The sequence below is a fragment of the candidate division TA06 bacterium B3_TA06 genome, assembly GCA_005223075.1.
GTDB lineage: Bacteria > Hydrothermota > Tepidihabitantia > B3-TA06 > B3-TA06 > B3-TA06.
Genome location: NJBO01000004.1, coordinates 57,672 through 115,342 on the forward strand (window position 1 = coordinate 57,672; position 57,671 = coordinate 115,342).

The window sequence follows — 57,671 nt, forward strand, 5'->3', positions numbered from 1 at the left end:
CCTACGGACACATCGCAGCGGAACGTTTTGATCGGGTTCTCATAGACGCGCCATGCTCTTCCGAAGGCACGCTCTCACGTTCTCTTAAGGCGCTTGAAATCTGGAGCAAGTCTGCCATCAAGCGCTTATCGGCCACCCAGCGAAACCTTATCCTCTCCGCATACTACTGTCTTAAGCCAGGGGGTGTGATGGTCTACTCCACCTGTACATTTGCACCCGAGGAGAACGAGGGGACGGTAAGTCATCTATTGGATAAGTTCCCTGACGCCATTGTAGAACCTACCGATCTTGAAGGCTTGAAGACCCAACCCGGCTTCAGCGAGTGGCGCGGGGAGGAATTCAACCCTGCGGTCAAGAATATATTAAGGCTCTTCCCGCATGAACACGACGGAGAGGGATTTTGCGTAGCAAGGATCACGAAGCCGAAGCGATAGCCAGAGCGCTTGCCTCGCTTGAAGAGCGGTTCGGGATAGATCCGGGCTATTTCCGTTCCTATCACCTCTTTACCAGGCGCAACGACGTGTGGTGCTGCAGCAAAGAGGCAGGGGAGGCGGAATTTCCTCAAATCGTTCGCCGCGGACTGCGCATAGCGCGGGTGTTCGAGCACTCGGTAAAGCCCACAACCAATGCGGTTCAGCTCTTCGGGCATCTGGTAAAACGCAACCGCGTTGATCTGGACGAACGCGAAACCAAACGTTTTCTTGCCGGCCAAACCCAGGATATTCACCTGCCAGAGGGGGAAGGGTGTGAATGTGTTACGGGTGGTGTTACGGGTACGGGTGTTATTTCCTTTGAAAAGGGGCGTAAGCCCCAGGTAGTAATGAGAATGCCCCGAAGGGGTACGGGTGGTGTTACGGGTACGGGTGTTACAGACGGGTTTGTGGTAGCATTTAACAAGGGTTTTGCCCTGGGGATCGGGCTCTTGAAGGGCAACAAACTCAAGAGCCAGGTGCCGCGCTCCCGTAGGATTATAGGTTAACACTCAATTGCACATTACTGGGGTAATAGGGCTTGACAAGTTTTTGAATCGCTGTATAATTTTTATTCAAAATCCAAACGAAGGAGGCGTATGATGCCTAAAAAGTCTTCTATTGACACAACAAAGAGATGGGGTAGGGCAGCAACCATACTCGGTTTGCTCCTCGCAGCCACCACATCCGCCCAGGTCTGGGGGCCTGATACAAAACTCTCCGATGTCCCGCCCTTTTCTTGGATGCAGAAGGTGGCGGCCTCAGATGATAATATCCATGTGGTATGGGAGGACAATCGTGATGAGGATGTGAACAACACTGAGGTATATTACAAGCGATCCACTGACAATGGAGAGACATGGGGAGACGATACAAGGCTCACCAATGCACCCCGTCACTCCCACTGGCCTTCAATTGCTGTCTGGGAGGAAAACATCCATGTGGTATGGGAGGACTATCGTAATGGGAGCTCGGAGATATACTACAAGCGCTCCACTGATAACGGAGAAACTTGGGGAGATGATATTCGGTTCACCAATGCGAGCGGTGGGTTTGCATCTCCGTCAATTGCGGTCTTAGGAGATACTATCCATGTGGTATGGGATGACTATTGTGATGGGGACCAGGAGATATACTACAAGCGCTCCACTGATAACGGAGAAACTTGGGGAGATGATACAAGGATCACCAATGCGAGCGGTTGGTCTGGTGCTTCGTCAATTGCGGTCTTAGGAGATAATATCCATGTGGTATGGAAAGACTTACGTGATGGAGACCCTGCGATATACTACAAGCGCTCGACTGATAATGGCCAGACATGGGGAGCAGATACAGCACTCACCGAGGCTGAGAACAATGTCTTACTCCCCTGCAATGCGGTTTTCGGGAATAACATCCACGTGGTATGGTTTAACTATTGGAATAAATACGAGATATACTACAAGCGCTCTACTGATAATGGAGCAACCTGGGGAGATAATATACGACTCTCCGAGGACGACGGGTATAACTCTGCCAACCCGTCAATTGCGGTCTTAGGAGATACTATCCATCTGGTATGGGATGACTGGCGTGATGGGATCGGCGAGATATACTACAAGCGTTCCACCGATAATGGCCAGACTTGGGGAGATAATACAAGGATCACCGATAATGACGATAAACGTTCAGTCAACCCGTCCATTGCTGTCTGGGAAGGAAATATTCATGTGGTATGGGAGGACAACCGCGATGGATGGACTAAAACGATATACTACAAGCACGGCAGAGAAGGAAACCTTCAGCCTGACAATCAGGTAAAGAACGACATTGATGACTACTATATCGGCGACGACATCTACAACCTGGACGGCACCAACCAGGTGGAAGAACAGGCGGTGTTACCTGGTGATACCGCGGTCTTCTACATAAAGGTTGAGAGTGACGGCGACATCCCGGATACGATTATGGTTACAGGCGCAGGCAGCACCACAGGGTGGACTGTGAGCTACTACGACGCCTTAACAGGCGGAACCGACATAACCGCATCGGTAACCGGTTCGGGTTGGGCTACAGGTAAGCTGGAGCCTGAAGATTATATCGAGATGAGAGTAGAGATTACGCCGGATGTTTCGGTTCCGATGGACTCTTCCTATGAGTTTCTGGTAACCTCAACTTCCAGTGGCGACCCTTTAATGCAAGATGCAGTAAAGATAAGAACGGCGACCGGCGTGGGTATTGAGGAGTCGGCTCCCCAAATCCCCGTAGACTATTACCTTGAGGTTTCTGCTAATCCTCCTGTTATCCAATACGGCATCCCAAAGGCGGGCAAGATGAGTGTGGTAATTGCCGAGGTCACCGGCAGGGTGGTGAGAACACTGGTCTCTGGGGAGCAATCCGCAGGTTACCACCAAGTAATCTGGGATAGGTGCGACGATCGGGGTACAAAGTTGCCAGCCGGCGTTTACTTCTGTCAGCTGAGAACACAGAAGCATTCGGTTGTGAGAAAGCTCATACTTCTCCAATAAGCAGTAGGAGGGCAGCCTCTCCAGGCTGCCCGGACACCCTGAGAGGGTGTCCTCCCATTTCAAAAATCAAATATCAAAGTGCAAAATGCAAAATGGAAGGGGAAGCTTACAGCTCACGGCGAACGGCTCACGGCTGACGGCAAACAGCGGACGGCGAACGGCAATAGGGGCGACTTCGTCGCGATTTACTTCGCAAGCGTCGCCCTCCGGTACTCCGTTGCCGTCGTCCTTCGGTCAAAATGTAATTCGTGGATTCAATAATGAAGTGCAACAAGCGCCTTGTTGCATCCTGATATCCCTTGCAGGGAAGGTAAGCTAGTTCCCCTTATTAAGGGAGAACAAAATGGGGATTCCTTTGATCACCTCCCCCTCGACGGGGGACAGTGTGCCCCTTGAGCGCTTTATGCGCTCATAGGGTAGGGTAGGGTGGGGGTGTTTCCCCTCCCCTCCATCCCCTCACCGCAAAAGGAGGGGGATAACCGACGATTGCAACGAATAATACTTCCCCCTCCTTGGCAAACGGAGGGCAGCCTCTCCAGGCTGCCCGGACACCCTGAGAGGGTGTCCTCCCACCCGCACAAGGCGCTTGATTATTATCAGAAGTCACTGGAGATAGCAACGAAGATAGGAAACCTTGAAGTGCAGGCCAATCAACTTAACAACATCGGGGCCCTGTACGGCAACCTCGGAGATCACAAACAAGCCCTTAACTACTTCCAGCGTGCGCGTGAGATTTATGTAAAGATTGGGGCAAAGCATAAAGTCGAGCAAACCGACCAAAACATTGCCCGAGCCAGGCAAAAGCTGGCCGAGCAGTAGGAGGGCAGCCTCTCCAGGCTGCCCGGACATCCTGAGAGGGTGTCCTCCCATTTCAAAAATCAAATTTGCTCCGTTACCGTCGCCCTTCGGTCAAAATGCAAAATGTAGAATGCGGAGTGCCCGCTCTGCGGGTGCAAAGTGAATACTGTTGACGGAAAGCACTCAAGCCTGACGCGAAATGTCTCTGCTGGGGTGTCTAAAATCGCTCAAAAAGACTCAAAAAGCCCAGGAATCACCCCCAAATGACCAGCTTTTGACCACCTTTTGTCCAACTTCTGACCAGCTTTTGTCCAGCTTAATTGTGACGAGTGCGATGTAAACCTGAACTGCTCAAGCAGGGGAATATGAGGGGTGCTAGTGTTGACAATTGGCCTATTTTCACTAACATAGGGGTTCAGATTAAGGAGGAACAAATAAATGCCCGTACCTAAGAGAAGACATTCAAAGAGCCGTAGTCGTAAGCGGCGGACACATTGGAAGTTACAGGCTCCGGCGATGAGCGTATGCCCGCAGTGCCATGAGCCTAAACAACCACACCGGGTTTGTCCTAACTGCGGATTCTACGGGGATCACGAAGTTATCATGGTGGAGCAAAAGAAAAAGTGAGGATCGCGCTCGACGCGATGGGGAGCGATGCTGCCCCATCCTCTGAGGTGGAAGGTGCGTTAACCGCTCTGGCAGAGGATACCGATCTTGGGGTTGTTCTTTTGGGGCTGCGGGAAGCGCTCGAGCCTTTTAAAAAAAAGATAGGCGAAGCGCAGGGTCTGGCTCTCGTCGAGGTCGAGGAGGCAATCGGGATGCATGAGGCTCCCAGCGAGGCCCTTAAAACCAAAGCCTACTCAAGCATCGCCAGGGGTATTGATCTGCTCAAAAGGGGCGAGGTGGACGCCTTCGTAAGTGCTGGCAACACCGGCGCGGTGATGGCCTTCTCCCTCTTTACCCTGGGAAGGATCAAGGGAATACAGCGACCTGCGCTTGGAGCATCATTCCCTACCCCCAGCGGGCACACGTTCGTTTTGGACGTGGGAGCCAACGTGGAGGCCAAGCCGGTGCAGTTGAGGAACTACGCTGTCATGGGGCGTATAGTTATGGAGAAGATATTTCGCGTTCCCCAGCCTCGCGTGGGAGTAATAAACGTAGGGCATGAACGCGGCAAGGGCAATCAGTTGACCCAGGAAGCCTACGGGCTTCTTGAGCAGGCTCCCATTCGTTTCATCGGCAATCTTGAGGGTTCTGAGGTGTTTCGCGATAAGGCCGACGTGATAGTTACCGATGGATTCACCGGCAATGTGCTGCTTAAGGTATGTGAAGGTATGGGTGAAGCGGTGCTTTCTACCCTGCATACCACAGGGAAGAAATACCGCTGGCGCAGTTGGTTTTCCAAGAAGGTATTCCGTGATTTTATAAGTGGTTTGAACTACGAGGAGTCGGGCGGTGCGATCCTTTTGGGGGTAGAAGGTTCTGTGATCATCTCACATGGTCGTTCTTCTGCACATGCAATCACTAACGCCCTACGGCTTGCATCCTTTACGGTCCGCGAAGGAGTTGTTGATGCTATCAAGGAAGAGTTTAGTAATTAAATCTTTTTATTTAACGTTTTTTTTGCTTTTGCTGGCAGGATGCGAAGAGGGGCCGCTTGGCTTCGAGGAGCTTGGACGTGGAGAGCTCGAAGTTCACCATTTTGTCCTTGAGCCGGATACGGTTGCAACCTTCAGTAAGCAGATTGCTCTGGGTGAGGCGACAACACTCATAGGTGGGCGCGACGACTTGACCGAGGCGCGTATCCTTATCTCGATAGACGGCCTTGATTCCATCGTTGCATTCGACTCGGTAAAGCTCCTGCTTCGACGCTACCCTGCAGATGAGATCGCTTCCTCACACGTTACCTTCAGCATCTATCCGGTTACGGCCGATTGGGATGAGATAGGTTGCACGTGGGTTCTTGCAGATGCCTACAACAAGTGGCTTGAACTTGGAGCAGAGTTCGATGAGTCAGATTTAGTGGCAGAACTCACGGTAGCGGATGACACGGTTGAGTGGATTCTCGATCCTGACCGGCTTGAGACATATCAGCAGGGGATGATCCTCTTACCCGAAAACGAGGGTTTCTGCTACCTGGGTTCTGACGAGAAGGAGGTCTATGCCCCCTTTATCCTCGGTTTTGATGCAGATGATACCACCAGGTTCTCGTCCGTAGCTGGATCTGATTACTACGCCGCTGTTCACGACGCCACTATACTTAAGCCGTATGAGGCTCCCTCGCCGGATACCCTTCTTGGTGCGGGATTGGCATGGAGGGTCTTCATGCATTTTTCTCTCGATACCCTGCCGCAGGATATTGATGTTACTTCCGCTGATCTGGTGGTGGAATACGAGAACTTCTTCTCGCCCGAGAATACGCTGGACTTCGTCTGTTACCGCTTGATCGATGATTATGCGGGGCGGTTTAGCGCACTGTCATCAGCGATCGCAGGAAGGGACTCGATAGACGTTACCTCTGATTCTTTGTCGGTGTCCTTTGTTGGGGTGGCTCAGTTCTGGGTGGATGAACCAGACTCCAACTTCGGGCTCGTGCTTTCTCATTCGTTCCTGGAGGCCATCCCCTCGTTCGGCCAGGAGAAGCGTGTTCATGCTCTTGCTCGCATTACGGGTACGCCGAGGCTTGTTGTTACCTATACCGCCGTGCCTGAGACTCGTTTCCCAGGGGAGGAAAGATGAGACGACTCCTTATCTTCCTTCTCCCGTTGGGTTCGGTGCTTTTGGCATACTCCATCTTCAACACGCACGGGTTGGGTGGCTACACCACGCCAGCTGAGTTCCTCAAGATTCCATCAAGGACCCAGACAAGCCTTGAGGTTCGCTTCACTTCGGAGTACGTCTATGCAACCGATGGTCAGGCAGGTCAGAACGCTTTCCTCGTACGCCCTGAGCGATTCCGGTTCTACGTTCCTCTGCCGTGGCGGTTCGGCCTTGGAGCTCAGATGGCCCAGCGTTTCAATCTTGATTTTTATGTAGAGAGCGACTCTGCTCGTTCGGCAGATTATACCCTTATCCGCAGGGTTAAGGGACGGGGCGGGATCGAGGGACTAAGGCTCTCGCTTGACAAGGGCTTCTACGATATCGCCTATCTTGGAGTCGGATACGAACGGTTGTTCGGCGGAGCCTGGGAGCGCTGGGATTCTGAGATCGTGGAGCTTGGTGAAATGACGGTTGACTCTCTTCTTTATTATTTTGGCGGCAACGGTGTGTGGGGAATGGCAGGATTCAAGCTGGGACCTCTACAGCTTCGCGGCTTCTACGGATACCCTCTTGATCTTGGGGTAACCACCGAGGTGCAGACCTCCCGCGATACCACGGTCGTTGATTCGGCTTCATACACCCCGCCTGCGGAGTTTGGAGGAATACTTGCTTACTCCGCAAACAAGCTGGAGCTGGGACTGGCGTATATCCAGCAGAAAGCAAGCGATCCTGGCTCTCTCTCCTTTATTACAGGGCATCTTGTTGAGGTCAACGGTGGTTGGGAGCTTAAACCGTTCATTTTAACTGGCAAGGCCGGATGGAAGAGCTGGTACGTGGAGTCCGCAGGTGGTTCACCTATACGCGACATCTACCTCGGTATAGGAACGCGCATACCTATCGAGTCTTACGGTTATGGAATCCTCGAGCTGTCTGGTGGATTACGAGAGGCAGGAGCAATCTCGGAGTATCATGTTGAACTACGCGCAGGCCTTGAGTTCAGGGAGCTATGGAAGAAGCGTGAGAGGATGTGGGGTGGTTAGCGCGAATCTGGCGAAAGTAAGACAACGTATCGCCGCGGCCTGTGAACGTGGGGGACGCGACCCTGAGGAAGTAAAGATAGTTGCAGTTACCAAGACCCATCCGGTTGAGGTTGTACGCGAAGCTATCGCCGCCGGTATCAACATAATAGGGGAGAACCGCGTCCAAGAGGCAGAGGCGAAATATAAAAAGATCGATGCAGACATCGAGTGGCATCTGGTTGGTCATCTGCAGCGCAACAAGGTGCGCAAGGCGCTTTCGATATTTTCTATGATCCACAGCCTTGATTCACTGCGGTTGGCTGCCGAGATAGAGAAAGAAAGCACAAAGCTGGACAAACTGACACCCTGTCTTATAGAGGTTAACACCTCTGCAGAAGAGACCAAGTTCGGCGTGGCTCCGGATGAACTGGCCGGGCTGGTTGCAGAGGTTCTGAATCTGGAGCATATCAAGCTGGTAGGCTTGATGACGATTGGTCCTCTAACAGAGGACAAGGACAGAATAAGGCGCAGCTTCGTGCTTTTGCGCGAGCTGCGTGACCGGGCCGAGAGCGTCTTCGGTTGCTATCTGCCGCATCTTTCGATGGGTATGAGCGAGGATTTCGAGATCGCGGTTCAGGAAGGCGCCACGATGCTCAGGCTCGGCCGGGTATTGTTCGGCCCGCGACAAAGCTTTGGGGCTTGACAATGCCTGGTAAAATCAGTATATTCTGAGCTTGTAGCCGGGGTAGCTCAGTTGGTAGAGCACGGGTCTGAAAAACCCGGTGTCCGCAGTTCGATTCTGCGCTCCGGCATGCTTGACAAGGCCTAGAAAGAGTGTATAGTTATACAAAGAAGTGAAAAGAAGTCAAACAAACCTAAGCCCAAGGAGGGAAATAATGAAGAAGGTAGCCCTTCTGACTGTCCTTCTTGTTGTGGCCGCAAGTGCAGCCATTACAATTACTTTTCCAGGCGGAGAGCCTACCACCGTAGGTATTCCGGTTAGGGTAGTCATCACGTCGGACGCAGTGGATAATGTCGATCTATTTGTTAATCCAGGGCAAAAAACGTGGGCTTATCCTACTGAAGTTGATCTTACTCAAACAGGCCCCACTACTTTTGAGTATGACGACGACATAGAAATTACTCACCCCGGTACTAACATTACTCTTTATGCCAGCAAAGGTGCAGAACATGGAGAATCATCACCGTTTACAGTGGTTGAAGGTGCTGCTGCTAAGTGGCAGATTATTGCCCCTGGTGAAACTGCCGATCCTGGAAACGCCACCAACCCTGAGGGTAAGACCGGCACGGCATCAGTAACAGCCGGTGAAGACGGAAACTATAATATTCAAGTCTGTGACAAGTGGAGCAATATCGTAAGTTCCACGCTTACACCTGTTGTATCCTGCACCGATAGCTTTGCCGATCTGGGCACCCCGGCAATCGGCCTCAACATGTTCAAGCTTCGTGAGGCAAAAAACCAGCAGACCATTACCGTAACCGGCGGCGGCTTGGCACAAGATTTTGCCAAGGTGAAGGTCAATCCTTGTGAAGCAACCCAGCTTCTCCTTTTATGCCCTGGTGAGAATTCCCTGCCAGGTGATAATGCAACGTCAGGTTACCCGGGCAAATACGGTGAGCCAGTGGATGCATTCCTCGGAAGTCTTTATCTTGTTGAAATCCGAGCGGTTGACGATTGCTGGAATCAGGCAGATTATGACGATCCTGACGTGAATGTATTTGCAGGTACGGAGAATCTCACGGCGGCGCAACAGTATGGTATAGACAATGGTACGACAGGCAAGATAGTTGATGTAGTCTTCAAGGAAGTCAACCGTCAAGGTGAATGGATCGATGCGATAGGTTTGTTAGGATTACGGACCGACTACTCGACAAAGGTAGTAGTGCAGCCAGGTATCGACTCACTCCTGACTTACTTCGTCCCCCCCACGGTGCCCGTGGGTGTTCATGCAGATCTGTACGCCAAGGCCTACGTGGCTGGTGATCCGTTGGAGTTCGGTTACGCCTATCCGACTCTAATTGAAGGGCCTGCAGAACATTTCCATCTGTCAGATACGGTGATTAAAATCGACGAAGGCGTAGGCAGTATTGAAGCCTGGGCAGACACAGTTGGCACTTATGTTGTTGAGGTCACTGCAGGTGCTCAAGTTAAGACCGCCGTGTTGACCGTTGAGGAACGTCCCGGCGTCACCGTGATCCCAAATCCGTTCAAATACAGTGCCCATGGCGACATTCCGATCAAATTCAGCTACAAGGTAGCCGAGCAGAATGCTGCTGAGGTTCTGCTCTTGATCGCCGATCCGTACGGCAACATAGTCTATAAGGCGACCTATGAAAAGGGCGCTCCTGAAGCCGATGCCGGTACACAGGAGATTTTCTGGGACCGCACGAACAGCAAAGGCAACAGGATCGCCAGCGGGATGTATCAGGCGGTAGTTAAGATTACGCTTACGAATCTCAGCACCGAGACTTTGAAGAAAAACTTCATAGTGATCTGGTAGGTCAGGAGGCAATGATGAAAGCAAGACACGTATTTCTAGCACTTACACTGGTTGTAGGGCTTGCGTTTGCCCAGGCATCTGTGGAAGGATCGGGCGGCCAGGGTGCTATGCTATTTGAGGCCGGCGGCAGCGCCCGTTCGCTGGCTATGGGGCAGGCCTATACGGCGATCGCCGATCAGGGCGAAGCCGTACTCTACAACCCGGCAGGTCTGGGGCAGATCCACTCGGCAAAGCTCTCGCTCTTAGGTGGGACCCTCTACGGAAACACTTACCAGAGTGTGTTGGCCTACAACATGCCCTGGGCCACCTATGGGACGTTTGGGCTGGCCTATGCGGGAGCCTTTGGTGCCCTTGAGGAGACGATAGCTCCGGACGGGACCAACATCGCCGCCGAAGACGGAATGAGTAACTCCGGCGTGATGATCAGCTACGCCAAGAAGTTCAGTGCCTTCAGTGTGGGACTTGCCCCCAAGATTCTCTTCAGCAGGCTTTCTGATGAGCAGGCGCTTGCCTTTGACGTAGACGTCGGGTTCATGCTCTACCCGCTCAGCCCCATCCTCGCCAAGAAACCCACCAGCTCCCTTCCATACGACCTGCTTACTTTGGGTGTTGCTGCCAAGAATCTTCTGGCAGCTACCATGGACTACACGGGCAGCGGCATGGAGCCTGCGAACCCGCGTATCGTCCGTGCCGGACTGGGGATCAGGCTGCTTGACAACCGCGTGAAACTGGCCTCAGACATCTCCTACACACTCGATGATAACGAAGTCTTCGGCTGGTATGAAGGCCTTGAGGTATATCCGGCAAGGCTCCTGGCTCTGCGTGCCGGTATCAACCACAACTTCTTTAGCTTCGGGCTTGGTGTCAATACCGATCTTTCACGCAGCGTGGCGCTTGAGGTTGACTATGCCTTCATGATGAATTACGCGAGTGAGTTCCTGCTCGAACCTATCCATAAGGTATCTTTAAACCTGAACTTGAAGAGCGTTGCCGGACTATGGCTTGCTTCTCGTCCTGTTGAGCTTAACTCCCCGGCCGACTACGCGGAGATTAGTGTTAATGGAGCGGCCCAGTTCAAGGGACGCATCAAGCGTTGGGTTTTCGAGATCAAGGACGCCGGCGGAAACGTCGTTTATCGAAAAGCCCAGGACGTCTACGGTGAGATCGATGAGTTGCCTTCAAAGTTTACCTGGAACGGCGTTAACAGCATCCGCGGTGGTCAGGTTGATAAAGGTACATACTACTATCAGATTACGATCACCGATAAACTCGGGGACAAGATAGTCTATGAAGGGCTTCTCCTCAAGGTAGACTGGAAAGGCGTAAGGAGATAGGAAAATGAAGAAGCTAGTAGCCTTCCTCGCGATCCTCGTCGTTGTCGGTGGGCTCTTCGCAGACAAGTTCATGGACGACTATGAGGCTGCGGAGCGTCTGCTTACTCAGAAGAATTATGAGCAGGCCTACAGATTCTACAACGGTCTTATACGAGAGTCCGCCTCCCGCGGTTTTGCCGCCGAGATAAAGTATCGTACCACTCAATGTGCCTATAACCTCGGGCGTTTCGAGGTGGCGATCTCGCTTCTGGAAAAGATTCTGAATGAGGATATCCCCGCAGATGCTCGTTACGCTTATCTTGAGCCGCAGGTGAAGTTCTCCCTGGGGTTGTGCTACTTCCAGATAGGAGAGGACCAGCGAGCTCAGCGATATCTGGATGAGGCAGCAGAGCTGGGCGGAATGGGGATCGCGGATTACCTTATCCGCATGGACTATAAGACGGCTTACGATCACCTCAAGGATAAAGAGTATCCGGTTGATAAGCTTTTCCTTGCTCGCAGCCTCATAAACTCCAGGGACCCTGAGTTTTCCAGCGACATCCGGTTCATTCTTACCCAGCTTTCCGAGGATGTTGCCCTTGAGGAACTCGTTGACTTCAGCCGGGCGGAGATGCAGTTCTTCGACCAGGATTATGCCACATCAAAGCACGTCTTCCGCGACTTCATGACCAAGTATCCGCAGACAGCGCTTAGACCTTATGCTGAGTATTACCTTGCTTGTTCCTACTTCCACGATGGTGAGCACCGCTATGCTATTGACCTTTTAGGTAAACTCACCGATCCCAACACCAATCGTGTGCTTGCAGCTCATGCCTTCTTTATACGCGGCGAGGCCTATAAGGAACTTGAGTTACCCGACAGCGCTATCTCCTCGTTCGAGAACGCCAGAATCGTTGCCCCAAACTCGATGGTCGACTTCTACACCACCTACAGGCTCTACGAGATCTACCGAGAAGAATACAAAGAGAAGGGGGATGAGGTTGCTCTGTCAATGGCCAAGCGAGAGGCTAAGCGGATGGGAGAGATAGCCCTTCGCGGGCGCGAGATGCGCCATATGGAGAATCTTTCCCGCTACGTGCGCGGCAACATCGAGTTTGATCAGAATCAATACACTGAGGCCCTCAACTACTACCGCGAAGTGACCATCAACGCACCCTCACCTGACTATGCCACTGAAGAGGAACTCTTGGTCTATGAGGCGGCAATGACCATGGAACTTTTGGCACTCAACAGGCAGGATAATCGTGAAAGCTACAACGCGGCGATGACCATGCCTTACACTTACTTCACGATATTCAAGCGGGATTCGGTTGCTCTTGACTACGGCGGTGACTTGCGAGCGTATCTCCTCTACAACCAGGCCGATGCAACATACTACTCATCTTACGTGCGTGGGGAGATCCGTAACACAAAGAGGCGCGAGCAAGCACGAGAGAAGTACCAGGAGATCCTTGATAAGTATCCTGATTCCTATATGAGTACCTTGGTCAAGGTTGCTCTGGCATGGTATAAGCTTGAGGCAGGAGAGGGCTACTACGATGCTGCGCTTGCGGAGTTTGATGCCCTTACTAATCGTGATAGCCCCACCGCTACCACCAAGACGGACGCTTTAGTTCTTGCGGCTTACGGACAGGCACTTGCTTACTTCTATAAAGGCGACTTTGGAAACGCCGGCGCGTGGTTCCTGAACGAAGAGGAGTACCGCAACGGGCTTAGGGTGACGGTGAACCGCGAGGATGCCAGTGAACACGTGCGTTACAACGAGATCGCAGATAGCCTTATAGACCGCAGTCTCTACTGGCGTGCTACCTGTTTTGAAGCGCTCAATGCGTACGGTGATGCGTTGGATATCTATCAGCATATCGCAGATGCCTACCCTGATCGCGAGAAGGCGGGAGACGCCTGGCGGAAGATTATAGAGTTCAATCTCCGTGGAGGCAGGGTTGATGACGCGGTTTCTGCAACCGAAGAAGTGAAGAGCAGGATGACTGTGAATCCCAGGGTCTACAAGGAAACCTATGGATACGGATTGGCGTCTTTGTTCGATCACTACCAGCGCGCAGGTGATGAGGCTACAGCCGAGGTCTACGCTAAGAAACTTGTGAGCGAGCTGGGTACTACTGAGCCTATTGAAGGGCTTTACTACAGACAGGCCATGGAAGATACCAGCGTCGCGAATATCGGCGATCTGCGGGTGAGGATAGAGATGATACGGGCGCGTAATCCACGTAGCACCTACCTGCCTGACCCCTTGTTCCTCCTGAGCCTGCTTCTTATTGAGGATGAAAGCTTCGATGAGGCCAAGGAGGTTCTGGTCGAACTCAAGAACTGGCCTGACATCTCGGCCACCAGAGACAGGATGCCCGATATCTCCTATCAGCTCGCAAGGGTACATTTCCAGACAGAGAAGTACGAGGATGCAATCACTGGGTTCGAGTCGTGGACGCGATACTACGAGAGGGGTGAAACCGCGCGGACTGATCTTGCCCCGTTCGTTTACTACTTCCTCGGTTTGTCCTACTTTAACCTGGGAGAGGGGGTTGAAGGAAAACCTCAGGTTCGTATCGACCACTACCGTAGGGCCTTGAAAAGCTTCGAGGTCATTAAGGAAAGCTACTCCGACAGTGATTTCTACACGGACAACGCGGAGACGGTAGATCGGTTTATCTCGCAATGCAAGAGAAATATCCACTAGGGCGGGTTTTTGTCCTAACAATTATTCTATTGTCTGCATCTCCCCTGCTTTCCGCGGGGGAGATGCAGATCACCATTACAGAGGAGTACAAAGGAGCGATTCGTGAGCAAAAGCCTCATGGGCTTTTCCACGAAAGCGGGGAGGTGAAGCTGGAGGGAGGACTCACTCCAGAGCAGGTCTCTGAGCTTAAAGGGATTATAAACACCACTGATCTTGTGGTGCTGCGAGATGCGTTACAAAACTCAATCATCCTTGATCTATATGAGAAGGGCGGCTACGCGGCTCTTTTAAATGCGGCTCAGAGTTATCTTGAACAATACCCTGAGGGGGACCCTGTGTTCCGTCCCCATATCCTCTTCCATGTGGCAGAGGCGCTTTACTATCAGTACGAATACCAGGAAGCGATGCTGCGTTACCGGGAGCTGATGAACGAGTACAGCACCTCCGAGATATACACCTTTGCTCAGCAGGGTCTTGCGTGGTGTCTTATGCACCTGGGACGTTGCGATGAGGCGCGTGACCAGTTCAAGCAGCTTCATCCCGCCACGGTTGAGGGTTTTGTAGCCGCGGTTTTCGGTCAGGCGATCAACGAGTTTAACGATGAGAGATACCAGGAGGCCATCAGGCTTTTCTTTGACGAGGCCGGTTATCAACAGATACCTCTGGAGGGTATCTGGGGACCTCTGGCAAAGTCGCTTGTTCCAAAGAATCTCTACTATAAGGCACTGGCCTACGACCGTCTTGGGGATCAGCGTACTGCGATTCGTTACTTCAGACGTGTGTCCGAGGACTATCCTGATTGTCCCAAGGCAGGCCGGGCCACCTATCTTGTCGGATGGTTGAGTTTCCTAGCAGAGGACTACGGTCAGGCCATAATCTTCTTTAACAGGGCCATTGACCTCGTTCCCGACAGTTCAGATATCTACGAGATTCGCATCAACCTTTCCCAGGCCTACTACAATGCAGGGCGTTTGTCCGAGGCAATCAGCAACTGGAAGGAGATCTGCAGGGTATGGGGGGCCTCGGTTGCCAACACAGGTCTTGAGCAGTGCTACACCAGGCTCTCTGCCGAGATGATGGCCGGAGACTACGGGCTCTTCCCGACCGACACCCTTGAGCGTCTCTTGAGGAACTTCGCCGCAGGCCTCCCCGACTCAAAGGATCTGCCCACCTTCCAGTTTCAATTGGCCCAGAGGTTCTATGACGAGAATGACTACCGCAAGGTGCTTGAGTGGACCGCATCGGCCATGGCCTCGCAGGCCAGCGAGGATGTAATCAAGGACGCAAAGAGATTGCGTCTCTTTGCTCTCTACTCACTCAATGAGTGGAAGGACCTGGTTGTGGAGGGTGAGAACTTCAAGAAACAATACCCCAAGGATACCGAGGACAATCTTCTCTTTATTATAGGGGCAGGGTATGCTTCCCGTGGGGATGACTTGAAGGAAACCAACGTTACATCAGCACATGATCATTTCCGCAAGGCAATCCCTCTGTTCGAGAAGTTTCTTGCCACCGTAGCAACGGATAACCCATATCGAAGCTATGCCGAGCAACTCCTGGCTTACTGCCGCAGCCAGTTGCAGTAGTGTTGCCGCTACTTTCCCCTTTCATCCTTGTATTTTTCACAGCTGTACCGATCGAATCTGGGGCGAACATACGTGTAGATATGGCTGGGGCTTGGGAGAGTATAAACACGGACGCCGCGAAAAGGCTCAAGAGGGGCCCAGAGGAATCATCAAAAAGACCGACGCCTCGCGAGGAAAAGATTGCACCCCTTGAGTGAGGGTAATCTGTCTTTATAATATAGAAGAGATGGAGAATCGCTTTAGGAGAACGTGATGGTCGCGTTGCTTTTGTTGCTAATCAGCCAGGACGGTCTGGGGGTGCGCACTGTTGAGGCTGCTGAGGTGCTTGAGCGCAAGCCGCATTTCCCATACCGGCTGCCTGAATGGGTTACCGACGAGTATCTCTTTGCGCTTGCCGGCTTCTCGCTTGAGGAAGAGATTGAGGAGTGCATTGATGCCACGATCCTTACCCTTGGGCTTGGCGGCAAGCCCTTGACTCCGGCAATGGTCGGTCCTTTCGAGCTGCTTGAACAACTGAAGCACGAGGAGGCGATGAAGATTCTGGCGATGCAGCTTGGGACCCCACCTGTACCTGAGGTGAGGCGTCAGATCCTACTCTACCGTATAACCGGCGACTGGATGGGCGGCGATCTTGACGCGGCAAGGCAGAGCCTTAAGACACTCCAGCTAGACACCGAAGCGTCCCAAGGCACTGATCTTGATTTTGTTTCCGATCTTCTTTCCTACTGGAAGAAGGGTGAGGTGGCCACCGACGACTCGCTTCTACACTTTCTTTTAGTCGAGCGTGATCCTGAGATGGCCTTGGAGTTTCTACCCGATCAACCAGTCCCGGTTCAGGCTTTGCGATACCATCTTGATGATGATGCCCAGGTTTTGCCTGAAGGTTCGACAGCTCGTTTTCTACGTGCCCACAGACTGCTGCGTCAGGGGCGCTACCAGGAGGCGGAGGATTCCCTGAAACGGCTTTCTGATCTGCGCTTTCCATACCAGGCACTTTCCCGTTACGATATGGCTGCGGCCCTTCTGGCGCGTGACAACTCGCGTAAGGCTCACCTTGCGGTACCTGATTCCTTCCCCTATCAGTGGCTGCTGCCCCAGCGCTCGCTTGCCCTTATGAGGGGGCGGGTTGAGTGGGCCGAGGAGCGCCCCAGTGACGCCAGGAGATGGTTCAGAGAGGCTCAGGATAACATCTCGTTCGATTTGTACGCTAAGTGGGTGATGTCTTCTAGCAAGGCCGATCCTGCCACCGAGGCTCACTTTGCTCGCCACAATGCGGATGAACTCTATCGCGCTCTGCGGGTTGCCGATCTCTTCAGGGGGGGTGATTACAGGCGTGCGGTTCCCATCCTTGAGGAGTCTCTTAGGGGGCTTGACATATCCAGCTCCACGCCACTTGGCGATCTTATGGTGGCGCTATATGGGGTTGCCCAGAACGAACAGGCTAACTACCAGCTTGTAGTGAGATTAGCCGATGTAGTCCGGGAACGCGGTATGCAATCGGAGGAAGAAAGCTACTTTGTAACCGCTGCTCATCTGGCTGTAGCTGACGCCTACTACTACGCTGGAGGTCGTTACGAGGATCTGGCGAAGCCTTTCTATGAGTACTGTATGAAGAGTGACTTTGATGATCTTCGTCATCTGGGTCTTTTTGGTCTTGGGTGGAGTTTGCTTGGGAAGCGGGAAGTAGAGGGCATAGAACCTGTTCTTTCAGTTCTAGGCAAGGAATCCCTGACGGAGTGGGAGAGTGAGGTTGCGATATTCCTGGAGGGTATGGTCTTTTATGCGAGGCGTGATTTCCGAGGTGCTGCCGAGGTCTTTTCCCGATTGAACTTCTCCTCGGTGCCCCGGATGCAAATGCAGGGGCTCTACTTTGAAGCCCGCTCCTACGAGCAGAGCGGCAGGCCCGAACTTGCGGCTTCTGCCTACGATGATCTGCTTGCCGTTTTCCCGGACCGGGAAGAGGTGCGCGACTCGTGGACTCGTTTGGTGCGTGCTCAGATCGAAATGGATGATATCGACGCGGCAAAAGAGACCCTGAACCGTCTCATTAAGCAGGCGAAACTCCACCATTTCCCGTTTGTTGATCTGTATAAAGAGATACTCCTCTTAATCTTCGATGCCTCTATGGCCAAGGGTGATGAGGAGCAGGCCAGGCAAGTGGCAAAAAGTTTCAGTCTTGCTCAGAACTCGACTTTGCCTCTGGAGGCTTTCTACTATCGAATCGGGGAGCAGGACACAGCGCTTTGGCAGACCGATCATCTTATTGGTGTAGTTGCAAAGCTTTCCGATGTTAATCCACGAAGTGCCTACCTTCCACCTCTTCTCTTGCAGCTTGCGCGCATGGAGATTGAGCTCGCAGACTACAGGCCAGCCGTAGAAAGACTTGAGCGCATCATCCGATGGAGTAGGCTTTCCGATGTGAGTAGCATACTCCCCGAGGCATCATACGAGCTGATTCGTGCCGCGGTGCTTTCCAAGGACTGGGAGCGGGTAATACTTCGAAGCGAGATATTCATGAAATCCTATCCTGATCTGGATGAGCTTGCTCCCCGTGTGCTTTTTTTCCAGGCAGCAGCCCTTCTAGAACGTGCGGGCAACGGCGATCCATTTGCTCGCAAGGAAGACGGTAAACAGGCGATTGCGGCACTGGATCGTCTTGAGACCTCCTACGCGCAGACTGATTTTGTGAAGGAGTTGGTGGATGATATCAAAGCCCTGCGCAGTTTAGCCGAGTTGTTTGTCCGATAGGTGACTTGCCTGCTCATGCAATTGGTTTTACACCCGGGTCATTTGACGAGACCCGTAGGGATGGATTTTCTCATCATGAGAGGATTCTTGGCCTTCAGTCCTATGACCGAGCTTTTTGCCTAGGGTATCTTTCCTATTGATCTTTGTTCGATTTTGGATATTATTATGATACAGTTTAAGACGAGCATCGCGTTTTTTGTCTAAGAGACGGGCGGGGTGTGGTAAGTATATGGAATTGCGTGTCTTGGAAGACAGGCAGGTGGTATGTAACTTGCTTGCTTTCTTCCGTAAACGTAAGAGTAATCTTGAACGTCTTATAGATGAGAAAAACCGGTGGTTTTGAGCGTGTATCCCATTAGGGGATAGAGACTTGACAAGAAGGTAAAAGTTGACTATACTTTGGGTAAAGCATTGCCAAAGGAGGTACGATGAAGTTACTCCAGATGGTTGATCCGAGATTCAGTTGGGTTATGACAGTGATTCTCGGGGTTTCGGTTATTGCGATCGCATTGATCGTAGAGCGGTTTATCTACTTCGGCAAACGGCGTGCCAAGGCCGCGAAGTTCTTCGAGAAGGTTAAGGAGACGTTTGCAACGGGCGGCATCCCCGAGGTGCTTGCTCTGGTAAAGAACTACGATGTCCCTTTCGCTCATATTGTTCGTGTGGCTTTCGAGAACTACACCCTCCCAGATGAGATGATCGCTGAGCTCATGGAAAGCGAGATCCTTGAGCAGCGAACCAGGATGGAACGTTTCCTTGGTGGTTTGAATACCATAGGCAACGTGGCGCCGCTTCTAGGACTTTTGGGCACAGTGCTCGGTCTTATCAACGCATTTGCTAATATAGCTAAGTCTGGTTCAGGCGGCCCTGCCGTGGTTGCGAAAGGTGTTCAGGAGGCCCTTTACACTACCGCTTTCGGATTGATGGTTGCTGTGCCAACCATCTTCGCCTACAACTACTTTGCCAAGAAGGCCACCGACTTGACGGATGAGATGGAGTCCTTCATGCGTCAGCTCCTCAAGCTTATCTCGATGTCTAAAGGTGGTTCCTATGAGAATCCGCAAGCCTAGTAGGAAAGCGCATCCATCCGGAGAGGCTCAGATCACCTCTCTGGTTGATGTCGCCCTGAGCCTTGTTATCTTCTTCATCGTTACCCTTCCTGCGCTTCTGGAGAGCGGGATCTTTGTAAAGGCCCCAGGGGTAACTCCCGTAGGTAGTACTGAGCAGGTCGATGAGTTCAAGGTTGCTATCTACCTTAAGGCCGACGGTACCTATCTTTTGAACGAGGAGCCTATCGAGAAGGAACAGATGGGCCCACTGATCGAGCTTTTGCTCCAGCGCAGCGTGGATAAGATGGTGGTTGTCCGTGCCGACGGTGCGGTGAGTCACGGCGATGTGGTAGAGATCCTTGATCTGGCGAAGGAGAAGAAGGCGCTTAGACTGGCACTCCTGCGGGGCAGGCCTTTAGAAGAAGAAGGGTCGTAATGGCCGAAAAGAGAGAAAAGCGCGATCTTGATGTCCAGAAGGTTATCATTCCTATGGCTGGTGTGGCACTTATCGTGGTTCTGATGATGATGATAACTGCAACGCAACTCCTCACGCATGAAGAGACCCAGGTAGAGGTGCCCAGAGCGAACACGATGGAACGAACGACAGAGGATAACCTGACTATAGCCCTCGTAGGTACTATGGATAACCCTGGGGATCGTAAGCTTTACCTTAACGACTCGCTTATGCCCCTACCTTCTATCGAGCGGCGGATTCAGCAGAAGATGGGCGAGGACCCCTACTATCTGGTTGTTGTTCGTGCGGATAAGAGAGCACCTTCCCAGTGGGTTATGGATCTTTTAACGATGGTTAAAGGCGCGGGGGCGCAGCGCGTAGCGCTGTCCACTAAGCGCATTGTCAAGAAAGAAGAAGCCACCAATGGCGAATAAAGGAGATGAAAAATGGCTAGTTTTATGGGATTAGAGATCAGCCTGCGTCCGAAGGATTGGTTGCATACATGGTGGCTGGCCCTCTCTAACACGGCTCGCGGTCTTGGTGAGATTTTTGCAAACAAACGGCTGTGGGTCGGGCTTGCCGTTTCAGTGGTTCTGCATGGGTTGATTTTCTTCCTCTCGTTGGATTTGATGGGGCGCAAGGTAGGCGCAGATCTAGGTCAGGATATACCTGTAGCCTACGATCCCACTTTGCCCCCTAAAGCCCAACAGCTTGTTCAGCAGGAACAACAGTTCTTGCCTGGCAGCACAGCAGAGGAGAGTGCACCCATCGATCTCTCAAAGGGCAAGGTTTCTTTCCAGTCCCAGATAGAGGTTGATGAGTTCTCCCTGGATAAGGGTCAGGCCAGCTTAACCGGTGATGTTATCCGCATCAATCCAAATACGCGGCTTTCGACGGAGGAGATCTTAGCTCAGGCCCCGATCGACATCTCACGCAGTATCGGGGGCACGGGTGCGCAGAGTGCCTTCGATCGGATTGCCGGTTCGGGCGCTGGTAGCTCAATCGAGTTGGACAGTAGAGCCACACAGATCGGCTCCCAGGTGGAGAAGCCCACGTTTGAGAGGGCCGGTGGTGATGCCGGCGCGGCTAAACAGGCCGTCAGTGAGGGAGGCGCTAAGGGCTCGACCTTTGCTCTCACTGGCGATCTGTCGCAAGCGGATATTATAAGCAGCCCCTTCCCTGTATATCCACCGTGGGCAAGGCAGAAGGGACTGACCAATGTCACGATCCGTATCCGCTTCTCGGCCGATGCCTCGGGGAATGTGCTCTCAACTATGATCGTGGGCAAGAGCACCGGTTATCCGAACTGGGATTCCGCAGTCAAGTCAACCCTGGCTCGCTGGAAGTTCAAGCCTGCCGATGGCGTTGGCAAACGAAACGCTACCATTACCTTCAGGTTCATACTGACTTAGGAGGTCCGCTTTGAGGAAGATACCGTTTGTTCTCTTTATGGCGTTGATAGTTATTCCTGCAACTCTCTTAGGGCAGGAGCCGTGGGAAAGGGTTGTTACAGGAAAAGCGATCATCGAGAGTAAGCCGAAGGCGTTCTACTACGAGATAGATCCTTACCAACCTATAGGGATCCTCCTTGGTGCCAACAGGTTCATCCTGGACGAAAACCTTACCACCCAGGTGGAGAAGGCGGTTGGTCGAAGCACCTTCATGGCAGATCCTTATCTTTTGCGTATCCCTGTGCAGATTTCCAGGTTCTACGATCTTGATCACGAGTTTTTGAGTGTAGAAACAGCACCATACCAGGAACGTGGAGTGAGCGAATGGGAAGTGCAGATACTGGACGCACGAGGTAGCACCTTCCGCACGCTTCAAGGCAGAGGCTCCCTACCGGCTTCTATTAGCTGGGATGGGCGCGGTGACGAACTCACCGAGGTGATGCGTGTAGGCGATGTCTATTCCTACATCATTATTCTAACCATGAAAGACGGTTCCCGCATGCGTAAGATCGGCCGGCCTATCGATCTGAATGGGGTTGCTTACGACAGCGTAGTTGCGGTGAAGGAGTCAGAGATTGCAACCTACGATCCGATTGTCTCTGAAAAGATCGCCCGCTATTATCAGTACGTTCTCAACCGCTTCAAAGAGAAGGGCTTCTCCCGGATCAGAATAACCGCTTCGGATAGCTATATAGCCGATATCGCGCAGCGTTATCTTAATGAACGGCTTTACCACACTGAGATCACCGTTGTGGAGAATCCTGAGTACGCTCGTGTAGAGTTTGTCTTCCAGTAGGAGCACAATAACGCGTTAGAGAAGGGAAGTAAGGAAAGTTGAAAGGCCCGTGTGGTTGACACGGGCCTCGGTCTAAATATAATTCAGCCTCATGGAGCCGTAGTTCAGCTTGGGTAGAACGCTAGCCTGTCACGCTAGAGGTCGCGAGTTCGAGTCTCGTCGGCTCCGGTTTTTCTTTTTCTGCGATTCTCCAGCCACCTTGAAAAAAGCCAGAGCACAGGCAACACGATAACCGCCGCAAGCAAACCCCACCATCCAAGAAGGGTAAATGAGGTTACTATTACGTCCGCTGTAAGCACCCCCAGACAGATCGTAAGGAAAGAGCGCCAGGGCGGCATCCTTAACACTGATGCGATAAGCGTGCCCGTCCATGCGCCGGTTATAGGGAGAGGTATCGCTACGAACAGGAAAAGCCCCAGATACTCGTAGCGTTCAATGAGCCCGCCCTTCCTTTTGGCATGAGCAATAAGCCAGTCAAAGAATCGGCGGAGTATCTTGAAGCGACCGAGCAGTCGCATTACGGCGTCTAAAAGGAAGAGGATTGGGATCACAGGCAGGATGTTTCCTACAAGCGCTATAAGCGAGACCTGTAGCCAGGGAAGACTGAAGCCGTGTATACCTAGTGGCACGGCTCCGCGCAGCTCGGAGATGGGCGTCATGGAAAGAAGAAACACCACCAGGTGTTCCCCTAACCCCTGTTGGGTCAATGTTTGCCCTATTCGTTCTCCAAATCCACCACCCAGTGCCAGAACTGCAAGGATTAAAACCCCTATCAGGGCAAGCCTATCTTTCTTCTGTGCCATATCTCCACCAGGAAAATGGTCCCCACAAGGATTACGAGCAACGGGGTTTTGAGTGGTTTGAAATTAAAGGTCTTTCTGCGGGGGAGTGATTCAACGAGTTCTTCCAATTCTGTAATCGTAACGAGTTCTCCGGAGTTTTGATGGGCAAGATGCGCGAGCAACTTGTGGTTTGATCCACGCGAGGGTTGTTCGGGAGGAGCTGGAGTTACTTCGATCCTACCCCTTGGGACGAATCTCTGATTGTTCCATGAGATACTAAGGCGATAGGCTCCGGCTGGCGGTGTTCCTGAAAGACGGAACGAGTGAGAGGTTAAAGGTATTACATTCAACGCATGCGAGTCGGGCATCAGCCAGGCTTGGATTCCGCCACCGGTCACCTCAACCTCAGAAAAGAGTGCGAGCCTTAATGAGGCATCGGTTGATTCCTCAACCCCGAACCTGAAAGGGAAACCCTCACCTTCGATAAGGTAGACTAATGTTGTTTGGATGAAGGAGCTAAAACCTTCCCTATCCCGCCGGATGGCTGAGGTAAGATCGGGCAGCTCGACCCCAACCGTTCTCACCGGCTCGTTGAGGCTGGCCATGAAGGTAGCTCCGTCCTTGCCCACCAGGGTTTGGGCTCCAGGCCTTGCCACATACATGGCCTGGGATGGATTCTCTGCACCCCCTGTTTCAGGATGCCATTCGGCCATGAGAAGCTCTGCAAGTGGTGAGTATTGCCAGGGGGGGCTGGGATCGAACCGACGCCTCGTTGCTTTGAGGGGAAAGAGGTTCATTAAGCCGGATGGAGCCCGTTCGGCTGCAGAGATGAACATGATAGGGACAGCTTTTCTAACGGCATCCCTTACCTTTTCTTGGGTTCGGTTTGATAGATCAGCTCCAATGGGTCCAACGACCAAGACGTCCGGTTGCCTGTTCATATCACCCACAATTCGCCCAGGCGCGACCTCGATGTGGGTGGATAGCCGTATCCTGGGCAGGACCCGCAGCGCCGCAAGGATCAACTCCGTTTCCTGCGAGATCACCCCTGCTATGAATAGCACCTCCAGTTGTCTTGATTTTTGGGGCGCTCGGAAAACAAAGGAGTTGTTATCGAGTCTATCTTCCAAAGGCAAGCTGTCGAGTTCTACTCGCCAGGTTGTTTTCGAGCCGTCTTGGGGGAGCGGAATGGTTAGTTCGGTTAACCTATCCGCTGCGAGCCTTACTTCGCGTCCCGTAACTCTGTTACCCCCTTTATAGAAATCTAACCGACTAACGGTTTCGGCCTCAAGGTTAGATCTCAACCTGACCCGCGCTTGAGCAGAGTCAAGCATCTCGACCTCTTCTATGCCTATATCAGGGAGGTTTTCCTTGCCTATGGGGAGTACCCAAAGTGGTGTTGGTAGAAGCTTGCCCTCCAGTTCATCCGGGCCGTTGTGCCGTCCGTCGCTTACCAACAGGATAGCATCGGCATCTTTAGGGTCCAGTGAGCCAAGAGCGGCATGGATGTCACTGCGGCGCCCGTTGAACTTCACTGCGGCAGGATTCTTAAGCGGGGCAAGGGAATCGGCGAAACGGTAGGCGTCCAGAATCACACTTCCTTGCAGTCCTTCCAGCTCCGCCAGAAGTTGCCGGTATTGGTTCTGCTTTCCTTCGCTGGACATACTGGAGGAGGCGTCTACGAGCAGAACCAATCGGGGATGAGTTCGGGGCCTTGGTAGACGGATAGAAGGGATGAAAAGGGTCGCCAAACCAGCCAGGATGAGGCCGCGAAGGATCCAGTCTAGAGGCTTCACTGGGTTTGTGGTATGAGTTGGTCGAAGCGCAGCGGGGATGGGGCAGGACGAGTTATGAGGGTGACGCTGTCAGGAAGAGTGGCCTCTGAAAAGCTTGCTTCTTCCTCGTATACACCGTTGCCGTCGCGGTCGAACCACGCCTCTATCTTTGTTTCTTCTCGTTCCTCGAGCGTTGCAATAAAAGCACCTGATGAGTCGGTGATCGTGAGGGCGAATAGATCTTGTGGCGTCTTGAATAGAACGATCGCCGAGTAGGCGGCCCTGCCTTCTGAGGTTTTCACCTCGCCCCGGATGTCGCGAAGGACGAGTCCGGTATCCGAATACACAAAAGCAGCCAGACCCTCAGTTGTGCGATTGCCTGCGAAGTCTGAGACTCCGGGCAGAAGAACAAGATAGAAGGGGAGACCCTTAAGTGTGGTGTCGGCAACCCGGACGCTGTAGCGTGTGAGCTCCCGGTTCCATGAACCGGAGAGCGCCTCCTCGGATGCGGGCGGAGCGGTAAGTATCCGCATACCCCGGCTTGTATCTAAAGGTTCGCTGAACTCAAACCGGATACTATAGGGGAAGGTTGTCTGGGGATCAAGGGGTGATACGAGTATGCTAACAGAGGTTGTGTCTTGGCGAGTTGAGGCGCGGAAGCTTGAGCGGATTGATGCACCATTGCCTCTTGAGTCGACCACAAGGCCTGATATCTGGTAGGTCTCGTCAATAAGTGGAGAGGTAAGAAGTATCAGGGAAAATCCCCTCGTGTCGTTTGGGTCTCTCGCGATGAAGCGTATATCAGCCGTATCATTCCCGGATGCGATAAGGAATGTGCTCGGGAGCAAGGCTGTCGAGTCAAGTTCCTCATCGAAGCTCACGATTAGCTGGTTTCGGTTTATGGGGGTCACCGAAACAAGGTGCGGGGGGAACTTATCCGTATTCGGGATTGCTCCCTGACGGGCGCAACCGGCGAGTAGGATGATCACGAAAACCAAGTGTCTTGGCTTTAACATGAGGTGATGATACCCTTTGGCTCGAGGGTGTCAAGGGGTATTGGTTCCTTCGGATCCCGGGTAATTGCGATGCTCCCAACTCCCTTAGATAGCTTTCCCTTGAGGCTTGACATGTGGCGCTGTGTTTCTATACTTAGGTTATTGACCTTTAAGGAGGTTGAGAAGTTATGCTAAAAAGAATAACGATCGGGGTGGTTTTGTTGAGCGGAGTTTGCTTTGGGGCGGGTAGGCGTCCCGGCGCGGTGTTCCTCATGATCTGGCCCGGTTCACGCCCAACGGCCCTTGGGGGTGCATTTACGGCTATCGCGGACGACGCTTCGGCCGCTTACTATAACCCCGGGGGATTGGGTTTCCAGCGCAACATCATCCTTTCGATGATGCACGTTAACTGGCTTCCTGATCTGTGGCCGGGGATGTATTACGAGTATCTTGCCATTGCCGCCCCGTTCAAAAAGGTAGGAACCTTTGCATTCAACGGGGTTTACCTTACTACAGGCGAGACGGTGGTTCAGAATGAGAGTGGAACGGTGATAGGCACCTATACCACGTTTGATCTCTCCATGGGTCTAGCCTACGGACGCGAAATTGCCCCCTCCTTCTCCGTCGGAGGTGGACTGAAGTTCATCTACTCCTTCCTTGTCCCCGAGTGGGTCCTTGGACGGTTGCCTGGGCTGGGGATGAGCGAGGGGGGGCAGGGTCTCACCTGGGCGGTGGATGCCGGAGTGCTCTACAAGCCATTCGAAAGATTCCATGTAGGAACTACCCTGCAGAATCTGGGCCCACCAATTTCTTTCTCAGCCACATCAGAGCCAGATCCTCTACCCTTGATGTTGCGCATGGGAGCCAGTTACAAGCCGCTATCTTTGCTTTCTAAAGACACCACCAAGGAACAGTTCGAGATAGTCGGCTTGAGGTTGACCGGCGACATCACCAAGGTGCTTATAGGGATGTTTGCCGTCGATCCGCCTGAAGTAGACTCCATGAGTTTCGGTCAGGAGTTGGGGTATGAGATAGGTGAAAGCTGGCGCAGCCTGGGTATGGAGGTTTCAGTTTACCGCGAGATCCTTACCATGCGGGTTGGCTACTTCTTCGACAAGAGCGGAGCCAGAGGTGGTTTCGTTCTTGAAGAGAACATCAGCACAGAACACGTAGGTCTGTTCCCCCTCCTCTTTGGGTCGCAAGAGGGCAAGCTGACGAAGGTGGGGATTACGTTCGGCGCTGGTGTCAAGTATGCTGGTTTCCAGCTTGACGTTGGCGTAGACGAACTGATCTACGACTTCCCCACCGCCAACCGGAAATTCTCACTGACCTATACCTTCTAGCGAATTGAGCAGCCTTGCCCTCATAGGACTTCAGTGGGGTGATGAGGGTAAGGGCAAGATGGTAGATTGGATCTCGGCCCGCTTTGATCTAGCGGTTCGCTGTCAGGGCGGGCCGAACGCCGGTCACACCGTATGGGTGAACGGCAAGAGATGGATCTTCCACCAGATACCTGCTGGAATCCTTAATCCACAAATCAAAGTTGGGATCGCTGCCGGATGCGTCCTTGATCTCAAAATCCTCTTTGAAGAGCTCGATCATCTTGACAGTGAGGGTGTAGAGTACGCCTCACGGCTTACCATCGATCCTCGCGTCCACCTTATCCTTCCTCATCACAGGCTTCTGGATCGGCTGCGTGACGAGGCGCGCGGAAAGGCAAAGATAGGCGTGACCGGTAGGGGGATCGGTCCATGCTATCAGGAGAAGTATGCACGCTACGGGATCAGGGTAGGAGACCTCTTCTCCCCCTCGCTTTCAGATCGAATAGATGTTCTCCTTGGCTACGTGAATCCGATCCTTGAGAAGGTCTTTGATCAAGAACCCTTTGAGAGGCAGGGGATATTGGATGATCTTCTGAGAGTAAAGGATCGAATCACTCCCTTTGTGGGCGATGCGGCCGAGGTGGTTGAGGAATATCTTGCTCAGGGCAAAAAAGTTCTCTTTGAAGGGGCACAAGGGTTCCTTCTCGACATTGATCACGGCTCCTACCCCTATGTTACCTCTTCTCATCCCGGAACCGGCGGTATCACTTCAGGGATAGGTATATCACCCAAGTCGATAGGTGAGGTGATAGGACTTACCAAGGCCTACGCTACCCGGGTAGGCACCGGACCATTCCCTACTGAGGCGACGGGTGAGGTGGAGGCTCAACTGCAAAAGATAGGCAACGAGTTTGGCGCTTCTACCGGCCGCAGACGTCGTTGCGGCTGGCTCGATCTGCCGCTTCTGCGATACGCTATTCGCTCCAACGGCGTGGACGGCCTTGCCGTTACCAAGCTGGATGTCCTGGATGACTTTGATGTAATCAAGCTGTGCATCGGTTATCGCAGGGCTGATGGTAGTATAGCTAAGGAGATCAAGCCGTGGGATGAGAACGCGGGTGAGCCCGTCTACGAGGAGATTGAAGGATGGCGAGTCCCGACCGATGGTGTGCGGTCGCTTGAGGAACTACCAGATCGTGCCCGCGCCTATCTTGAGCGTATCTCGCGCGAGTTGGATCTCCCGCTCTGGCTCGTTTCGGTGGGCCAGGATCGCAAAGCCACCATCGTTCTTCCCGACTTCCCATTTAAATGAGTGTCCGCAGACCGCGGCTTCTTTTACATATCTGCTGTGCACCTGACGCGACCTCGGTCTTTGAACGTTTGAAAGATCGATTCCAGGTCACCGGCTTCTTCTGCAACCCCCAGATCGAACCAATGGAGGAGTACAATAAGCGGCTGGAAGAGACCAGGAAAGTGGCCGAGGCCATGGGGTTTGAACTTTTGGCCGGCGAATACGATCTTGATCTATGGCAGGATGCTATCCGCGGACTTGAGGGTGAATCTGAAAAGGGGAGACGGTGCGAGATTTGTTATAGATTTCGATTGGAGGAGACGGCAAGAACGGCAGACAAGCGAGGGTTCGACTATTTTACCTCTACCCTTTCAGTCAGTCCTCATAAATCCTTTGGTTGGCTCAAGACGATGGGAGAGGAACTAGCCGCCCGATACGGAGTCGAGTTCCTGGCCGAGGATTTCAAGAGGCAGGAGGGGTTCAAGCGCAGCCTGGAGTGGTCAGAGAAACTCCACCTCTACCGTCAGGACTACTGCGGCTGCTTGCCCTCCTCAGAAGCACGTAAGCGAGTCCTGGCCGAACAACAAGAATCCTACGAACAGTTTGCCGCAGACCTTCGAGCTTGCCGAACGTGTGAGGATTTCCTTGATCCTGCGGTTATATTTGAGGGTGGGGCCAATCGGCCTTTGATGATCATCGGACAGGCGCCGGGGCGGCATGAGCTTGCCTCGCTCAGACCTTTCTCCGGCCCGGCGGGACGCAAGCTTTGGTCTTGGTTTGCCGATCTGGGTTACGAGGAGGATCTCATCAGATCAAACGCCTACGTCACCGCGGTGGCCAAGTGTTATCCCGGACTTGGTCCGAGCGGTAAGGACGACGCCCCGCCTTCCTCCCATCAAAAGAAAAACTGCCTTCCCTGGCTGGAAGCCGAGTTCTCACACGCCCGTCCCAAACTCCTTGTCCTGATTGGCTCAATCGCCGCCAAGACCGTCCTGGGTAAGAATGCGGGCATGAACCTCGTAGGGAAGAAGATCCAAAAACGTATCTGGGGACGCAAGGTCTTCGTCCTGGTTATGCCACACTCTTCAGGTCTCAACCGCTGGCCGAACATGCCTGCAAATAAGCCAAAGTTCGAAAAGGCGCTTGAGCTTTTGAAGAAAGAACTTGATAGGTATCTCTGAGAACTCACCCCCACCCTAACCCTCCCCCGTCGAGGGGGAGGGTATAAATCATAGCCCAACTGTTTGCAAAATAAATAGACGACCTTTGCGCTCCAAAACAAAATACCCCTCCCTTGACGGGAGGGGGTAAGGGGGAGGGTGGAATCCTATTTCTTCTTACGTTTTTCCCTCATCGCCCGCTTGCGTTCCCGTAAGGCTTTAACCCTTTCCTTTAATCTCGCCTCAAATCCTCTGTCGGTAGGCACGTAATACACATGTCCCTCCACATTGGGTGGGCGGTATGTCTGGTCTTCAACCGCGTCCTCAAAGGAGTGCGGATACTGATAGTCCTTGCCGTAGCCGAGTCTCTTCATAAGTCCAGTTGGTGCGTTTCTTAGATGCAGAGGCACAGGTTCGGCCTGGGTCTCCTCTATGTCCTTTCGCGCCGCCTGGATCGCCTTGAGGGTGGCGTTTGACTTGGGTGCAAGTGCAAGGTAGATTGCCGCCTCCACCAGATGGAATACGCATTCCGGGTATCCCACGAAGTGGATTGCGTCCTTTGCCGCGTTGGCAACGACCAGTGCTTGGGGATCGGCAAGCCCGATGTCCTCGCCAGCTAGGATCACCATCCTTCTTGCCAGATAGAGTGGGTCCTCGCCCGACTCAACCATACGCATCAGCCAGTATACCGCGGCGTCCGCATCAGAGCCGCGCAGAGACTTGATGAACGCCGATATCAGGTTGTAGTGCTCCTCGCCTGCCTTGTCGTAGAGCAAAAACTTGCGCTCAAGCACCGCCTCGATTGTCTTTTTAGTGATGATCCTTTTTCCGTTTTTGTCCGGTTCGGTCACCTGCACCGCGGCCTCAATCGCGTTGAGCGCACGGCGTGCGTCTCCGTCAGAGATTTTGATGATGAAGTCGAGTACCTCATCCGAGGCTTCAGGTTTCATCCCTGCCAGGCCGCGCTCATCGGTTATCGCCTGGAGCAGGATCTTTTTGAGATCCTCTTCCTCCAGAGGATTGAATATGAAGACCCTTGATCTTGAGAGTAGCGGGCCTATGACCTCAAAGCTGGGGTTCTCGGTGGTGGCGCCGATCAGAGTGATCGTTCCCCGCTCCACGTGCGGCAGGAACCCATCCTGCTGCGCCTTGTTGAACCGGTGTATCTCGTCTAAAAAGAGGATGGTTTTGCGTTTATGAGCCTTCCAGGCAAGCTTTGCACGCTGCACGATCTCACGCACATCCTTGATCCCTGCGGCTACCGCACTTTTGGCGATGAAATCGGCGTCCACCAGTTTGGCGATAACAAAAGCAAGGCTCGTCTTACCCGAACCCGGAGGCCCCCAGAAGATCATTGATTGTATGTTGTCCGTCTCAATCAACTTCCTTAATGGTCTGCCTTTGCTGACAAGATGCTGTTGTCCCGCGAACTCGTCCAGGTTACGCGGACGCATCCTTTCCGCGAGCGGTGCCTGCGAGCCCTCGTCTGGAGAAGATTCTTTGCTTGCAAAAAGATCCACGTTCCATTATAGATGAGGAAGCGGCATAGTCAAATTCCTCTCGGTGGATAGGTTGGGTTGTCGATTAAACGCCTCAATCCTGACGATTTCAGGCAACTTTCTGCCGTTTCTGTGAGCAAGGTGGGAGTGTTACGGGGGTGTTACGGGTACGGGTTGACATAAGGGGTATGCGCGTTAGACTTTAGGGTTGAGAGATAATACTAAAGCTTGAAGTTAGGTTAACTTTTAAATCAAAGGAGCGTCTAAACGAGAATGGAGCAAGAAAAGGGTCATCTTCCCGCAACCCAGGCCCCGCCGAGGCTAAAGCATGGCCCAAGCAAATCTAGGCTAAGGCGCGGATTATCGAGGAATCTACCTCGGATCTCGCGCAAGGGATGGCTCTTCTTTGGCTTAGGGGTTCCTGCATTTATCTACGCTTTCCTTGCAGGCATAGGGATTGTTGTCCTTTCGGTTGCCAAACAAGATCTGCCTGATCCGGTTTCGCTTCAGACCTATAGGCCTCCCCTGACCACAAAGGTGTTCGATCGCAACGACAGCTTGATCTACGAGTTTTACGTTGAGCGCCGCGATCCCATCCCCTTGGACAGTATGCCTGTGCTTATGGTGGATGCTTTCGTGACAGTCGAGGATAAGCGTTTCTACAGGCACTGGGGAGTGAGTTTTCCCGATATCTTCCGGGCTTTCCTTAAGAATATAGCCGCCGGTCGTATCGTCGAGGGCGGGAGTACCATCACCCAGCAGCTTGCGCGGAACATGTTCCTTACCTTCGAGAAGAGCCTCATGCGGAAGATAAAGGAAGCGATGCTTGCGGTGCAGCTTGAGAAGATGTATGCAAAGGATGAGATACTTGAGATGTACCTGAACCAGGTCTACTTTGGTCACGGCGCATACGGTGTCGAGGCCGCGGCTCAGAGGTTCTTCGACAAGCATCTGTCCGAGCTTTCCATCGACGAGTTTTGTCTTATTGCAGGCCTTACACGCTCTCCCAGCCACTACTCGCCTTACGAGCATCCTGAACGTGCCAGGATACGACGCGATCGCTTCATAAACGCCCTTTACGAGATGGGCAAGACAGATAAGAAGACACGGGATAAACAGATTGCTGCACAGATCAAACTAGCCCCGCGCAGGCTGCCTCCCGACGAGGCCCCTTACTTCGTAGAAGAGATCAGGCGTTATCTTGAGCGTAAATACGGCTCCGGCTTGATCTATCGGGAGGGTGTCTACATCTATACCACACTTGATCTTGGGATGCAGCGTGTAGCCAACAAGGCGCTGGAGACGCAGCTTTTGAAGATTGAGAGCGAGAAGAACCTCAAGGTCCTCAAGGCTGACTACGATACGGTGGCGTTCACCGACGAGAGCGAGGCGCCCAAATATCTTCAGGCGGCACTCGTGACCATGGATGTCCACACAGGCGAGGTTCTGGCGCTTGTGGGAGGCAGGGACTACAAGCAGAGCTCGTTTGATAGGGCCGTACAGGCGAAACGTCAGCCTGGTTCCTCATTCAAGCCTTTCGTTTACACCGCCGCGATAGACAACGGTTTTACTCCAGGGGACGTGGAGTTCGATGCGCCTGTGCTTGTACGAACAGGGCGTTCGCTGTATGCTCCTGCCAACTGGGATCGTAAGTTCTACGGACCCATGACCTTGCGAGAGGGGTTGGCACAATCCCGTAACCTTGTTGCGGTGCGTCTTACACGGTACGTCGGCCCTGAGATCGTTGTCGAGTATGCTTACAAGATGGGCATTACCTCCCCGCTCAAACCGGTGCTCTCGATTGGCCTTGGTACTGTTGAAGTTGCTCCGATTGAGATGGCAACCGCCTTCTGCACCCTGGCGAATCAGGGCTACAGGGTGGAACCTGTCTTCATCCGTCGGATCATTTCCAGGGACGGCGAGATCATCGAGGAGTGGTTCCCCCAGCAGGGCGAACAGGTTCTATCTCCACAGACCTCCTTCCTTGTAACCTCCATGATGCAGAGTGTGATCAACGCAGGTACGGCCATGGGAATCAGGCGACGCGGCTTCACCCGGGTTGCTGCAGGCAAGACAGGGACGACGGATGACTTTACGGACGGCTGGTTCGTTGGGTTCACCCCGGAGATTGCCTGTGCCGTTTGGGTTGGCTTTGACCGCAAGCAGACGATCTACCGTGGTGCTTCTGGCGGTTCGTGTGCCGCTCCTATCTGGGCTGCGTTCATGAAGGCAGTAACCGAGAGTATGCCACCTTCCACCTTCAAGATGCCCGAAGGGATAGTGACCCGTACCATATGTACGCTTACCGGACAGCTTGCCACACCTGATTGCCCTCGCTCCCGCACCGAGTACTTCCTTTCCGGAACCGATCCCACCATGTACTGCCAGTACCACCGTTTGCAAAAGCTCAGGGGCGGTTCACGCGAGCAGTTCTACCGGCTTGACCGGCGCAACGCCGGGGGCTTTGTTCAGAGTAATATCGTTGATTATTAGCTCCTTATAACTCTCTTATGTCGCCTACCACTACGCCCGCTTCGGGAAAGGATCCTTTCAAACTTCATCCTTTTGATCTTGGCAGGGCCTACGAGAAGCTTTTTGAACGTTGGGGACCTCAAGGTTGGTGGCCTGCTGATACTCAAACCGAGATCATAGCCGGTGCGCTTTTGGCACAGGCAACCAACTGGAAGAACGTCGCTCAGGCTGTAGCCAACCTCAAATCCCGAAGGCTTCTTGAAGATTCTTCAGACTCACTTCATGCCCTTCTCGAACTACCACTTCCTGAACTTGCAGAGGCGATTCGACCATCAGGCTACTTTAGGCAGAAATCCAAACGTCTGCATCGTCTCATGGGGTTCCTTGCAGATAATCTAGGTTCACCGCCCTGGAAGATACCTGGGTCTCAGGTCATGCTCTGGCGTGAAAGGCTGCTTGAGCTGAATGGTCTGGGACCTGAGACCGTGGATTCCATCCTTCTTTACGGCTTTGATCTTCCTTGCTTCGTAGTGGACGCCTACACACGCAGACTGCTTTTGCGCCACGGTATGATCACCGATCAAACTTCCTACGAAGAGATCCGCTTTATGTTCGAGGACGCGCTTCCTCGAAGGAGTGAAATCTACAATGAGTACCACGCGCTCATCGTTCGGTTGGGCAAGGAGCATTGCCGCCGCAGTGCTCGCTGTACTGATTGCCCCCTCTTTGCTTGAGGGGCAGGAATACATCCGCGGTCTTTACCTTTCGCCCTACAGCGCACATCAGGAGTGGCTGCTTCAAAGGATAGAAAAGGCGGCAGACCGCAGTGATCTGAACGCGGTAGTAGTCGATATGAAGGACGACTTCGGGCTACTTCGTTATCCTTCCAAGAACCCGATAGCCCGATCCTGCGGAGCGATAAGGCCGATCTTTGATGTGGATTCGTTGATCCGACGCATGCACAATCACAACGTCAGGGTCATAGCAAGGATCGTTTGCTTTAAGGATGATTATGCTTGCAACTATTCCAACTTCGCGGTCTACCACAGCGGGGGCGGTATCTGGGCGGATGAGGGCGGAGCTTACTGGTTAAACGCTTTCGACGAGCGGACCTGGTCCTACAATATCTCTATAGCCAGGGAGCTTGAGGAGATAGGGTTTGATGAGATTCAACTGGACTACGTGCGTTTTCCTACAGACGGCGACGTGCTATCCTGTGTCTTCTACGGGCGCAAGGGAAGAATCAAGGAGGAGGCCATAGAGGGGTTTTTAAAGATGATGCGAGAAGGCATCACGGTGCCGCTTTCGGTGGACGTCTTCGGCTACGCGGCCTGGCGTGCCCTTAAGCTGGAAGGCCAGGAGCTTTCAAGGATAGCCAGACACGTTGACTACATCTGCCCTATGCTGTATCCTTCCCACTTCTCTCCGCAGTTCCTTAAGGGTGAACCTGACAGGGATTTCTGGGTTTACTACACGAGCGTGGAGAGTGCTTACAATCTCATGGGCTCCTCAAACGCACGTATAGTGACTTACGTTCAGGGGTTCTCGTGGCGTGCCCCGCGTTTCGGTCCGCAATATATCTTCGACCAGATGTTGGGTTCTCTTGCTGCAGGATCGGACGGTTTCTTCATCTGGAATGCCGCCGGCAAATACCTGCCGGCCTTCGAGGCGCTCAGTTGGGGCGGAAGTTCACTCCGAGTGAGAGACGTTCCGAGCCTCCCAGAAATCCATACGAGAAGTAGACCGCGTCCAACGTTAAGTGAAGCACTTTGGTAAACTCATACTCGTAGCCCAGGCCGAAGCTGAAACCTCCCCACGTGCCAAGATGATAGCCTGAACGATAACCACCTCTGATGGCAAGACCTGATGAGCCCGTGCTACCCTCAGGCGAGAGGTATATCTTAAGCTCTCCTCCTAAACAAACGGTGGGCGGATCATCAATAGGCCAGACAAGGTCAGAGGCGAAGAGAAGATGGCTGCCTTTTAATGGGAAGAGCAGGGCCAGCCCTCCTCGCACAGTGGTGGGGGCAAACTCAATATCATAAATGAATCGCCTTGGGGTTCCCAGATGCTGAAGCACAAGGCCTAAGTAGAGGTATTTGGTCGGCTTCACCTTTAGCCCGAAGTCCCCCAGGAGCGAGTAGGCATGGTAGTTGTATATCTTTGAGGCTACAAACTTCGCTGAAGCACCCAGCGAAACGTAGCGATTCAGCTGCCATCCTACCCCTGCCGATCCCAGGACGTCGTAGAGGGAGAATTCCCCTTGGGTTCTACCCTCTTCGTCTCGAAGTGTGTCTGTAGCCGAGAGATATGCCGCGGCAACTCCCATGCTTGCCCGTCCCTTTCGTTCAATTGGAAAAACCGTTGCGCCGCTTGCGTAGCCTACATCCCCATATAGATTCATGAACATCAATGAGACGTCCATCCCTTTCATCATACCCATTCCTGCGGGATTCCAGAACATAGCGTTGGCGTCGTCTGCGACCGCGGTGAACGCCTCACCCATCGCCACAGGACGCGCTCCCACCCCGAGCTTCAGGAACGGCATACCAACCGTCACCGCCTGAGATGTAAGTGTCAGAGAGAGGAGTATAGCTACCATAGGAAAGAGAAGGATAAGCCTGGATTCAACCGTCCGCCGTAGCTAATCCTTGCTTCAAGGGCTGTGCTCCACGATTCTCTTGAGTAGAGAAGGGAGAACGAAGCATTAGCTGCCACTCCGAATCCCTTTAGTGGCTCTTCGTGTTGAGTGATCTCGGCGATCAAGCGTCCGAAGGCGTAGCCTGCACTTCCACCTAGCGACAGCACGGGCTTGATCCGCCAGGAGCTGAATGGATCGTAGAGGATGTCGGCTCCTCCTCCAGCGGTCAAGAAGGTAGCGTAGCTCTCGTAGGGGTCATCCGCGTAGAATGTTGCGGGTCCAAGGAGCGAGACGCGGGGGCGAACAAAGAGATGTTTGCTCGGGTTGATGCCTGCGCTCACATCCGCGCATAATGGAACGCCTGTCAGGTCTCCTGCGGATAGTGGAGAAAGCAGATAGCCGATCGAGAAGCAAAAGATCCCCTTCCGCATACCGACCTGGGGTTTTAGAATAGTTGTGAACCCTTCATAGCGATCCCTGAGCTCCAGAACATGAATCGTTGCCGCAAATCCCTCTTGGGCTCTGAGGGCACATGCCAGATCCTGACCTGCCAGTAAGGCCCCTAGATTTTTTTGAGCAAAATTTAGCTCTTGCCGGGCAAAACCTCCCAGTAGAAGCAATGTAATTACACCCATGCAGAATTATAAGGTAGCGGCAGGCGTTGTCAATCTCCCTGACCTTACCTAGGTAAACGGTGGCGGCGAAACCTATGCGAGGACCGGCTCCAAGCATCACTTAGACAACGATAGATTTGTTATTTTCTGGGTTACGCTGAATGCTCCGGAATTTTTGAAGTCTCGCTGGCTCTCCACCCTGTGCCTTATGTTATGAGCGCTGCGATCTTTTGCCCAAAGGGCAAAAGGAGCATTAAGGGTCCGGTGGGCCTGTAAGCCGAATTCTGTCTAGGGCGGTCATCTGTCTAGTGCCAGCGCGTTGCCGCGGGCATCCTGCAGCCTACCCGAGGGGTCAGGACCTACGTCCAGTCGACGGGCCGCCGCCCCCCTGCTTGGCCTTGCTCCGGGTGGAGTTTACCGTGCCCTGGATGTTACCACCCAGGCGGTGCGCTCTTACCGCACCTTTTCACCCTTACCTGCGGGAACAGGCGGTATGTTTTCTGTGGCACTGGTCAAGGGTTGCCCCTTCCGGCTGTTAGCCGGCACCCTGCCCTGTGGAGTTCGGACTTTCCTCTCCGCCCCGAAGGCAGAGCGACCACCTGGCCCACCGGACAAGATATTCTAGCCTCCGCATAAGGTTTGTCAAGCAAGAGCGGTTGTCTCCTCACCTCAGTAATTTGATACTACTTTTTTGTAAAAGATTTAAATTGACTTGAAACCACTTGACAAGATTTTTTTGCGTATATTTGGATACGGGGGAATCCCTGAGGGGTTCCCATGCACGTAAATAAACCAAACAAAGGAGGACATCATGTCCAAATCAAAAAAACTCCTCCTCATCGCCGCGGTTGCGGTGTGCGAGGACCGGATCGTGTGGGTGTATTCCCGTCTTAACACCGACACCATCTTCGAGGCCTTCGCCTTGATCACCGACTGGGACATGGGGGTTGGGATCTCGGAGTCCTCACCTGAGCCAGCATCACCAATCAAGCTTGAGGCCTCCCTCAACCGGCTCTCATACGATGTCCCAGGCGAAGCCCGGCTTACCCTCTACTCCGCCGACGGCCGGAAGGTGCTTACCGAGACCATCCAGGGCAAGGGCATCTGGACGCCCTCCCCGCCCTCCTCCCACCTCCCCTCCGGCGTGTATTTTGCCCGGGTTGAGGGGGATGCGTCATCCAAAACACAGAAGGTTGTTCTCATAAGATAGTAAGCGTGCCGACTTACGCGAAGCGGCGTTTAGAAACGCTAAAGTCGGCCCCTACGTTTTCCCTGCGATCTTTTTGCCGAAGGGTAAAAGGAGCATTTATCCCGGGGTCCCCGCTCGAATACCTTGTATTCGAGTGGGGTGAAATTGCTTGACAATGTAAGGAATTGGCGTATCTTCTTGACAATATGTTGCCGGACTCACAAACCGGTAGTAACCCCCAAGTCCAATCGGCGGGGAAATCGTTGCTTCCTGAGCAGGTAGTTGAGAACCTCAAGCAAACAGCAAGGGACGCGTCAGCGAACTCCTACTCCCCCTACTCCAACTTTCCCGTGGGAGCAGCGGTTTTAGCAGAAAGCGGTCGCATCTATTCCGGCACCAACGTGGAGAACGCATCCTACGGGCTTACCATATGTGCCGAGCGTGTTGCTGTAGCTGCGGCAGTTACCGCAGGTGAGAGGAGTATCGCTGCAATCGCTATCTATACTTCTACAGAAGAGCCTTCCGTTCCCTGCGGGGCGTGCCTTGCGGTGATATCTGAATTTGCGGATGGCATACCGATCCTTTTATTCACTGAAGACAAACAGTGCTGGTATTCACTTAACCAGCTGCTGCCAGAAAGATTTAAACTAAAGCCAAAGGAGACATGATAATGGAGCAAAAGAACGTCGACGAACTCCTTGCTAAGGCCGAGAAGCCGAGCAAGGACGCGATGAAGATGCACCCATTCTATCAGGGCAAGGTGCAGGTGATGGCCAAGTGCTGCGTGCGTAACATGGACGACTTCGCCATCTGGTATACGCCTGGCGTGGCCAAGCCGTGTCTGGATATCCGCGACCACCCGGAAAAGGTGTTTGAACACACCAACAAGGGGAACATGGTGGCGGTGGTCTCGGACGGCACGCGGGTGCTTGGTCTGGGTGACATCGGCCCCGAGGCCGGGCTGCCGGTGATGGAGGGTAAAGGACTTCTCTTCAAATACCTGGGCGGTGTTGATGCCTTCCCCATCTGTCTTGATACCAAGGACCCGGACAAGATCATCGAGACGGTGCTCCTTCTTCAGCCATCATTCGGCGGCATCAACCTGGAGGATATCTCTCAGCCCAAGTGTTTCGACGTTCTGGATGAGCTCAGAAAGCGCGCCCGCATCCCTGTGTGGCACGACGACCAGCAGGGCACGGCTGCGATAATCTACGCCGGACTCATCAACGCCGTTAAGCTGGTGGGCAAGAAGATTGCCGATATTAAGCTGGTCTTCCTGGGAGCCGGTGCCGCGAACATCCGTGCCGCTCACGTGTGCATCACCGGTGGTTTCAACCCGGAGAATATGATCCTGGTGGATTCCAAGGGCATTATCCATAAGGAACGCACCGAGCTTGCAGAGAAGTACAAACAGAAGTGGGAGCTTGCTCAGATCACCAACCGCGAGCAAGTCAAGGGGGGTATTGCAGATGCCATGCGCGGCGCCGATGCGGTGGTTGGTGCATCCAAGCCCGGTCCCGGCGTCATATTGCCAGAGTGGATCAAGGCCATGGCCGCAGACCCGATCGTATTTCCCTGTGCCAACCCGGTGCCTGAGATCTGGCCCTGGGAGGCCAAGGAGGCGGGTGCTCGAGTGGTCGCAACCGGACGTTCCGATTTCCCAAATCAGGTCAACAACTCGCTTGGCTTCCCCGGCATCTTCCGCGGAACCCTTGACGTGCGCGCCAGAACCATCACCGATGGCATGTGCATCGCCGCAGCCAAGGAGCTTGCAAAGGTCGCCGAGGACAAAGGTCTTACGGAGGACTACATCATCCCCTCCATGGACGAGTGGGAGGTCTTCCCGCGCGAGGCCGCAGCCGTCGGTATGCAGGCCGTCGAGGAAGGGGTGGCGCTTCGCGCAGACGTCACCCGTGAGCAGTTGCTCAAAGAGGCGGAGGAGACGATCCGCAACGCACGCTCCTCTGTCCAACTTCTCATGAAGGAAGGTTATATACCTGAGTATAAAGAGGAATAGTTAAGTGCTCCTTTCGTCCCCTTGGGACAAAAGATCGCAGTGAGAATAAGAAGGCCAGCCCACAGGCTGGCCTTTCACCTTTAATCAGGTAGTATATTGACAAACATGATCCCTCCATTAAACTATCCTCTAGGGATTTTAAACACAAATAAAGGAGCGAGATGAATCTGTTTTTACTTTTGGTCGCCGCCGTGCCGCTTCCTACGCTCGAGCAGCATATGCTCCTTCACAAGCAGGAGAAGGTTAGCCAGAGAATTATGATACCTGGCGATTACTGGGATGAGGGGCACGACTTCGACGTTCTTGACTACGATATAGATATGACCGTAGATATACCCGCGGACACCATCTGGGCAGATGTAGGTATTCAGTTTGAGGTGCTTTCGGATGATCTGGACACCATGGGTCTGAACTTCCACTGGGCACTCACGGTGGAGGAGGTAAAGGAAGGTTCTAACCCACTCGAATGGGAGTCCGTCATAGGCGGAGATTTAAAGATAGCCATGGGCAGAGAGGTATCGGCAGGCGATACCCTTGAGCTTACCATCAGCTATCATGGGAAACCGATTCAACGGGGGCAGGGCCTCTACATAGACGAATTGGTTACCTACACCAACTGTGAACCGCAAGGGGCGCGGAACTGGATTCCATGCTACGACGAACCCTCGGACAAGGCAACGTTTACCCAGCATATCACCGTGCCACGCGATTATAAACTCGTAGCCAACGGAACCCTTGAATCCTTGGAAAAGAATGGAAACTGGTGGACATATACCTGGCGCGAGCACTATCCCCAGCCTACCTATCTTATCGCCTTTGCCACAAGTAAGCACTACGTCACAAAGGATACCTTCGCCACTGTGGATGCGATCGAAGTTCCCATGAGAACCTGGATGCTTGAAAGCCACAATGTAGCGAATAAGTTTGATTGCACCCCCGGAATAGTGGAATACTTCTCCGATATCTTCCCGCCCTACCCCTTTGCCGATGAGAAGTACGATCAGGTCCATGCTCCAATAGGTGGAGCCATGGAAAACACCACCTGCACATTCATCAACACCTTCAAGAACTGGGGAACCACATGGGATCCTGTGATCGCACACGAGCTCTCTCACGATTGGTGGGGCGACTGGCTTACCTGTGCCACCTGGGCCGATCTGTGGCTCAACGAGGGATTTGCCACATACTGCGAGGTTCTGTGGTGGGAGGAAAAATACGGTCAGGAGGGCTACGACGCCTACGCTCGTTGGATAATGGATCTCTATCTTGAATACGGTCAGCGCCATCCTATCTACGATCCGCCGTGGGGTGATCTCTTTGGGGTGACTACCTACGAGAAGGGTGGAAGCGTTATGCACATGCTGAGGCAGGTTTTAGGCGATTCAATCTTCTTCGCGGGCCTCAACACCTACGCGTGGCGCAACGCAAACGAGGCTGTTATCACCGACGACTTCCAGGATGTAATGGAAGAGGTGGCAGCCCAGGACCTTGACTGGTTCTTTGACGCCTGGATATACGGACCGGGACACCCCCACTACGAGATCGGCTGGAGAGTTGCCCCTAAATCGGGTAACACTTACGATGTGGAGTTTGCTATCTCCCAGATGCAGGATCAGAGCAAACATTATTTCCCATTCCGGATGCCTTTAGAGATCTATATTTACTCCAGAAGTGACACAACGGTTGAGACCATCACAGACAGCCTCGGTTATCAGCGATTCAGTGTTGAAATCGAGGGAGAGCCAGATTCCTTCCGCTTGGGCCCTCGTAGCAAGGTACTATGCGAGATAACCTATCACGACGACATTGACGATGTGCCTCGGCCGGGTGTTGAAGAGAAACCGGTCGATAGAACAGCACCTTTGACGCTCTCCGCAGACGATATGTTCACCGATCTCATGCACGTTCGCTTCAGCCAGCCGCAGGCTCAGTTCGTAAGCCTTGCTCTTTATGATGCCGCTGGTCGTCGAGTCAGACTGTTCTACAAAGGTCGCTCCAGGGAGTTCTACCGGGTCTATCCACTTGCAGATCTCGCTTCCGGTGTTTACTTCGTTCGCCTGGGGCAGGCCAGCGGTTCTTATACGTCGGTAAAGACTGTCAAGATCAGGTAAGCCATGAGAGCATTGGTAAACCTTTTACTTATCCTCACTGCCTGGTGGCCCAAAGAGCGAAGCGGGTTGGAGCACCATCCGGTTATGGAGTTCGCGGATTTCGTTTTAGAAGATACGAGCATTGCCTATGACATCCAGCACTATAAGCTCGCCTTTGATGTTGATATCCCAGCCGAGACACTTTCCGCTAACACAGAGATCACCCTCAGTATGCTGGAATCTACAGATTCCCTGATGTTGCATTTTGTGGGGATGGAGGTCTCCGAGATCAAAGAAGGAGGCGAGTCTCGTTCCTTTGAGCGTGTTGATTCCTTCCTTGTGTTATCCCTGGGTCGAACCGCTTCAGCAGGTGAAGAGATTGTCTTGGATATCTCCTACCACGGAGCACCTACCCCTGCTTCAAGCGTATTTGGTGAGGGGCTTGTGATTGACGGAAGTGACGCTGACACAGCGGTTACCTACACCTGTAACGCACCCTGGGCTGCCAAATACTGGTTCCCATGCCAGGATAATCCGGCTGATAAGGCAACCAGCCAGATGGAGGTTACCGTTCCCGCAGGCTACGAGGTTATATCAAACGGTACGCTTGCCTCGGCTGATCGTTCGGGTTCAAACTGGACCTTCCATTGGCAGGAGTTCCACCCCATCGCCACCTACCTCATCGCGTTCGCCGCATCGAAGAACTACGCACTAACCACAGATACTGCCTCGATCGACGGCACACCGCTACCCATCTACCACTGGGTGCTTGCCAAGGACTCCGCCCAGGTTACCCCTAAGCTTATGCGGGTGAATGAGATAGTGGAGTACTTCTCCGAGCTCTTCTATTCTTATCCTTTCCTTGACGAGAAGTATGCTCACGTTCATTTCCCTGTACGGGGTGCCATGGAGAACCAGACCTGCACCCACATCAACACCAATATCCCGTGGGGTGACTGGGACGTTATCGTTGCCCATGAGCTTTCTCACTCCTGGTGGGGCAATGCGATAACCTGCCGTAAGCTCAAGCACATGTGGCTTAACGAGGGTTTTGCCACCTACTGTGAAGCCTTATGGATCGAGCACCGCGACGGCGCTGACGCATATCAGGAGTACTATGAGCGGGAGATTGCGGGCGGGTATCTCGGCGACTTCCAATCAAGGCGCTATCCCATACTTGATCCACCCTGGTCGGAGATCTACTCTCCTCTTACATACGAGAAGCCTGCCGCCGTTCTGCACATGCTGCGGCGGATTGTAGGAGATGACGAGTTCTTTAGCATCCTGCGAACCTACGGCGAGCGTTATCAGGATTCCACCGCATTGAGCGAGGACTTCGAGGCGGTGGTGGACGAAGTCACAGGGCAAGACTACTCCTGGTTCTTTAACCAGTGGCTCAGGGCTCCTGGCCATCCTGAATATCTAATCAGCTGGGGTGTTGAGCCGACAGGCGATTCTGTACGGGTAATCATGAGATTGCGTCAGACCCAGAGCTGGCCGCCTGATGTTCCAATATTTCGAATGCCGGTTGAGTTCGGTCTCATTGAAAGTGCAGATACCAGCTTCGTTTCGTTCATTGACAGCCTCGAAGATCAAAGTTTTGAGGTTACAATAGGCGGTGCACCTGATGGAGTTATCTTCGATCCACACGGCAATCTGCTCTGCGAGATTGAGGTATCCGGTATAGCCGAGAAGAACCCGGATGATGGTTCAGGTTTTGTCTGCTCAACCATCTGTAGTGGCTTGCTGGAGTACACGTTGGATTTCCATAAGCGGATTGATCTGGTGCTCTACGACGTCTCAGGCCGCCAGATTGAAACTTGGTCAGATATCAAGGAAAGCGGTTCCTTGGATCTTGGGCATTTGCCCGGCGGGGTCTACTTCCTGAGGGTTTTGAGTCTCCCCTCACAGACGCATCGAGTAGTTCTCATCCGATGAGATAAACTAACGCAGGACAGCCCCGCCCTTCCTTATCCCTTCAGTTAATTCCAGAACCTAGTAGATGACTATCTTCCCTCTGAATTCTTGATTCTCCACGTCTAATCGGTAGAAGTAGACACCCGGCTGCTGCACGATCCGAAAGCTTGCTTCTCCATCCTCGATCCTTCGAGAGTACTCCGCGATGCGCTGCCCGGCAACGTTGTAGAGGAGAAGCGTTGCTTTGTCTGAATCCGTTCCAACGGTCAGTTTGACTTCAACCTCATGGCCGATAAGGGATGTGGTGACGGAGGGTGGTCTGTCAGGCGACTCGGCGATCCCGCCTGTTGATTCGTTGCGATAGTAGCGCAGTCTGCCTCCTTGAACGAGGTAGAGGTCAAGATCACCGTCTTCATCAGCATCGCAGAGACAAGGGTTGCCGCTGACTCCGAGACTCTTGAATACCTCCTCGTGCTTATGCCAGCGAGGATTATCCTGACCGGAATTAAAGTATGCAACCAACCCCTGGTATCCGGTATTGACTGTGAGATCGGGCAGGTCTAATTCGTTGTCGGTTAAATCTCCTGGCGTTAAAAAGATGATTCCAGAACTGGGCAGGCCTGTTATAAAATCGTGATGGTATTCATAGATAGGTTCCTCATCAGAGCCTGTGTTGATAAAGCCTACTACGGTTGAATCCTCATAGTCGGCGGTAAGCTCACCGATTAAGTCCATGTCGCCGTCGCCGTCCACGTCAAGGAAGCATGAGGGGAAAAGCGGAGGTAACTCCTTAAGCGCATTGCTGTCTGCGACCCATTCAGGTTCCTCTTTCGTGCCCTGGTTACGGTGAAGGATGTGGGAACCGATGTAGTTGGATTCATCGTCCTCCTTGATGATGTTTATTACGTAGTCAACAAGACCGTCTTGGCTGAAGTCTACGTATTGCAGGTGTCCATTAGAGATAGGAATATGTACGTTCCATTCCCAATAGCGGTAATGCGTATCTACTTGCCAAAGGGTGCCGTCTTCGTTCGCAGAGGAGTGATGCCTGAAGTAGGGGAATAGATAGCCGGGTCCGAAGGGGTCTTCTTGGTATTCCTGTTCAGCCACAGCCAACTCAGGTATTCCATCGGCATCAAGGTCGGCTGCGGCTGGATAGTGCCCCAGAATTCCTCCCCAAACGATGGGCCGTGCGTCGTAAGCGATTCCTTCGGACGTAAGTCTGCCTGGGATGTAGTGATAGCCTTCGTCCCAATCATATCCGGGGTAGATGATATCCTCAACCCCGTCTTGGTTCCAATCGAGGATTTCAAGTTCCTTTATCTCGTTTCTTAAAAAGAGGTGAATGGTGTCCCATTCAGGGGAGAGGGCAGAACCCTTATTGTGCCAGACAGTGAAGTACACCCAATCTGGACGAGGGTCGACAGCAAGCCATTCTCCTGTCAGTACATCCCAGACACCATCTTTGTCCCAGTCTATCCATTGAAGCGCGGGCAGCGCTGGCCAGTATCCGAAGTAGGAGCTATCGAGTTCCCATGATGGCTTCTCGGGAGTGCCGGCATTCCACCACAAGGCTGGTAGTGGGGAATCCTCCTCTACCCACATATACCCCATCATATCCAGATCTCCATCCTCGTCTATGTCGGCAAAGTCGGGTCTTATGACCCACTCCTTGTCAAAGAGTGTGGTGTCAAGTTCCCATAGAGGTTCGCCTGGCTTTCCCTTGTTAACAAAGACGAACATGAGGCGAGACCAGCCCTTCTCCATCGAGATCACGATTTCATCTCTTCCGTCTGCATTAAGATCGCCTACCCCTAAGGAATGTATCACTCCTTGAAGAGGTGGTTCAAAAACGATTCCGTTAAGAAGTTCCTGGTTCGCCTTCCATTGTCTGCCTCTGGAGGTAAGGATATTCTCGAATGCTTCGAGGGAATCACCGAACTCCTTGCCAAGGCGTATCATATCTTCATCGCCGTCAAGGTCCACATCCACGAACTCCAGTTGTTGTTGGTTAAAGGTAAGCCCCAGGCTTATACGCTCGGTCTCGTCGACCCAGTACCACTGCGGCTGGGCCGAAAAAAGGGTCAGAAACACAAAGATGAACATATACACCTCCTTTTGTCCATCTAAATATCATAACTTAGGAGAAGTAATTGTCAAGTCTGCGCATTGCCTCATCAAAAATCCACCTGACCGAAGGATGACGCTTGCGGAATAACATGTCTGGTTGCCTCACGTAAAAATCCACATGAACGTGGATCAGAGTATGATCGTTTCCATTAAGAACAAGAAAAGGAGGCGGTCATATGGCACTGTACCCTATGAGTGCACCAGGCACTCAAGGGGCACGCTGACGTTAAGAGAAAGGAGAGCGGTGATTAAGGAAACAGTAGGACGCTATCAGAGGGCTAGGAAGAGGGAGAAAACAAAGATACTGGATGAGTTTGTGGTCTTGACCGGCTACACCAGGCATCATGCTTGTTGGGTCTTGAGGACGTGGGGCAAGCGCAGCCCTCCCAAGCATACCAGGAGAAGACGCCGTATCTACGATCACAAGGTATTTGTGGCACTCAGGGAGGTATGGCTTATCTGTGACTCGATCTGCGGCAAGCGACTGGCTCCGTATCTTAAGGAGATAGTGCCTATTCTTATTCGCCACAAGGAGTTGACTGTAAACACCGAGACTGCCGAAAAGCTTACAAGGATAAGTGCTGCAACCATAGACAGACTACTTGCGCCGGAGAGGAAGAAGTACAATACAAAGCCCAGATTGAGGTCTGAGAGTTCGCTTCTTAACCGGATACCACTAAAGACCTTCTCTGAGTGGGACAGAACTAAGCCTGGTCATCTACAGGTGGATCTGGTGGAGCACAACGGGGGGACCACTAGAGGCGAATACACCTGCAGCCTGGTTATGACGGACCCCTGCAGCGGCTGGACCGAGGTTCGTGCGGTTCGCAACAAGGCTCAGGTGTGGGTGTTTGAGGCATTGCAGTACAGCCTTGGCCGTATCCCCTTCCAAATAGATGGGCTGCACTCTGACGGCGGCTCCGAGTTCATCAACGACCATCTGGAAAAGTACTGTGAGAAAGAAGGGATAACCTTTACCCACTCCCGCCCCTACAAGAAGAACGACAACTTCTGCGTAGAGCAGAAGAACGGTAACATAGTGCGCAGGACTGTAGGTTATGGCAGATACAGAGGTGAAAGTGCTTTGAAGGTGCTGAACGAGCTGTACGAAGTTCTCAGAGTATACGTGAACTACTTTCAGCCGGTGATGAAGCTTGTGGAGAAGACCAGAATAGGCAGCAGGGTCACCAAGCGCTATGATAAGGCGAGAACCCCCTTTAAGCAATTACTGGAGTGTGAGCAGATAGAAAAAGAGGCAAAGCAAGTGTTGAGTGAACAGTACAGAAGCTTAAATCCTGCTGAACTGAAGAGGAAGATTACATGTTATCAGCAGCAGCTATTCAGATATCTACCCAGGAGAAGAACGAGGGACAAATCAGGACTGGACAGCGTGAAGATTTACTCCGCAAGCGTCGTCCTTCGGTCAGGTAGAATTTAAATGAGGCAACAGGTATTCATTTCAAGTGGATTCTTATGTGAGGCAACAGGGTCTGACGTGGGATACTCGGGGAGTTTTGATTGGGGTCCCCACGAGGTCGCGAAGCAAAGACGTGGGGTAAATAAAGGGGGTCCCCGAGAAGTTACGTCGTAACTTCTCGGGGCTTAATAGCGCTATGGGGATTCGAACCCCAGTCTCCTGGCTGAGAACCAGGTGTCCTAGGCCGGACTAGACGATAGCGCCACAAGGCCAATTCTATCCACAAGGCTTGATTTGTCAAGCTTAAGACCTATAGGGATGTGCAGTGGAAGATCGCGTGTTACGCTTGGACGGTCTTGACAACTGCCGAAAATTAATTATCTTTAGGGGGCTTGCAAGATGCGTATTTTCGTGTAAACTCTTGAGTGTGGAATGCAGGTCGCTAATTTTATGGAGGAGATAAGTCGGATATACCGCCTTTGTGGTGGCGGTAGAAAGAAATTTTAAGGAGGCATCATGAAGTTTGCGTGGAAACTCCTTCCACTTCTCCTTATCGCAGGGTTGTTCACTGTGGGTTACGCCGCGAAGCGAGGCGAACGTTCGAACGGACGACCCTCTGATGAACCCTTCTTATTGGTGGTTGGAATCGTTCCAGGCAGTATGGCCGATCAGGTGGGTATCAAGGAAGGCGATATCTTGCGTTCCTATGATGGGAACTGGGTCCAGTCCATAGAGGAGCTGGAAGCGGTAAAGAAGCTGGCCGTGGATTCGGTCGAGGTTATCTTTGACCGCGGCGAGGAAACCCTGAGCTTCATCTTTCCTCCGGGTCAGATGGGACTCTACCTCGAGCAACAACTGCCTGAGCTTGAATACACGTCGGATGCGGTTCTGCTACAGGGAATAGGACCCTTGGATGAGAAAGAAGGGATGAATAACTCATTTATTCTCTCGCTTGCCCGGACAGCGAACTACCTCAAGGATACGCTTGACTATACCATGCTAATGGGGCTTTCTGGGGCAGCTTTTCGTCTTCAGATGCACCATAACTGGGATATCTCGGCAGTTCTCGCTTCCGAAGGGTACCGCTGTGATCTTGTAGCCTTGGGGGCCTTGGGTTATGAGTACCGATACCTCGAGTTAGAGGAGAACATGCGCAACGTTGAAGCCGTGCGTGATGCTATAATCCAGACGGTTGATGCAGGTAGTCCTGTTATCGCCTTTCAGTTGGCGGCTTTCCCGGACTGGGGTATAATAACCGGGTACCAGAAGTCCGGACGAGAGTTCCTTGTCCGGGTCTACGAGAGTAAACGTACAGGCTACACGCTGGCCGAGGCCTTTCCCAAAAAGGTTTATCTTATTGAGGGACGCGATGTTCCCCCGACCCTAATGGAAGCCATCATCCGTTCCTTCGCGATAGCTCAGGAGGTTCTTGAGACCGAGCGCATCGGGGACTACTACTGTGGCCTCGAGGTGATGAAGAATTGGATTCAGGCCCTTGAAACGGGTGCGTTCCATAACCTCAGAGCAGAGGACTTCAATCGCATCGTCGACGCCAACGCCTGGATGTACAAGCAGCTTGCCGAGGATCGTGACTTTGCCGCTGCATATCTTAAGCGGATAGCGCCTCAGTTCCCGGATATCCAGGATAAGCTCTTGGCTATTGCAGACCTTTATGCTACAGAGGCAGAGTACCTGAATCTAGCGTTCGCATCTGAAGAAGAGATGCCCGTTGTCTGGGCCACAGACCTGGAAAGCCAGTATGACTGGACTCCCCAGATGCGTATGCGCGAGATCAACTACCTGCGTTTTGCAAGAGTAAAGGAAGACGAAGCGCTCAAAATCTGGTGCGCGATCAACGCGATCTACAACCCTGAACCCGTAGAAGAAGAGGAAGCCACTGAGGAAGCCCCCCTACCCGAAGAGGAGCAGCCCGAAGAGCCGATTCAAGAGGAGGAGATACAACCCACCCAGCCTGAGAGGTTCCGCGGGGAGGCCCAGTAGCAGCAGGGCCTGGCTTTTAAGTAATCCCTGTTTCGCTGACCACCGGGATCCATGATGCCTCCTCCACGGTCACGAGATAAGCCGTTAAGTGTCGTCAACCTGAAGAATGCAGGGCTGGGCACGATTATCTTTGTGGCCTGGCCGGTTGCCCTGTCTACCCTTCTTACCCAGCTTATGACCATAGTGGACGCGTTCTGGATCGGTCGGTTGGGTTCAGTTGCTCTTGCCGCGGTGGGTGTAGCAGGCTCGGTATTCTGGGTTCTTGTCGCGCTTTCCCAGTTGACAAACGCACCTACGATGGCTTTCGTGGCCCGTTTCGCAGGAGCCAACGACCGTTCTCAGGCCCAGGCTGCGCTCTTTCACGGCCTCCTCCTGGCCCTATCCCTAGGTGTGATTTTAGCCCTTGCTGGCGTCCCTTTGAGCAGGCCTATACTTTCCCTGTTCGGTGCCAGTCCGGAGGTGATGAAGGTGGGCACTCCTTACCTTGTGATCCTTTTTGTTATCCTGCCGTTTGTTTACTTTTCTGCTGCCTCCTTCACCGCTATGCAGGCAACAGGCGATACCCTTTCCCCGCTTCTCGTTTCCGCGGGCTCCAACGTTATTAACCTGGTGCTCGATCCCTTGTTGATCTTCGGCTGGCTGGGTTTTCCCCGCTTGGGTGTGCTTGGGGCAGGAATCGCCACCGCTGTGGCTACCCTGTTCAACGTGATAGCAGCACTCATAATCCTGAGCAGAAGAGGCTTGCTTGGAGTGGTTCCACCACGGCTAGCGATTCTCGTCCGTTTCCTCAAGGTCGGCTTCTTTGCCATGATTCAGGGGATCACCAGGCCGTTGACCGGCATGGCGATGTTCTACATCATTGGTCTTTCCGGTGTTGTCGCTCAGGCCGCATTCACTGTGGGGCTTCGGATCATAGGCATCCCCTTTATATTCCTCACAGGCCTTACGGTTGCCACCCAGTCCCTTGTGGGACAGTATCTAGGTGCTAGGAAACCTCTTGCGGCGTCACGCATCGTTCGTCTGAGCGGTCTATCCGGGTTCCTGCTGCAAGTCATTCTCTCGACACTTCTTTTCCTCGCCGCCGGTTGGCTCGTCGGCGTCTTTGCCCCGGGGCAGGATGAGGTGATAAAGGTCGGATCGGCTTACCTGCGGGTTTTGGCACCGTTCCTTTTGATCTTACCCTTCTCCATGGCGTGGTCCGGAGCTCAGTACGGTGCAGGACGAACCCTAGGCCCTGCCGTGGCCGCAGTGGCGGCAAACTGGATAGTCAAGCTTCCGTTGGCTTTCGTGTTAAGTCAAATAGTCGGGATGGATACCACAGGTGTCTGGCTGGCGATAGGCGCGTCCGTCGTGGTTGAGACCGCGGTTAACGGAGGATACTTCGCCTCAGGTAAATGGAAGAAGGGAGCGCTATGATAAAACTTCGCGAGGCGACTTTCAAGGATCGTGATGGAATCCTGAGGATAGCATCCGCCACCTGGGAGGGTTGGGACTACGTTCCCCTCTACCTTGATGAGTGGATAAAGGAGGGCGGACTCTACGTTGCCGAGATTGAAGGGGAGATAGTCGGTATCACCAAGACCACGGAGCTATCTCCTGGAGAGATCTGGCTAGAAGCCATACGCGTAGCCGAGGAACATCGCAGAAAGGGCCTGGGACGCGAGATTGCCGAGGAGCAGTTAAGGCTGGCACTTGCCGCAAGCCCCAAGAGCATAAGGCTTTCCACCGCCGACGTCAACACCGCAAGCCTTGCGATAATACATCACCTTGGATTCCAGGAGTACGTGGTCTTTGATTACTTCGAGCAGAGGGAGCCTTTAGGTACATTGCGGAAAGTAGAGTTAGATGAAAAGGAGTTCCTCGCCGGTGCAGAGGTCACCGAGAAGGCCTGGGCACTCGTCCGATCCAGCGAAGAGTTTGTCGCCTCAAAGGGACTCTTGCCCCATACCTGGAAGTTCCGTAATTTCACAGAAGAGCTTTTCCGTTCCCTCCTGGAGGATGGGTTGGTTTACGTGACCCCTGAAGTCGGTGGAGTGCTGGTTCTTATGAGGAACCGCTATACGCCTGAAAGTCGAGAGATTGCGTTTCTTGAGGGCGATGAGCGCTCCCTTGAGATATTGAGCAAACTGGCTCAAGCGAAACTCGCCTCCCTACCGGATGGCGTGAGGTTCCTGGCCTTCGCAGCCAGTAAACGCAAGCACAAGATACTACAACACTTAGGTATGAAGTTCCACGAGCGTGTCAAGAAGGTATATGTGTTTGACTATCCTCTGGACAAGAAGTGATGAAGTCGTTGTGTGTCAATTGAGTCGAGCTCCTGCAGCCACCTTGACTTTGTTTGCTCTATTGGGATAATGAACAATGCGTAAGATGGTGATCTTTGGAGCATTGCTGCTCGTGGGATGTTGTGGATACTCAACCCGCGCTCTCCTGCCTTCGTATCTTAAAACGATCTATATCTCCGATGTTGAGAACAAGACCCTGCGTCCCCTTCTTGCCGAGAACCTCAGGGACGGGGTTGTATTGGCCTTCACCCGAAGCGGTCGTCTGCGTGTTTCATCGGACGCCTCGGCCGATCTCGTTCTCAGGGTCAGTATCACCGGCTATAGACGCACCGCGGCTGTCTACGATGCTTCGCGTAACGTATCCCAGTGGAAATACGAACTGCGCTTTGAAAGCCAGTGCCGGGATCAGGTAAAGAACACCGTACTTTGGGATGATAGAAAAACCACCTCAGAGGTGCTTGACGCCGAGTTGGATGAGGAAGAGGGCATTCGGCAGCTGCTTGAGCGGGCAGCAGATGAGATCGTACGCAGCACACTGCTTGCATGGTAGCCCAGGCCTTCAACGTTCAGATAGAGGAGTTGGTTACGTGCGGTGACGGGTTGGAGCATCTGGAGGCCGGTCGGGGCTGATATGTTCCCCAAGACCGCTCATATTGAACTTGTGAGTCTCATGGAGATCGGATGATTCTATTCAAAGATGCCTTGATCCACTCCCCACCGCGCAAATCCTTGCGAGCCGATCTTTTGGTTGAAGGCTCCAGGATTGCCAGGATCGGAAGGGTTGAATCCTCAGCCGACGCCGGGACTTACGAGAACAAGGTGCTCTTGCCTGGGTATATAGATTCTCACATACATCTTCTTGAATACGGGTATTCGCTTGTCTTCCTTGACCTCCGGGAGATTCGTAGCAGAGAGGAGTTTTTTCCCTCGCTCTCATCGTATCTTCCCACTGCTCGCAAGCTTGGATTCCTTTACGCATTCAACTTGGCTCCGGAAAGGTTAAAGGAGACAGACTGGGAGCCACTTACGTCTGATCTTGACAAGATATCGAAAGATGTTCCAATTCTGATTCGCCGTGAGGACGGTCACTCCGTATATCTGAACAAGGCGGCGCGGCGCTGGTTGCTATATGATCAGCCCATCGAACACGCCAACGATCATCTCACCGGGCGATTCAATGAACTTGCGGTAGAACGCATGCAGGAACGTATTCCGCGTGATGTCAGGATCGAGGCTTTCATCAAGGCAGGAGCGGATCTCCTTGCTAAGGGGGTGACCGCTGCCGCGGTCATGATAGGCGATGAAGCGAGCCTTGGGGATGTGGAGATCATAAGATCAACAGGTGCGAGACTAGGCATAGAGGCCGCACTCTTTCCGCAGAATCGGGATGTCGGCAAGATATGCGATCTTGAACTTAGCCGTTTAGGGGGATGCATACTCATAGACGGCTCATTCGGCTCCCGCACCGCAGCGCTTCGCGAGCCGTACAGCGACGCACCCGGCAACCACGGCATCCTTTACTTCTCCCAGAAGGAGCTGGATGCGCTGGTGCACTGCGCTGAGGACGCCGGGCTGCAGATGACCTTCCATGCCATAGGGGACGAGGCGATCGGGCAGCTTTTAAGCGCCTACCAGAAGGTGATAGAACCGGGCAACCCTAGAAGGCACCGCATAGAACACGCGGAGTTGCTTCCACCTGATCTTATAGAACGAGCGGCAAAACTTGGGGTTATCCTTGGTGTGCAGCCGATGTTCGAGGCTATCTGGGGGCAAGAGGGGGGGATGTATGCCGAGCGTCTGGGCGATCGCCTGCGCTGGACCAATCCTTACCGTTCTATCTTAGATGCCGGTATCCGGATCGCCGCCGGTTCGGATGCACCCATAACTGCACCTGATCCAGCAGAGGGGATCAAGGCGTTTCTGAGCCATCCTATAGTTGAAGAACGTATTACCCCAGAGGAAGCGGTTGCCGCCTACACCTATCATGGTGTCTACGCCATGCACCTTGAAGATCGCATCGGTTCGGTTAAGGAAGGCATGCAGGCCGACCTTCTGGTGTTCGATGAAGATCCGTTCGTCTCCCTCAATTTCCATCCCCAGGCGGTCATCCGCCGCGGTAAGTTGGTGGCTGGCTCTATCTAAGGGCTTACCTCCCAGCTGGCTTCCATAATTAACCCCTTCTCCAACACGTCGACAGTCCTGCACTCCCAAATCAAGGTGTCACCTTTCTGCCTTGTTGCGTTGTGCTTTATTATCCTGCCGGGAACCACTATCTTTTCTCGCCACATACCAGCATAAGAATCAGGATTGTATCCGATCAGTGTTTTGACGAGGGACTTCATTGATTTAATGTTGGCCCTTTCCTTACTCGAAAAGTAGGTTCTTGAAAGGTGGCAGCGGGCTGAGCCGGCCTCAGATTCCTCCTTGAGTATCAGGAGGCTCTCGTCTCCAAGCAGATTAGGGATGGCGCTTATACTGTCGAACCTGCCTTCAAGCCTATAGGCTCTGATGGTGTCCAGGGTGTCGACGGAAATGGCGGTTGTATGCCAGCCCGCTCCAAAGGTATGGCCGGGCTCGAACCCTTCTATTTTGATTGGGACTTTTTTAGTGTAAGGTACATCAACTTTCATTTTGAGGGTGCCTCGGCCGTCAGGTTCAATCTTCATTACCGACGTATAGTTGAAACAGGCAGTCATCATGAGTACCGCTCCGGCTAGCAAAAGCTTTCGCATCTATCCTCCTTTTCGCCTAACGATTCACAAGAAAGACGCAACACTCTAAAGAAATGTTGCGTTCGGTGGCTTTCTTGTTACAATTGCTTCATGAACCTCAAGCGCGCCTTCGAGGAGATCGGTCTCTTCGCTAGGGGATTTGCGCCGGTGGCTAACCTTTCGGTAAATACCGTCTGCAACCAGCGATGTTTGATCTGTCAGCGATGGCAGATGCACTGGCAGTCCGAGCAAGACAAGCTCACCCTGGACGAGATCAAAGACCTGGTCTACCAGCTGGTCAAGGATTTACATGTCAAGCGCTTCCGCATCACCTCTACCGAGCCGCTGCTACGCAAGGATCTGCCTGAGATCGTGCGCTACATACGCAAATTCACCAGCTGCAACCTCATCACCAACGGTATGGCCATGACTCCTGAGCTTGCCCGTGAGCTGATCGGAGCCGGTATCTCCAAGGTGCGCTTCTCCATAGACGCGCCCAACGAGGTTAACGATACCCTGCGTGGGTTGAAAGGTTCCTGGGAGCGCTCGCGTCGGGGCGTGGAGATTCTTAAAGAGGCTAGGGAAGAGCTTGGCACACCGTATCCTTTGATAGACATCTACGCCGTTCTGACCAAACTCAATATAGAGTTCATCCCTGATATGTACCGATTCGTTGCCTCCCAGGAACTTGACGGCCTTGCATTCGGGATAGTCTGGGAGAACACGGTTGAAGGTGTAGAGAGAACTGTCTGGAATGGCCGCAAGATCGCACGTTCCCACATGATTCCGGTTAGAGAATCACTCAAGCCTACCCCGGAACAAGTAGCATGGCTGAGGCAGGAGCTGGTCAGGATGGGGCTTATAACCAAGGGGGCCGAACAGGCCAAAAGGCTGGTGGAGCGGGTACTGGGGATAATGAGAGGCCGCCGCCTCTTCCGGTGTCCCTACCACTACTTTATCAACATCAATCCGGTGGGCAACTTCATCGCCTGCACCGTGATGGGCGGTTACTCGTTCGGAAACATCCGCTCCAAGAAGGCACGCGACATCTGGTTCAGCCGCCAGCACTACGAGTTCCTGACCAGGGTGGGGCGCGAGCCGTTTCCTGTGTGTCACGAGATATGCGAAGCCAAGGAGGAGCTCTACATCTCTTCCCTTAAGAGTGAGATACGCGGTTTGGCCATGTCCCTTTTATATCCTTTGAACTTGCGGTCGCTTCGCAATAAAAGCAGAAGCAGTCCCTAATCCTCGATCAGCTCCCCCAGACTATGTATACAGAAATGAGGGCGAGGGAGGCCGTTATAGCAGGTGTCGCGGTTGGATGCATAAAGTATGCTGCGGATACCTGACCGGCGCGCACCAAGGACGTCAAGCTCAAGCCGATCACCGATATGAGCCGTTTCCTTCGGCTCCGTATCCACGCGATCCAGCAGTATCCTAAACGCTTGAGGATTTGGCTTGCGTGGACCTATCTCGTCTGTGTAGAGGAGGTGGTCGAAGAAGGGGCTTAAGCCTTCGCGGTCCATGATCCGGCGGATTATGTGCCCGTGGGATGTATTCGAAAGTAATGCAAGTGTGCAGCCGCGGCGCTTGAGTTCGGCAAGCACCTCGATGGCTTGCGGTTCTGCAACAATTGTTACTTTAAGCAGCGCCTCATCGAATGAGCGCAGAAGCTCCGAAAGGCCGCCTGCAATCTGCTTGCGAATACCTAACCGCGTGAGAAAACGGGATACGACCTCACGGGAGGAGATCTCCATCTCGGTTTTTAGCCTCTCCGCCTCGCACTCCGCTCCTACATCCTGCAATGTGCATCCTATCTGGGATTTCGAGATCTCAACACCGCGCTCCGCAAGTATTTGCTTAAACTCCTTCACCCTTATCTGGTCCTGACGCTTCCACTCTTCCTCGGTCTCATAACGGCCTATTGTGTACCAGAAGTCGAAGGAGAGGGCCTTGATGCCTTGAAGTATCTCGTTCTCCATCAATTGAAGAATACCTGTAGGGGACCTTTTGTCAATCAGAGCTGTGATGCTTGCGGAGTTAGTCCTCGCAATAGTAATCAACAAAAAGGGGATCTGAAGGTTCCAAAGGCCATAGGCAGGTGTGTTACGGGTGTGTTACGGGCAGGTTGACAATCTGTATGAGGTGGGGAGAATAGTTGGTGGACGACCAGGTTTTCAAGATTCCTTTTCGTGTATTCAGGTGGAATCCACATTGGGGCGATCTTGTTCCCGTTGGACTCTGGATTTTCACCTCCAGTATACTTCAGTTCTCGCGCCTTGCCGGGCCGCGCGCACCTTCACTTCTTGAGTGGCTCAAACCCACTGAGGATCTTGGATTCCTGATCGCCCCCCTCCTTTTTGTGCGGCTTATAGAGAAGCGCGGTCTTTCTTTTATTGGGATTACGCGGCGTCACATAGGATTGGCTGTGGCGATCGGTCTGCCGCTCGGACTGCTCGCCGGCTGGTTTGCCGTCTCTCGTTCTTTTGCCTTAGGAGAATTCCCGCTGCTACCTGATCCCCTCCAGGGTACGGCTTATTTTTTAGGCGCACTTTACCATCTGGCTGCAGTGGAGTTCTTCTACCGGGGTTGGCTTGCTTCACGGTTTGAGCGATCCTACGGTTTTCTCGCGGCGGTTTTGGGTTCGGCTCTGCTTTATGCCTTCTCTCCACTTGTTCTTTGGGGAACAGACCTCACGGTTCCTGCTGCGTTTTCTTCCGTTGGTTTCTACTGGGGCTCCGTGTTTCCGTTTACCTTCTTCGTCGGGATTCTTCTTGCCGGTGTTGCCAGACTCACGCGCAACCTTTTAGCCCCGATTCTGGTGATGCTTCCGCAGATGATCCTGGGCGATCTCTTACCCGGAGGATTGGCCCATCGTATCGGCCATCCGGAATCCAAGATTTTGGGAACCCTGGCACTTGCAGGTATTGTGGTGGTTATAGCTTGGCTTACCCGAAGAAGACAGGCAAAGAAACAATCTACTACTTAAACGCCCCCCAACTCCTCCAGATAATTTCTTCTCCCTAGAAGGGAAAGTTTATCTCGAGTTCACTGGCTATAGTACGTAACTTCTCCATGGTCGGTTCGTCTACATCGACCTCTGTGGCATTGCGGTCTTCGGCTTCGGCTTCCTTCTCGCCCGCGATCCAGATGCGCTCGGCACCTTCCTGTTTG

The 57,671-nt window shown here is 53.0% G+C and carries 46 protein-coding genes, 3 tRNA genes and 1 other RNA gene (2 of these 50 cut by a window edge); 39 read left to right on the forward strand and 11 right to left on the reverse strand.

Translation table 11 applies throughout. The annotated features are described in order from the left end of the window. The 20 genes from CEE36_03760 to CEE36_03855 form a co-directional block, all read left to right on the forward strand. Window positions 1–434, forward strand: partial view of a tRNA methyltransferase gene (locus CEE36_03760; protein ID TKJ43462.1) — the final stretch only. The gene continues 508 nt to the left of window position 1, outside the view; only the last 434 of its 942 coding nucleotides appear in the window; the start codon falls outside the window, past its left edge; it ends in the stop codon at window positions 432–434. Then, a complete protein-coding gene (locus CEE36_03765; GenBank protein TKJ43463.1) occupies window positions 401–979 on the forward strand; it encodes a hypothetical protein in 579 nt (192 codons plus the stop codon). Before CEE36_03760 ends, CEE36_03765 begins: the two co-directional genes overlap by 34 nt. A 90-nt stretch (window positions 980–1,069) precedes the next feature. Then, entirely contained in the window at window positions 1,070–2,977 is a 1,908-nt protein-coding gene (locus tag CEE36_03770; protein ID TKJ43464.1) for a hypothetical protein, read from the forward strand. A 426-nt stretch (window positions 2,978–3,403) separates the two neighbouring features. Then, window positions 3,404–3,796, forward strand: a complete 393-nt coding sequence (locus CEE36_03775; protein ID TKJ43465.1) for a hypothetical protein — start codon at window positions 3,404–3,406, stop codon at window positions 3,794–3,796. Between the two features lie 417 nt (window positions 3,797–4,213). Continuing rightward, on the forward strand, window positions 4,214–4,402 hold the full coding sequence (locus CEE36_03780) for a 50S ribosomal protein L32 (GenBank protein ID TKJ43466.1): 189 nt from the start codon (window positions 4,214–4,216) through the stop codon (window positions 4,400–4,402). Continuing rightward, window positions 4,399–5,376: a phosphate--acyl-ACP acyltransferase gene (locus tag CEE36_03785; protein TKJ43467.1), complete on the forward strand. Its 978-nt coding sequence runs from the start codon at window positions 4,399–4,401 to the stop codon at window positions 5,374–5,376. Before CEE36_03780 ends, CEE36_03785 begins: the two co-directional genes overlap by 4 nt. Beyond that, the gene (locus tag CEE36_03790; GenBank protein TKJ43468.1) at window positions 5,348–6,514 is read left to right on the forward strand and encodes a hypothetical protein; all 1,167 of its coding nucleotides are present in this window, start codon (window positions 5,348–5,350) and stop codon (window positions 6,512–6,514) included. The genes CEE36_03785 and CEE36_03790 overlap by 29 nt, the downstream gene beginning before the upstream one ends. 990 nt (window positions 6,515–7,504) lie before the next feature. Next, a complete protein-coding gene (locus CEE36_03795; GenBank protein ID TKJ43469.1) occupies window positions 7,505–8,257 on the forward strand; it encodes a YggS family pyridoxal phosphate-dependent enzyme in 753 nt (250 codons plus the stop codon). Between the two features lie 36 nt (window positions 8,258–8,293). After that, window positions 8,294–8,366: transfer RNA gene (locus CEE36_03800), tRNA-Phe, on the forward strand. Between the two features lie 84 nt (window positions 8,367–8,450). Next, complete coding sequence (locus tag CEE36_03805) at window positions 8,451–10,076, forward strand: hypothetical protein (protein ID TKJ43470.1); 1,626 nt, start codon at window positions 8,451–8,453, stop codon at window positions 10,074–10,076. A 14-nt stretch (window positions 10,077–10,090) separates the two neighbouring features. Beyond that, complete coding sequence (locus CEE36_03810; protein TKJ43471.1) at window positions 10,091–11,410, forward strand: hypothetical protein; 1,320 nt, start codon at window positions 10,091–10,093, stop codon at window positions 11,408–11,410. A gap of 4 nt (window positions 11,411–11,414) precedes the next feature. Next, the gene (locus tag CEE36_03815) at window positions 11,415–14,105 is read left to right on the forward strand and encodes a hypothetical protein (protein TKJ43472.1); all 2,691 of its coding nucleotides are present in this window, start codon (window positions 11,415–11,417) and stop codon (window positions 14,103–14,105) included. Next, window positions 14,084–15,691, forward strand: a complete 1,608-nt coding sequence (locus CEE36_03820; protein ID TKJ43473.1) for a hypothetical protein — start codon at window positions 14,084–14,086, stop codon at window positions 15,689–15,691. The genes CEE36_03815 and CEE36_03820 overlap by 22 nt, the downstream gene beginning before the upstream one ends. A gap of 252 nt (window positions 15,692–15,943) precedes the next feature. Continuing rightward, complete coding sequence (locus CEE36_03825) at window positions 15,944–18,439, forward strand: hypothetical protein (protein TKJ43474.1); 2,496 nt, start codon at window positions 15,944–15,946, stop codon at window positions 18,437–18,439. A 428-nt stretch (window positions 18,440–18,867) separates the two neighbouring features. Then, window positions 18,868–19,509, forward strand: coding sequence for a hypothetical protein (locus CEE36_03830; protein TKJ43475.1), 642 nt, complete (start codon window positions 18,868–18,870; stop codon window positions 19,507–19,509). Beyond that, a complete protein-coding gene (locus tag CEE36_03835) occupies window positions 19,427–19,924 on the forward strand; it encodes a hypothetical protein (GenBank protein ID TKJ43476.1) in 498 nt (165 codons plus the stop codon). The genes CEE36_03830 and CEE36_03835 overlap by 83 nt, the downstream gene beginning before the upstream one ends. Beyond that, window positions 19,924–20,376 carry a hypothetical protein gene (locus CEE36_03840; protein ID TKJ43477.1) on the forward strand — a complete coding sequence of 151 codons (453 nt, stop codon included), beginning with the start codon at window positions 19,924–19,926 and terminating at the stop codon, window positions 20,374–20,376. The genes CEE36_03835 and CEE36_03840 overlap by 1 nt, the downstream gene beginning before the upstream one ends. A gap of 12 nt (window positions 20,377–20,388) precedes the next feature. Then, complete coding sequence (locus CEE36_03845) at window positions 20,389–21,354, forward strand: hypothetical protein (protein TKJ43478.1); 966 nt, start codon at window positions 20,389–20,391, stop codon at window positions 21,352–21,354. A gap of 10 nt (window positions 21,355–21,364) precedes the next feature. Next, window positions 21,365–22,189: a hypothetical protein gene (locus CEE36_03850; GenBank protein ID TKJ43479.1), complete on the forward strand. Its 825-nt coding sequence runs from the start codon at window positions 21,365–21,367 to the stop codon at window positions 22,187–22,189. A gap of 93 nt (window positions 22,190–22,282) precedes the next feature. Next, window positions 22,283–22,357, forward strand: a tRNA-Asp gene (locus CEE36_03855). On the opposite strand, the gene CEE36_03860 is transcribed toward CEE36_03855, so the two are convergent. From CEE36_03860 to CEE36_03870, 3 genes are all read right to left on the reverse strand, one after another. Then, on the reverse strand, window positions 22,324–22,992 hold the full coding sequence (locus CEE36_03860) for a small multi-drug export (protein ID TKJ43480.1): 669 nt from the start codon (window positions 22,990–22,992) through the stop codon (window positions 22,324–22,326). The two genes, CEE36_03855 and CEE36_03860, sit on opposite strands and share 34 nt — an antisense overlap. Next, the gene (locus tag CEE36_03865; GenBank protein ID TKJ43481.1) at window positions 22,962–24,635 is read right to left on the reverse strand and encodes a hypothetical protein; all 1,674 of its coding nucleotides are present in this window, start codon (window positions 24,633–24,635) and stop codon (window positions 22,962–22,964) included. The genes CEE36_03860 and CEE36_03865 overlap by 31 nt, the downstream gene beginning before the upstream one ends. A gap of 128 nt (window positions 24,636–24,763) precedes the next feature. Further along, window positions 24,764–25,762 carry a hypothetical protein gene (locus CEE36_03870; GenBank protein ID TKJ43482.1) on the reverse strand — a complete coding sequence of 333 codons (999 nt, stop codon included), beginning with the start codon at window positions 25,760–25,762 and terminating at the stop codon, window positions 24,764–24,766. 167 nt (window positions 25,763–25,929) lie between these two features. On the opposite strand from CEE36_03870, the gene CEE36_03875 reads away from it, so the two are divergent. From CEE36_03875 to CEE36_03885, 3 genes are read left to right on the forward strand one after another with little or no spacing between them, the layout of a single operon-like run. Beyond that, complete coding sequence (locus CEE36_03875) at window positions 25,930–27,084, forward strand: hypothetical protein (GenBank protein ID TKJ43483.1); 1,155 nt, start codon at window positions 25,930–25,932, stop codon at window positions 27,082–27,084. Window positions 27,085–27,088: 4 nt separating this feature from the next. Continuing rightward, window positions 27,089–28,375, forward strand: a complete 1,287-nt coding sequence (locus tag CEE36_03880) for an adenylosuccinate synthase (GenBank protein ID TKJ43484.1) — start codon at window positions 27,089–27,091, stop codon at window positions 28,373–28,375. Next, window positions 28,372–29,535 carry a hypothetical protein gene (locus CEE36_03885; GenBank protein TKJ43485.1) on the forward strand — a complete coding sequence of 388 codons (1,164 nt, stop codon included), beginning with the start codon at window positions 28,372–28,374 and terminating at the stop codon, window positions 29,533–29,535. Before CEE36_03880 ends, CEE36_03885 begins: the two co-directional genes overlap by 4 nt. 146 nt (window positions 29,536–29,681) lie before the next feature. Here the strand turns inward: CEE36_03885 and CEE36_03890 are convergent, their stop codons facing one another. Next, window positions 29,682–30,968 carry an AAA family ATPase gene (locus CEE36_03890; protein ID TKJ43538.1) on the reverse strand — a complete coding sequence of 429 codons (1,287 nt, stop codon included), beginning with the start codon at window positions 30,966–30,968 and terminating at the stop codon, window positions 29,682–29,684. 318 nt (window positions 30,969–31,286) lie between these two features. Here CEE36_03890 and CEE36_03895 point away from each other — a divergent pair, with 318 nt between their 5' ends. The 3 genes from CEE36_03895 to CEE36_03905 are packed head-to-tail and all read left to right on the forward strand — an operon-like array spanning window position 31,287 to window position 35,261. Then, window positions 31,287–33,506 (forward strand): penicillin-binding protein, encoded by a 2,220-nt coding sequence (locus CEE36_03895; protein TKJ43486.1) that lies wholly within the window; start codon window positions 31,287–31,289, stop codon window positions 33,504–33,506. A 17-nt stretch (window positions 33,507–33,523) separates the two neighbouring features. Beyond that, window positions 33,524–34,219: an endonuclease gene (locus CEE36_03900; GenBank protein TKJ43487.1), complete on the forward strand. Its 696-nt coding sequence runs from the start codon at window positions 33,524–33,526 to the stop codon at window positions 34,217–34,219. After that, window positions 34,134–35,261: a hypothetical protein gene (locus tag CEE36_03905; protein ID TKJ43488.1), complete on the forward strand. Its 1,128-nt coding sequence runs from the start codon at window positions 34,134–34,136 to the stop codon at window positions 35,259–35,261. The genes CEE36_03900 and CEE36_03905 overlap by 86 nt, the downstream gene beginning before the upstream one ends. Before the next feature lie 819 nt (window positions 35,262–36,080). Here CEE36_03905 and CEE36_03910 read toward each other — a convergent pair. Both CEE36_03910 and rnpB read right to left on the reverse strand, forming a co-directional pair. Continuing rightward, window positions 36,081–36,761 (reverse strand): hypothetical protein, encoded by a 681-nt coding sequence (locus tag CEE36_03910; GenBank protein ID TKJ43489.1) that lies wholly within the window; start codon window positions 36,759–36,761, stop codon window positions 36,081–36,083. A 236-nt stretch (window positions 36,762–36,997) separates the two neighbouring features. Further along, window positions 36,998–37,351, reverse strand: an RNA gene (gene rnpB / locus CEE36_03915) — RNase P RNA component class A. Between the two features lie 200 nt (window positions 37,352–37,551). Between rnpB and CEE36_03920 the strand changes: the two genes are divergently transcribed. The 5 genes from CEE36_03920 (at window position 37,552) to CEE36_03940 (ending at window position 43,974) form a co-directional block, all read left to right on the forward strand. Next, the gene (locus CEE36_03920) at window positions 37,552–37,950 is read left to right on the forward strand and encodes a hypothetical protein (protein TKJ43490.1); all 399 of its coding nucleotides are present in this window, start codon (window positions 37,552–37,554) and stop codon (window positions 37,948–37,950) included. Between the two features lie 185 nt (window positions 37,951–38,135). After that, the gene (gene cdd, locus CEE36_03925) at window positions 38,136–38,597 is read left to right on the forward strand and encodes a cytidine deaminase (GenBank protein TKJ43491.1); all 462 of its coding nucleotides are present in this window, start codon (window positions 38,136–38,138) and stop codon (window positions 38,595–38,597) included. Beyond that, the gene (locus tag CEE36_03930) at window positions 38,594–39,946 is read left to right on the forward strand and encodes a malate dehydrogenase (protein TKJ43492.1); all 1,353 of its coding nucleotides are present in this window, start codon (window positions 38,594–38,596) and stop codon (window positions 39,944–39,946) included. The genes cdd and CEE36_03930 overlap by 4 nt, the downstream gene beginning before the upstream one ends. A 161-nt stretch (window positions 39,947–40,107) precedes the next feature. Then, a complete protein-coding gene (locus CEE36_03935) occupies window positions 40,108–42,057 on the forward strand; it encodes a hypothetical protein (GenBank protein TKJ43493.1) in 1,950 nt (649 codons plus the stop codon). Between the two features lie 3 nt (window positions 42,058–42,060). Next, window positions 42,061–43,974, forward strand: a complete 1,914-nt coding sequence (locus tag CEE36_03940; GenBank protein TKJ43494.1) for a hypothetical protein — start codon at window positions 42,061–42,063, stop codon at window positions 43,972–43,974. A gap of 57 nt (window positions 43,975–44,031) precedes the next feature. Here CEE36_03940 and CEE36_03945 read toward each other — a convergent pair whose 3' ends face one another. Beyond that, window positions 44,032–46,059, reverse strand: coding sequence for a hypothetical protein (locus CEE36_03945; protein ID TKJ43495.1), 2,028 nt, complete (start codon window positions 46,057–46,059; stop codon window positions 44,032–44,034). A gap of 121 nt (window positions 46,060–46,180) precedes the next feature. Between CEE36_03945 and CEE36_03950 the strand changes: the two genes are divergently transcribed. Continuing rightward, complete coding sequence (locus CEE36_03950; protein ID TKJ43496.1) at window positions 46,181–47,521, forward strand: integrase; 1,341 nt, start codon at window positions 46,181–46,183, stop codon at window positions 47,519–47,521. Between the two features lie 168 nt (window positions 47,522–47,689). Here the strand turns inward: CEE36_03950 and CEE36_03955 are convergent. Further along, window positions 47,690–47,764, reverse strand: a tRNA-Glu gene (locus CEE36_03955). A 252-nt stretch (window positions 47,765–48,016) separates the two neighbouring features. On the opposite strand from CEE36_03955, the gene CEE36_03960 reads away from it, so the two are divergent. From CEE36_03960 to CEE36_03980, 5 genes are all read left to right on the forward strand, one after another. Continuing rightward, window positions 48,017–49,501, forward strand: coding sequence for a hypothetical protein (locus tag CEE36_03960; protein TKJ43497.1), 1,485 nt, complete (start codon window positions 48,017–48,019; stop codon window positions 49,499–49,501). A gap of 51 nt (window positions 49,502–49,552) precedes the next feature. Next, window positions 49,553–50,917: a hypothetical protein gene (locus tag CEE36_03965; GenBank protein TKJ43498.1), complete on the forward strand. Its 1,365-nt coding sequence runs from the start codon at window positions 49,553–49,555 to the stop codon at window positions 50,915–50,917. Next, window positions 50,896–51,786: a hypothetical protein gene (locus CEE36_03970; protein ID TKJ43499.1), complete on the forward strand. Its 891-nt coding sequence runs from the start codon at window positions 50,896–50,898 to the stop codon at window positions 51,784–51,786. The genes CEE36_03965 and CEE36_03970 overlap by 22 nt, the downstream gene beginning before the upstream one ends. A 76-nt stretch (window positions 51,787–51,862) precedes the next feature. Beyond that, a complete protein-coding gene (locus CEE36_03975; protein TKJ43500.1) occupies window positions 51,863–52,336 on the forward strand; it encodes a hypothetical protein in 474 nt (157 codons plus the stop codon). Window positions 52,337–52,467: 131 nt separating this feature from the next. After that, window positions 52,468–53,928, forward strand: a complete 1,461-nt coding sequence (locus tag CEE36_03980; protein ID TKJ43501.1) for a hypothetical protein — start codon at window positions 52,468–52,470, stop codon at window positions 53,926–53,928. Here the strand turns inward: CEE36_03980 and CEE36_03985 are convergent. Next, window positions 53,925–54,518 (reverse strand): hypothetical protein, encoded by a 594-nt coding sequence (locus CEE36_03985; protein TKJ43502.1) that lies wholly within the window; start codon window positions 54,516–54,518, stop codon window positions 53,925–53,927. The two genes, CEE36_03980 and CEE36_03985, sit on opposite strands and share 4 nt — an antisense overlap. 90 nt (window positions 54,519–54,608) lie before the next feature. On the opposite strand from CEE36_03985, the gene CEE36_03990 reads away from it, so the two are divergent. Beyond that, window positions 54,609–55,742 (forward strand): hypothetical protein, encoded by a 1,134-nt coding sequence (locus CEE36_03990; protein TKJ43503.1) that lies wholly within the window; start codon window positions 54,609–54,611, stop codon window positions 55,740–55,742. Here CEE36_03990 and CEE36_03995 read toward each other — a convergent pair. After that, a complete protein-coding gene (locus CEE36_03995; GenBank protein ID TKJ43504.1) occupies window positions 55,739–56,479 on the reverse strand; it encodes a hypothetical protein in 741 nt (246 codons plus the stop codon). The two genes, CEE36_03990 and CEE36_03995, sit on opposite strands and share 4 nt — an antisense overlap. 179 nt (window positions 56,480–56,658) lie before the next feature. On the opposite strand from CEE36_03995, the gene CEE36_04000 reads away from it, so the two are divergent. Beyond that, the gene (locus tag CEE36_04000; protein ID TKJ43505.1) at window positions 56,659–57,486 is read left to right on the forward strand and encodes a hypothetical protein; all 828 of its coding nucleotides are present in this window, start codon (window positions 56,659–56,661) and stop codon (window positions 57,484–57,486) included. A 34-nt stretch (window positions 57,487–57,520) separates the two neighbouring features. Here the strand turns inward: CEE36_04000 and CEE36_04005 are convergent, their stop codons facing one another. Further along, on the reverse strand, window positions 57,521–57,671 hold the final stretch of the coding sequence (locus CEE36_04005) for a malate dehydrogenase (GenBank protein TKJ43506.1). 923 nt of this gene lie beyond the right edge of the window; only the last 151 of its 1,074 coding nucleotides appear in the window; the start codon falls outside the window, past its right edge — the gene reads right to left on this strand; it ends in the stop codon at window positions 57,521–57,523.

Coding starts and splice junctions, on each gene's coding strand:
- CEE36_03770 (TKJ43464.1), top strand. CDS start 1,070: ATGATGCCTAAAAAGTCTTCTATTGACACAACAAAGAGATGGGGTAGG.
- CEE36_03780 (TKJ43466.1), top strand. CDS start 4,214: ATGCCCGTACCTAAGAGAAGACATTCAAAGAGCCGTAGTCGTAAGCGG.
- CEE36_03790 (TKJ43468.1), top strand. CDS start 5,348: ATGCTATCAAGGAAGAGTTTAGTAATTAAATCTTTTTATTTAACGTTT.
- CEE36_03795 (TKJ43469.1), top strand. CDS start 7,505: ATGTTGAACTACGCGCAGGCCTTGAGTTCAGGGAGCTATGGAAGAAGC.
- CEE36_03805 (TKJ43470.1), top strand. CDS start 8,451: ATGAAGAAGGTAGCCCTTCTGACTGTCCTTCTTGTTGTGGCCGCAAGT.
- CEE36_03810 (TKJ43471.1), top strand. CDS start 10,091: ATGAAAGCAAGACACGTATTTCTAGCACTTACACTGGTTGTAGGGCTT.
- CEE36_03815 (TKJ43472.1), top strand. CDS start 11,415: ATGAAGAAGCTAGTAGCCTTCCTCGCGATCCTCGTCGTTGTCGGTGGG.
- CEE36_03820 (TKJ43473.1), top strand. CDS start 14,084: ATGCAAGAGAAATATCCACTAGGGCGGGTTTTTGTCCTAACAATTATT.
- CEE36_03825 (TKJ43474.1), top strand. CDS start 15,944: ATGGTCGCGTTGCTTTTGTTGCTAATCAGCCAGGACGGTCTGGGGGTG.
- CEE36_03830 (TKJ43475.1), top strand. CDS start 18,868: ATGAAGTTACTCCAGATGGTTGATCCGAGATTCAGTTGGGTTATGACA.
- CEE36_03835 (TKJ43476.1), top strand. CDS start 19,427: ATGAGATGGAGTCCTTCATGCGTCAGCTCCTCAAGCTTATCTCGATGT.
- CEE36_03840 (TKJ43477.1), top strand. CDS start 19,924: ATGGCCGAAAAGAGAGAAAAGCGCGATCTTGATGTCCAGAAGGTTATC.
- CEE36_03845 (TKJ43478.1), top strand. CDS start 20,389: ATGGCTAGTTTTATGGGATTAGAGATCAGCCTGCGTCCGAAGGATTGG.
- CEE36_03860 (TKJ43480.1), bottom strand. CDS start 22,992: ATGGCACAGAAGAAAGATAGGCTTGCCCTGATAGGGGTTTTAATCCTT.
- CEE36_03865 (TKJ43481.1), bottom strand. CDS start 24,635: ATGTCCAGCGAAGGAAAGCAGAACCAATACCGGCAACTTCTGGCGGAG.
- CEE36_03870 (TKJ43482.1), bottom strand. CDS start 25,762: ATGTTAAAGCCAAGACACTTGGTTTTCGTGATCATCCTACTCGCCGGT.
- CEE36_03875 (TKJ43483.1), top strand. CDS start 25,930: ATGCTAAAAAGAATAACGATCGGGGTGGTTTTGTTGAGCGGAGTTTGC.
- CEE36_03885 (TKJ43485.1), top strand. CDS start 28,372: ATGAGTGTCCGCAGACCGCGGCTTCTTTTACATATCTGCTGTGCACCT.
- CEE36_03890 (TKJ43538.1), bottom strand. CDS start 30,968: ATGCGTCCGCGTAACCTGGACGAGTTCGCGGGACAACAGCATCTTGTC.
- CEE36_03895 (TKJ43486.1), top strand. CDS start 31,287: ATGGAGCAAGAAAAGGGTCATCTTCCCGCAACCCAGGCCCCGCCGAGG.
- CEE36_03900 (TKJ43487.1), top strand. CDS start 33,524: ATGTCGCCTACCACTACGCCCGCTTCGGGAAAGGATCCTTTCAAACTT.
- CEE36_03905 (TKJ43488.1), top strand. CDS start 34,134: ATGAGTACCACGCGCTCATCGTTCGGTTGGGCAAGGAGCATTGCCGCC.
- CEE36_03910 (TKJ43489.1), bottom strand. CDS start 36,761: ATGGGTGTAATTACATTGCTTCTACTGGGAGGTTTTGCCCGGCAAGAG.
- CEE36_03920 (TKJ43490.1), top strand. CDS start 37,552: ATGTCCAAATCAAAAAAACTCCTCCTCATCGCCGCGGTTGCGGTGTGC.
- cdd (TKJ43491.1), top strand. CDS start 38,136: ATGTTGCCGGACTCACAAACCGGTAGTAACCCCCAAGTCCAATCGGCG.
- CEE36_03930 (TKJ43492.1), top strand. CDS start 38,594: ATGATAATGGAGCAAAAGAACGTCGACGAACTCCTTGCTAAGGCCGAG.
- CEE36_03935 (TKJ43493.1), top strand. CDS start 40,108: ATGAATCTGTTTTTACTTTTGGTCGCCGCCGTGCCGCTTCCTACGCTC.
- CEE36_03940 (TKJ43494.1), top strand. CDS start 42,061: ATGAGAGCATTGGTAAACCTTTTACTTATCCTCACTGCCTGGTGGCCC.
- CEE36_03945 (TKJ43495.1), bottom strand. CDS start 46,059: ATGTTCATCTTTGTGTTTCTGACCCTTTTTTCGGCCCAGCCGCAGTGG.
- CEE36_03960 (TKJ43497.1), top strand. CDS start 48,017: ATGAAGTTTGCGTGGAAACTCCTTCCACTTCTCCTTATCGCAGGGTTG.
- CEE36_03965 (TKJ43498.1), top strand. CDS start 49,553: ATGATGCCTCCTCCACGGTCACGAGATAAGCCGTTAAGTGTCGTCAAC.
- CEE36_03970 (TKJ43499.1), top strand. CDS start 50,896: ATGGAAGAAGGGAGCGCTATGATAAAACTTCGCGAGGCGACTTTCAAG.
- CEE36_03975 (TKJ43500.1), top strand. CDS start 51,863: ATGCGTAAGATGGTGATCTTTGGAGCATTGCTGCTCGTGGGATGTTGT.
- CEE36_03980 (TKJ43501.1), top strand. CDS start 52,468: ATGATTCTATTCAAAGATGCCTTGATCCACTCCCCACCGCGCAAATCC.
- CEE36_03985 (TKJ43502.1), bottom strand. CDS start 54,518: ATGCGAAAGCTTTTGCTAGCCGGAGCGGTACTCATGATGACTGCCTGT.
- CEE36_03990 (TKJ43503.1), top strand. CDS start 54,609: ATGAACCTCAAGCGCGCCTTCGAGGAGATCGGTCTCTTCGCTAGGGGA.
- CEE36_03995 (TKJ43504.1), bottom strand. CDS start 56,479: ATGGAGAACGAGATACTTCAAGGCATCAAGGCCCTCTCCTTCGACTTC.